This window comes from Chryseobacterium sp. (genome assembly GCF_019236175.1).
Taxonomy (GTDB): domain Bacteria; phylum Bacteroidota; class Bacteroidia; order Flavobacteriales; family Weeksellaceae; genus Chryseobacterium.
The window spans coordinates 57,672-115,342 of the sequence record NZ_JAFAJM010000009.1 but is presented as its reverse complement, the minus strand read 5'-3'; the positions used below and the strand labels follow the sequence as shown (position 1 = coordinate 115,342).

Genomic DNA, 57,671 nt, shown 5'->3' with positions numbered 1-57,671 from the left:
TATCTTGCAAGATTGGCAAAATCAACAGCATTCTGTGCATTTACAAATAGACCTGTAAACAGACTCAGGGTCAGAAAAACGGATAATTTCATAACTGATATTTTAGGGTTATTTTTTATTAAACAAGTCTTAGATCCTGTTTGTCTTTAACAATCCATAGTCCGATAAAAGTAAGCAACCCGTTGAGAACAATTAATTCCACCCCGATTCTGTAATCGGTGTAGGTGGTCACGGAAAAATTAATCAGATAGGTAAGCACAGGAGCCAAAATAGTCACGGCAAGGATTGAATACTTCTTTGATATCTTAAATTTAGTGAAAATACCAAAAGCAAAAAGTCCTAAAAGCGGTCCGTAGGTATAACCTGCTACTTCCATGATAAGATAAACAATCGATTTATCGTTCAAAGCTTTGAAGACCATAATCAGAATGAAGAAAACCACCGTAAATGTTAAGTGGACTTTCATACGAAGACTTTTCTTTTCTTTTTCAGTCTTGGTTTTATCTTCATTAAGATTGAGAAGGTCTACACAGTAGGAACTTGTAACAGCTGTTAAAGCCCCGTCGGCAGAAGGGAATAATGCCGAAATCAACCCAATGATGAAGATAATGGAAATGGTCATCGGGAAATATCCCTGAAGAGATAAAGCCGGGAAAAGATCATCGCCCATTATATTTTTAATATTGCCCGATGCATCTTTAAATCCAAAAATATTGGTCACAGGATCAGTACCTGTAGTGCCGTATTCTGCGCCGTGCTGTAATGCAAAAAGATAGAGCAGGCCTCCCAGGAACAAAAATGCAAGATTGACAATCAGAAGAGTTCCTGCAAAAGTCAGCATGTTTTTCTTTGAGTTTTTAAGATTATCTACAGAGATGTTTTTTTGCATCATTTCCTGATCCAGTCCTGTCATGGCAATGGTGATAAAAATCCCTCCTAAAATTGTTTTAAGGAAAAAAGTTTTTGAATTGGGATCAAAATTGATGAAATGAGTATAATTCTTCTGTTCTAAAATAGTATATGCTTCACCAAAAGATAAGTTAAGGTTGGAAAGAATATAAACGATGCATGCAACCAGACTGATAATCATAAAAGAAGTCTGCAGAGTATCTGTAATAACAATTGTTTTTACTCCGCCTTCAAAGGTGTATAAAAGAACCATAAGTAAGAGTACAAGAGAAGTTACCCAAAACGGAACGCCTAAGCCTTCCAGTAAAAAAATCTGCAAAACATTGACTACCAGATAGAGTCTCGCCGTAGCTCCAATAGCTCTGGAAATGATAAAAAATATAGAGCCGATTTTATGAGCTTCAACATTAAATCTTCTTCCCAGATAGGTGTAAATAGATGTCAGGTTCATCTTGTAATACAACGGAAGAAGGATGGCTGCAACGATGAAATATCCAATGAAGAAACCAATAACCATCATGTAGTACTCAAAACCGCCGTAAATATACTCGGAGCCTGTCATTTTTCCCACCGTTCCCGGAACTGAAATAAATGTGACCCCGCTTAAACTGGTTCCGATCATTCCGAATGCCACAAGCCACCATTTACTTTTTTTATTCCCGATGAAGAATGACTGGTTATCAGAATTTCGGCTGGTGAAATAAGAAATTACTAAAAGACCGATGAAATAGATGAAAACAAATAGCAAAAGGACAGTTCCTGGATTCATGCTTAAATTAAATTTTAGCAAATATATAAAAAAGATCACTCGTGGATAGTGAATTCAGTATATGGTCTGTTTTTATGAATCTGCAGAAATGCTAAATGGTCATCAACAAAATAAAAAACCTTTCAGATCTTATTCTGAAAGGTTGGTATGTTAAGATTGGAAATAGCAGTTAATTCACCAATACATCCTGAAGTTCCGGGCTTTTCTGAAAACTTGCTTTAGCGAAAGGGCATAGCGGAATAATCTTTTTGCCATTCTTTCTGGCAAAATCTATCGCTGCCAAAAGCATTTCTTTACCTACTCCTTTTCCATTGTAAGCTTCTTCCACTTCAGTGTGGTCAATAATAAATCTTTCTTCTCCCGCCCAGGTATAGGTCATCATTCCTGCGCGCCTTCCATCTATGAAAGCTTCAAAACTTCCGTGTTTCTCGTCATTGTTTTGTTTTACTTCGATCATATTATGAGAATTTAGTTAGTATTTCTATGTCGTTAGTTAATATTTTATGAACAGGGCAGGCGTCTGCGATAGTATGTAATCTTTTCATCTGCTCATCATCCAGTACTCCTTCAAAGCGGATATCTCTTTTAAAAACAGCTCTTTTAGTCAATGGGAAATTTTCAAGTTCCACTTCTACAAGGATGTTTTCCACGTCCCATTCCTTTCTTTCAATATACATTCTCAAGGTAGCTGCCGTACAGCTTGCCAGAGAGGTGGCCAGAATTTCCAGGGGATTAAAGCCTTTATTCTGCCCACCTTTATCTACAGGCTCATCAGTAATGATCTGATTTTCACCAGCTGTTACCTGAGTGTAATATTTTGTTTTTCCTAAACTTGCTTGTACAGTTACCGCCATTATTTTTCTGTATTGAATTTATAACTTAATGCTCCTGACGGGCATTGATCTATTTGTTTTCTGAGTTCTTCAGGGGTTGCATTTTCTGCTTTTATCCAGGGTCTGTCTTTGGGATTATAGACTTGGGGAAGCAGTTTTACACATACAGCCGAGTGGATACACTTTTGGGGCTGCCAGATGACCGTAATGTCGCCGTTGGGATATTCATGTGTTTCCATATCAATTTTCTTTTAATGATTTTTCGATTCTTCTGTCCGGAATCAGCCATATAAGAGCTACGATATAATAAAAACCTATGGCAATATAAGGATAAAAAAATGAAGTAGCGATTCCCAGTACATAAAATATAATGGAGATATATTCTTTATATTTTGAATGGATAGCTTCCTTCAGTGTTGAGCTTTCTCCCTCAGACCGGATAATTACATGCTCTAAAATAGTATAGGCAATTGCAGACATAATCAGTCCGATACCATAAGCGGCTACCGGATTTTTGGAAAAACGGGTTGTTCCTATCCATTCTGTTGCAATAGGCATTAATGAGAGCCAGAACAACAAATGCAGATTGGCCCAGAGAATACTTCCGTTTACTTTTCTTACCGTTTGAAACAAATGATGATGATTGTTCCAGTAGATTCCTACATAAATAAAGCTGAAAATATAAGCTAAGAATTTGGGAAGGAGAGGTTTCAGACTTGCCCAGCTATCACCCTCAGGAACTTTCAGTTCAAGTACCATAATGGTGATGATAATAGCCAGAACACCGTCACTGAAGGCTTCTAATCTTCCTTTATTCATTTACCTGATTTTTAAAGTTTTGTATTTTATTTTTCAGATCAGCCAGCATATCAGGGTTAATAACTCCGCTTTCAAGATCAAAATTTTCATAAAATTTAGGTAATGAGAAGGTGTCTTTGATATCAGCAGCAAACTGCGGGAAAAATGTTTTGGCAGTATTCATCACGTTTCCGCCTCCAAATCCTCCCGGAGAAGTACTCATCAGAAGCATGGGCTTATTCTGAAATACTTTTACATTAATTCTTGAAGCCCAGTCAAAAACATTTTTAAAGGCAGCACTGTAGGATCTATTGTGTTCGGCAAGAGAGCAAATGATAACATCGGATTCTTCAATGGCTTTTAAAAACCGGTGGGCCTGGTCAGGAAATCCTTTTTTTTCAAGATCAACAGAAAAAACAGGCATTGTAAAATCATTGAGGTCAATCAGATTAATTTCCTCTTTCTGAAAATCCTTTAGGACAAACTTCACCAGTTCACGGTTAATCGAAGTGGAAGAAGAACTTCCTGCAAATGCTAATATTTTCATGGTTTTTATTGCTTAACCGAATTTATTTTTTGTTTAAAATAGCTTTGGGAAGCGGAACATATTCCTGTTCATCACCCGGAACCAGAGGAAATGCTTCATGGTTCTGATCATTCCAGTTTACTTTGGCCTGATTTATTAATTCTTTATCGGAATTGACAAAATTCCAGAATATAAAGCGTTCATCATCGAAAGGATCACCGCCAAAAAGATAAACCGTACCGTTTTCACTCATATCAAATTCACACAGTTTGGTATCTTTTGCAATCATCAGCTGCTTAGAACCATAAGTATTTCCTTCGGTCGTTACAGTTCCGTCCAGTACATACATGGCAGCTTCTCCGTAAAGATCTTTTCCTATGCTTATTTTCTTAGGCTCTTTTGTTTTGATTTCAAGGAAAAACAATTTGCTGTGTACCGGAACCGGAGACGTTCTTCCGAATGCTTCACCTGCAATTAATTTATACTGAATTCCGTCTTCTTCCCAGACCGGAATGTCATCTGCTTCGATATGATGAAACGTAGGCTCAGATTGCTCAAGATGTTTAGGCAGTCCTACCCAGATCTGAAATCCGTGGAGTCTCTTATCACTGTGTCTTAGGTATTCCGGAGTTCTTTCCGAATGTACCACACCTTTTCCGGCAGTCATCCAGTTGACAGCACCCGGTTTTATTTCGATGGCACTTCCTATACTGTCTCTATGGAAAATAGATCCTTCAAGCAGATACGTTAATGTAGATAATCCTATATGCGGATGCGGAGGCACATCAAGATTCTGATAATCCTTTAATTCAGAAGGTCCCATGTGATCAATGAATACAAAAGGTCCTACGGCTCTTTTTTCACGAAAAGGAAGAAGTCTTCCCACCAGAAAATTTCCTATATCTGCAGCTTTTTCTTCGATGATAAGTCCGATATTTGACATGATAAATAATGTGTTTTTTGAATTGTTTAGATAAGTTGAGAGGTTCCTGTTGTTGATTTAAAGCTGATGATAGCCTTCGAATTTTTCATCAACAATACGCTTCCATTCAGGATGCTTTTTAATAAAAGCAAAAACGTAAGGGCAGAAAGGCAGCAGTTTTTTACCGCTTTCTTCAATATAATTCAGTGTTTTTTCTACCACTGCTGCAGCAGCTCCTGTGCCGGCAAGTTCCGGTTCTGTTTCAGTATGAATCAAAGCAATCTGATGACTGGTTTCACGATAATCAATGAAAGCATAATGTCCGTTGACTTCGATTTCAAATCTTTTGTCAGCTTTTACCAGAGGTATATTTTCGAATTCGGATTTCATAATTGTAGTATTAAGGATAGATTGTATATGATTTGTCTGATGACTCAGCCTTATCGATTTTGAAAACCTATAAGACTTGTCAAGATATCATAAAATATTTATTGTCGTTTATATGTACTCTGCTCCTGTTATGCTTACCGTAACATCATTATATAAAGTTAGTAAAAAAGGAGCAATTAAAGATTAAGTTAAATTTAAATCTGCTAATCTTCCAGATAACCGAATTTTCCGGTATTGAAGTCCTCAAATGCCTGCATAATTTCCTCTCTGGAGTTCATAACGAAAGGTCCGTGAGGATAAATCGGCTCATTAATCGGTTCTCCGCTGATGATTAAAACAACAGCATCTTCTTTTGCCTCAATGGTGAATGTTTCTCCTTCATTTTTAAATAAAGCAAAATGATCCGTTTTTACATGGTCTTGTTCATTAATGATGATATTGCCTTCAATCACCAAAGCAGCGGTATTAAAATGGGCTGGAAAATTAAATGCTGCTTTTCCTCCGGCTTTAAGTTTGGCATTCATCATATGAACAGGGGTAAAAGTTTTGGCTGGCCCAAGATGTCCCTGATATTCTCCTGCTATAATTTCTACAAATCCGTTTTCACCCAGGTCTGCTCTTTCCATTTTAGCGTTTTCAATAGCCTGATATTTTGGATGGCTCATCTTATCTTTTGCAGGAAGATTTACCCAGAGCTGAACCATCTGAAAAATTCCTCCTTTTTTAGACCATTCTGTCTCGTGATATTCCTTATGTAAAACCCCTTTAGCGGCTGTCATCCATTGTACATCACCTTCTCCGATAATACCACCTCCGCCGGCGCTGTCATGATGTTCTACCTTACCGCTGTATGCTATGGTTACCGTTTCAAAACCTCTGTGTGGATGTACTCCTACACCTCTTGGGGTATCTGAACCGTTGAAATGAAATTTCGAATTGTAATCAAGCATAATGAAAGGGTCCATTCTTTTCATATCTAATCCGTGCACACCAGGAATAAAATTGTGCACTCTGAATCCGTCACCTACAAAATGTGCAGGTCTTGGAGATACTACAGTTTCTACTTTTTTAGTTGCCATCATATTGTTGATTTTATATAGACAAAAATACCACAGCTAAGAGAAAAAAACATTGATCTGTGTTAAGATCGTAGGGTAAAACAGGAAGGTAAATAAAACTGGTCAGTAATAGATGATATATACTTTGAGGTGAATGTCCGGAATCTACTCATCTTTCGATTTCATATTTTTTCCGTCCGAAATATGAAGTCTTCTGAAGACTAAACCGGAGAAAATCGTTAGTATGCCTACCGTGATAAAGGTATAGCGGAAAGCGTTATGAATCTCGCCTTTGATGAGGTCTGTATTTTCAAACAGTTTTAATACAATAAGTCCGAATGCAATTCCGAATCCGATCGCGAGTTGCTGGTTAACAGATATCAGTGAATTTCCGCTGCTGGTCTGAAAATTTCGTAAATCCGCAATGGAAATAGTGTTCATGGAAGTAAACTGGATAGAATTGAAGAATCCTAATACTGCAATAATAGGAATAAACCAGTATAAAGAGGTGTGAATATCAGGAATGGCCAATAGACAGATGAGAGTTCCGATGATGAAGGTATTCACCATTAAAGTCTGTCGATATCCATACTTATCTAAAATTTTAATAACAGATGATTTTCCGAATATCGCAGTTATAGCCATAGGAGCAATAATCCAGCCTGAAGTTACGGCAGACTGCTTATAGGCGATCTGAATCATCAGAGGAAGTAACAGCGGAACAGAACTGATTCCTAATCTCGTTGCCAGATTTCCGACAATTCCTACACGGAAAGTCCTTACCTGAAACAAATTTAAAGGGAAAATAGGGTTTCCTCCTCTTCTTGCATGTTTATAGTAATAATAAAGAAACAGAAAGCCCATAATAAATACAAGAAGGACCGGGGTGATATTCTGCATATCTCCGAAAAGTTCAAGCGATACCGAAAGAAGAAGGGAGGCAGCCGCAAAAATTAGGAAACCTTTTACATCAAAATCAACATTGTCAGATTTATAATTGGGCATATATTTCAATCCTAAAATAATCCCCAGCATTCCAATAGGAATATTGATTAGAAAAATCCAGTGCCATGAGAGATAATCTACCATATAACCTCCTACCAACGGACCAAGCACAGGCCCTATAAGCGCCGGAATAATCGCGAAGTTCATCGCTTTCAGCAATTCATTTTTATCAAAAGTCTTAATCAGGGCAAGTTTTCCGACGGGGGTCATCAGACTTCCCCCGACTCCCTGAATAACTCGTGATATGACCAGATGGGTAAGGTTTTGAGATAATGAACAAAAGAGAGACCCCAGGCTAAAGAGGACCAATGAAACGATGAATACTTTCTGGGTTCCGAATCTGTCTGCCAAAAAACCACTTGCAGGCATAAAAACAGCTAAAGTCAGAACATAGCTGATAATAGCGTTCTGCATATTAAGGGGGGACTCATTAAGATCTTTTGCGATGGAAGGTAAAGAAGTATTCAGAATAGTGGAGTCCAGCATCTGCATAAAAATAGCAGTAGCCAGAATCAATGGAAGAATTTTCTTGATGGAGGTCTGTTGTGGGTTTGATGCTTCTGTCATTTTATATAGGCTGAAGTGTCTATAGAGTCTCCAGACTTATTTTATTTGAAGAAAAGTGCTTACTTTAAGCAGTTTGAATCTTTAGATAAAGAAATCTATATAAAATTAAAAAAGTCCTGCGAAATATCACAGGACTTTTTGATTTATTTTCTTGGTTTTTCTACTCCTTTCCATTCATCACCGGCTTTTTTATACTGGCTCAGAATATATGTTTTGAAATCTTTTGTTTTGTATTCGATATTATCGGTATTCTGCTCAAACGGCATGATGTAGTAGTATTCTAAATCGGTTTTGTCTGATTTGTTTCCTTTTTTTACAGAAGGAACATATTTAGAGAACTTATAATTCGGAAGATACTGTCTCAGTCTTGTATAGAAAGCTTTATCCTCTTTTTCGTCCGGAATGATATCTACAATATTGAAATCGTCTTTTTTCTTATCAATCCAAAGATAATAGGTTTTTTCTTCTCCCATATTTCTGTTGAGAGAATTGAATGCAAATAATTCCTTCGGAACAAGCTCCTTGATCTTTTCGGGATCAACTTTTGTGTAGTATTGGCCTTTAGACGGATCAACATAGGTCTCAAGATTGTACATCAAAACAGAATTGTTTTCGAAATTTTTATTTTTAAAATACTGATTTAAAGAAAGTTCTGCTGTTGCTCTCAGTTCTTTACTTCTTGCATCCAGTTTTTTAGTAGGATTCTGAGGGTTTACTTTTTTTACAAATTCATATAATACAACTGGCTTTACATCTTTCAGGTGAGGATACGTCTTAAGCTGCTCAGCCTTTACCAGCCAGTAAAATTGTTGATAATAGTCATCCTTATCAGCATCTTTCACACTTTTGTAAGCTAAAGCAAGCTTTTTTGAATTCAGGTATTTGCCATATTTTCCCTGCCCAAAGGCGAAACTGAAGGATAATAAGACAAACAAAACAGTAAGGTTTCTTCTCATTTTTTTTATAATTGATATTTTCGTTTTCCAAATATAATTATTTATTAGATATTATTTTTGATTGTCAGTTAAATTATGTCGATATTGTTGTCGTTAATTCAAAAGAAAATCCCGTATCGCTACGGGATTGATAAATTTTCTATTTAACAGAGACGGATTCCGAAGCTCTATCTCTAATATGACGTTTCGTGTACTTTTACCGCTCTTCCGCTCGGGTCGTTCATTTTTTTGAAAGCTTCATCCCATTCTAAAGCGACAGGAGTGGAGCAGGCTACGGAAGGAACAGACGGAACAGTTGCCGCAGAAGTTTCACTTGGAAAGTGATCTTCAAAAATAGTTCTGTATCGGTATTCTTCTTTATTTTGAGGCGTGTTTAGCGGAAATCTGAATCTTGCATTAGCCATCATCTCATCGGTAACTTCTTTTTCCGCAACTTCTTTCAGCGTATCAATCCATGAATATCCAACACCATCGGAGAACTGTTCTTTTTGTCTCCAGACGATAGATTCCGGAAGAATATCCTCAAAAGCTTTTCTGAGTACCCACTTTTCGATTTTTCCTTCCGAGGCATTAATCATTTTATCCTTTGGGTTAAGGGTCATAGCGATATCCATAAACTCCTTGTCAAGAAAAGGAACCCTGCCTTCTATTCCCCAGCTCATTAGAGCTTTGTTGGCCCTTAAACAGTCATAAAGATGAAGTTTACTTAGTTTTCTTACCGTTTCATCATGGAATTCCTGTGCATTTGGAGCTTTATGAAAATACAAATATCCCCCGAACAGCTCATCGGAACCTTCTCCTGAAAGAACCATTTTAATTCCCATTGATTTAATGACTCTTGCCAGAAGGTACATCGGTGTAGAAGCTCTGATGGTCGTTACATCATAAGTTTCCAGATGATAGATCACGTCACGTACGGCATCCAGTCCTTCCTGAACTGTAAAATTGACCTCATGGTGAACAGATCCGATATGTTCTGCTGCTTTCTGTGCTGCCACAAGATCCGGTGATCCTACAAGGCCAACGGCAAAACTGTGAAGTCTCGGATACCATGCTTCCTGTGTGTCACCACTTTCAATCCTTTGTCTTGCAAATTTTGCAGTGATAGCAGAAATTACCGAAGAATCCAGACCTCCTGAAAGAAGAACTCCGTAAGGAACATCACTCATCAGTTGTCTGTGAACCGCATCTTCAAGGCCTTTTCTTAATGCTGCAATATCAGTTTCTTTGTCTTTTACGTGATCAAAACTTTCCCAGTCCCTTTTATACCATTGTTGAAGATCACTGCCATCTTTGCTGTATACCAAATGTCCGGGTAAAAATGTTTCAATTGTTTTACATACACCCTCGAGTGCTTTTAATTCAGAAGCAACATAATAGTTTCCGTTCTTGTCCCATCCCTGATAAAGTGGGCAGATCCCCATATGATCACGGGCAATCAGATATACTCCGTTTTCAGTATCATATAAGGCGAATGCAAAAATTCCGTTTAGTTTTTCAACGAAATCTTTTCCGTATTTTCTATAAAGTGCTAAAATTACTTCACAGTCAGACTGGGTCTGAAATTCGTAATCCGCAAATTCTTCTTTTAATTCCCTATGGTTGTAGATTTCACCGTTTACGGCTAGTACTACTTTTCCGTCTTTAGTAAATAGGGGCTGTTTTCCTGAGGTAGGGTCAACAATAGCAAGTCTTTCATGAGAGAAAACTACTTTTTCATCCTGAAATACTCCGCTCCAATCCGGTCCTCTGTGACGGATTTTTTTTGACATTTCCAAAACCTGAGGCCGTAATGTTTCAGTTTCTTGTTTGGCGTCAAATAGACATACAATTCCACACATGTTTTTAATATTTATGGGACAAAAGTAGAAGTGTTGTTTATAAATAACAATTAAAAAAGATAAATAGTTATTTTTTTTAATTAATTAAATGTTTTTAAAGTAAAATATTAACTATAATAGTGGGTTAATAGGTTTTTTGATTGATTTTTTTCACAAGAGCCGATAAAGACTGTACTCTCTATACGAAATAAAAATGACATATTTATTAATATATGGTAATTTATTATATGAATTTTAGGGCTTACTTTGTGGCTCGAAATAATTTTTTTTCATCATTTGTGTTTTTACCTTCTTGCAATTCTCATGCAAGAAGGTTTTGTTTTTATTGTACTCCAAGCAAGACTCCCGAAACATTCCAGGAGCTGAAGCTGGTTCCTTCGGTAGGGCCTTGGGGAATTTGTATCTGTATGGTATGTTTCCCGGCTTTCAGATCTCCGAGAGGAATGAAGTTGGGATTGGTAACTGTTCCCGGGCACCAGTTGGATCTGCTCAGATCCGAGGATGACAGCCCGTCCTGGAAATTTCCGGAAGCAGGGTTGTACAGGCGATAGGAGCCACAATCTGTTCTCCATGGTACAAATGAAAATATGACCTTCCCATCCAGTGAAATGGTATTGGCTTTGGGAATGAATTCGTCGCCGTTTTCCCACCCGCCATGTCCGGTAGTAGTGTATCTTAACTGAGCATTTCTGATATCCTTTTCTACATCGAAATCAACCCATAGCCCTTTAGATTCATTAAACATGGTGGAGTAGTCCTGTCCGGCCATTTCCATGATATTTAAGGAGTTGAATAAAGGGATTGTTATATTGTTTTTATGCACAGCCTGATCGCTTTTATGGATGGTAATTTCAAGGTTCACTTTGTGCCCGCCTTTATCATAGTTTCCGATAAATGCTCCTATCCAAAGTTCTTTTCCTGATAAAGAAGGTCTGAATTCTGTGATATCTTCTCTATAGGGATTAACAGTCTGCCAGGTTTTCCCTTTTAGCTGGATGTGATTGAACTGCTGAATTCCGAAAGGAGTGAAAAATCTCATCATTTCTACAGCGGGAGTATAGCTCTCTGTGGCGGTGATTCCAAAATACTGCTTTCCGTTTCCGTTTTCAAATACAGGAAGCGTTTTTACTCCTTTTTCCAGACCGTCAAAGAAAGAGGTTGTTTTATCCTGGGGAATAAAAAATACCGTTCCTGTTCTGTCATAGGCATCTCCGTTGGATTGTTGCTTCAGTTCTGCAAAGATATTTTCACCTTCTGAAATAACAGGAAATTTAATTTTTTTAAGAATAATAGTGCCGTTTGCGTATCTTTTGATCTGACGGTCAGATTTTGAAGCATCGGAAAAATTAATGATTTCATTCTCGAAAATTTTCAATGTTGTAAATCGGCTTTTCCAAAGCATATCTTTATAACTTAGCTGATCTGTTGGTTGTACAGATGCTGTTATCAATTTCTGAGTATCTGTATTTTTAATTTTTTGGATGGAACCAGCACGGATCACCGAATTTTTATTTCTTTCCACTTCTAAAACCAGTCCCAGATCCTGTCCTAAAACGGAAGGCCCGCCCTTAAGGTTAAGATCATTGGTATACCAGATCTCAATAGTATTGGAATTGACTTTAGTAACTGCTTTTTTACAGGTATAACCTGCTATTTTTTTTGATTCACCGGTAAATTCAAAATTTTGCTTTCCTACAGACTCGGAATCTGAACTTGAAATAATTTCTCCCGGTTTTAAAAAAGCATAGGAAATAACGATATTGGAAGGCTTTTTAACCTTTGTAATTTCAAAAGGATAACCGCTTTTCTGATTCTTAATGTTGTTGTTTAGAATATAGTTTTCTTTTTCATTCACCCATACTATTGTGGCGGGCTGGTCTGTTTGTACTTTTCCGTTATAGGAATTAATATATTGGATTTCATAGGTCTGTGCTGAGACCAGGCAAAACAGAAAAATAGCCAGGAAATTAATACGGATTCTTTTTAGCATAAATAAATGAGTTTACCACAAAGTTATTCCAAGTTTCTGTGGCCGCAAAACGGTGATGATCTACAGAATCAGTAGAAGATATGACCCCGTTGTTACAGAAGAGCTGTTAAGGAGTTTAAGAGATGACTTCTTCCTGAAGTCAGGATGCAGATCATGAATATTCTTCATGGTGATGGCCAGAATAAAAAACGGCTGCTTTACTTTGAAAACAGCCATTGTTATTTTTATGATCTTTCGGTGATTAAGAAACTCTTTCGATCAAAGCCATATAGAATCCGTCATACCCTTCACTAGGCATTACTTTTTCGTCTTTAATCATTTTAAATCCTGGATTGTTTTTTAAGAACTCTTCTACCTGTCCATTGTTTTCAGAAGGAAGAATAGAGCAGGTTGCATAGACCATTTTTCCGCCTTTTTTAAGCATTTTAGAATAGTCCTGAAGGATTTGCTGTTGCTCTTTTTTAATTCTGTCGATAAAATCCTGATCAATCTTCCATTTGCTGTCCGGATTTCTTTTCAGTACACCAAGGCCTGAACACGGAGCATCAATTAAAAGGCGGTCCGCTTTTTCATGAAGACGTTTGATGACTTTGTTATCCGTGATCATACGGGTCTCAATATTATGAGCTCCGGCTCTTTTAGCACGACGCTTCAATTCAGCCAACTTCCATTCGAAGATATCCAATGCCACAATCTGGCCTTTATTGTGCATCAATGCTGCTAGGTGAAGTGTTTTTCCACCTGCACCTGCGCAGGCATCTACTACTCTCTGACCTTCTTTTACGTCAAGGAAATATCCGATTTTTTGGGAAGAAGCATCCTGAACTTCAAATAAGCCTTCTTTAAAAGCCGTGGTAAGGAAAACATTCTTTTTTTCTTCTAATTGCACTGCATCCGGATAATTCTTGATAGGAAAAGAAACAACTCCTTCGTCAGAAAGATCGGAAATAAGTTCTTTTGTACTTGTTTTTAAAGAATTTGTTCTTAGAACAGTAGGAGCCTGCTCATTCAAAGCAATCATTTCTCTTTCCCAGCTGGAACCCAGTTCTTTTTCAAGTGTTTCCGCCAGCCAGTCCGGAATAGAATGTTCTATAGCTTTGGTAGGAACTGTATTTTTTTTAAGCTTGGTAAGAATATCGGCAATTTTAATTCCGTCAAATTCTTCAAATTTTTTATAATTGGTTTTGCTCCAGAGCAGGTAAGCAATAATAAGTTTATAAATATTGTTGGGTTTTACACCTTCTCCCATATAGTACTCAAGGCGTTTTTTCCAACGGATAATATTGTAGAAAATCTCAGAAACAACGGCTCTGTCCTGGCTTCCCCATTTTTTGTTAGCTTTTAAAAGTCTTTCGATTACTTTATCAGCGTATTTATTTTTCTCGAAAAATGTTTCTTGTAAAGCATCGTGAATTCCGATCGCTAAGTTTCTGTGAATAAGTTCCATAAGTTTGCTTCGCTGTTTTGAATCTGCAAAAATACGAATTAAAGTTGAGAGTTGGGAGTTTAAAATATATGGGGCAAGGCTCAAACTTTAAAGTTTAGGTCTGAAATGTAATGCCGGTAATACATCAATAACGATTGGAAGGCCTGATGAATGTTGAATTATCAATTTTTCGAAATCTTATATTTTTATGTATAATCCCAATCCCTTCCTCTTGACTTTAACCTCTAAAAAGCTCTACCTTTGTAAAAAATTAAAATATGAGTGATACAGTACTTTGCCCGAAATGCAGCTCGGAGTTTACCTATCCGAGTGACAATATGATGGTATGTTCCCAGTGTTTCTATGAATGGAACCCTGAAGAAGTAGCTTCTGAATCAGCGAATGAAGGGAAAATATTAGATTCAAACGGAAATGAACTTCAGGACGGAGATTCTGTGGTTGTGGTGAAAGATCTTCCTGTAAAAGGTGCACCAAAACCGGTAAAAGCCGGAACTAAAGTAAAAAATATCCGTTTAAGACCGGGAAGTGATCACAATATTGATTGTAAGATTGATGGATTCGGAGCGATGGCTTTGAAATCAGAATTTGTAAAGAAAGCATAGAGGTAGTCAGCTTTTATTGATGATAAACATAAAAAAAGGAAAAAATTGGACAGTGTAATCTTTCAAAAGACTTAATTGCAAGATTGCTAATGTCCGTCCGGAAGGCAGAAAGAGAATTAACCAAAAATTTCCTTATGCTGTGGAAATACAAATGTAAGAAAAAGTTTAATAACAGGTTCTTATATTTGTATTTTTTTTATCTTTAAATTGATGGTAAGTGTAAGTAAATGTATTAGTTATGTTTTGTGGGAGTTGCGAAAAACCTCTTGGGTAGCCGCTTTCACCTTTATCTTACATAAACGAAACTGAAACCGGTCCTTCTAATTGATCATCAGTGAAAATCACCAGTTCTTTATTTTTTACTTTCACTTTATTCCAGTAGTAATTTCCTGCAAATCGGCTTTCCATGACTTCACCCGGAAATCCGTTTTCGGAAATTTTTATTTCTTTGGGATAGTATGAAAATTTGGATAACTGAAAATCTGTACTTTCTTCTTCACTAAAAATATTAACTTCACCAAACAACTTGGCTACATAAGAATTATAAGGTCTCCGGTAGGTTTCTTCCGGACTGTCATTCTGGATTAATCTTCCTTCCTGAAGAATAACAATCTGATCAAGCCAGGGCATAATGTCCTGAAGTTCATGGGTAGAGATTATTAACGAAATTCCCTGTTGTTTTACATATCTGAAGAGCCTTTCACGAAGTTCAATTTTTCTGGGAAAGTCCAGATTACTGAACGGCTCGTCCAGGATAAGCAATTTAGGTAGTACGGAAAGAGCTCTTGCAATGGCCACTCTCTGTTGCTGGCCGCCACTTAAATATTTAGGAAGTATATGCGCGAATTCCTGAAGTCCTACCACATCCAGAAGCTCCATTACTGTTTCTTTCTTCTGCTTTAGATTGATATTGGATATAAATTTTCCCACATTTTCGGCAACGGTAGCGTAAGGCATCAGATCAAAATTCTGTGCTACAAATTTCATATCGGCTTCTCCGGGAACAAGATTTCCTTTGGGACCTAAAAGCCGTGTTTTATCAAATATAATATCTCCGCTTTCCCAGTCGAGAAGCCCGTAGATCAAACTGAGAAGTGTAGATTTTCCACATCCGCTTTCCCCTGCCAATGCTATAATCCTGTTGGCTTCAAAGCTTAAATTAAGGTTTTGAAACAATGGCTTATCCTTGGTATGAGAGAAAAATAAATTGTTTATTTCTAATAGCATATTACAAATGTAAGGTTTTTATAAAAACACTATTTTTTTTTATTATATTAGCAGGAGTAATAAAAATATATCAAAAATGAGAAAAAAACTGTTTTCGTTAGCTATTCCTGCTTTATTTGCTGCGGCTGTTGTCATTTCTTGTAAAAAAGACAAACCGGTTACCAGCGAAAGTAATGAGGTGACAACTACCAAAGATGGTAGCCAGTATACTCTGGATACGCTAAACAGTAAAGTTGAATGGAAAGGATACAAGGTATTTAAATCTGAAAATACAAGCCATTTCGGAACTATTAAATTTGAAAGTGGTGATGTAACAGTAAAAGAGGGAAAACTGGAAAGCGGTAAATTCGTTGCTGATATGAATTCTTTAACTTCTGTGGACTTAAAAGACAGTCCGGAAGATTTAGGAAAATTAAACGGACATCTTAAAAGTGGTGATTTCTTCGAAGTAGAAAAATTTCCCACTGCTTCTTATGAGATTACAAAAGTGACACCCGCTACAGAAGGTGATTACAATACACTTTTAGATGGTAACCTGACGATTAAAGGGATTACAAAGCCGGTTCAGTTTAAAGCTAATGTTTCTGTGAAAGAAGGAGAGGTGAGTGTAGCGACTGAGCCAAAAGATATCAAGAGAGAAGAGTTTGGTGTGAAATTCCAGGCTCCTGCTGAAAACGGAGTGATTAAAGATGAGGTAACTCTTCAGATCAACGTGAAAGCTTTAGAAAAGAAATAATTTTTTTATTTAAGTGAAATAAGTGATTGAAGTCTGCCTCCCGAAAAAGAGGCAGATTTTTTTATGACTGACTTATTATTCAACTTAAAAGTCGTATTTTTGCAAAACATTTTGAAAGGGTAAAATAATGATAGAAAAGATAGAAGAACTACTGATCGAAGTAAACGGCTTCAATGCTACCTCTAAAGAAGAGATAGAAAACTTCCGTATCAAGTACAACGGTAAAAAAGGAGTTCTGAATGATTTTTACGAAACATTAAAAGAAGTTCCTAACGACCAGAAAAAAGATTTCGGACAAAAGATCAATACTTTGAAACAGGCTGTTGCTGTGAAACTGGAGGACTTGAAAAGTGCTTCTGCATCTTCTGTTGTGGTAGAGAAAGAAGATCTTACAAGACCTGCCTTTCCATTGGATCTGGGGTCAAGACATCCAATCAACCTGGTTAAAAACAGAATTATTGAAATCTTCAAATCTATTGGATTTGCGGTAGCAGATGGTCCAGAAATTGAAGACGACTGGCATAACTTTACAGCGCTTAATCTTCCGGAATACCATCCGGCAAGAGATATGCAGGATACTTTCTTCATTGAACAGAATCCGGATATCCTTTTAAGAACACATACTTCTTCTGTACAAACCCGTTTTATGGAAGAAAACCAGCCGCCAATCAGAATTTTATCTCCGGGTAGAGTATTCAGAAATGAAGCCATCTCTTCGCGATCTCACTGTATTTTCCATCAGATTGAAGGATTATATATTGATGAGAATGTAAGTTTTGCCGATTTGAAGCAAACCATTCAGTTCTTTACGACAGAACTTTTCGGGAAGTCTAAAATCAGAATGAGACCTTCTTATTTCCCTTTTACCGAGCCTAGTGCTGAAATTGATGTATATTGGGGACTAAACTCCGAGACCGATTACAGAATTACAAAAGGTACAGGCTGGCTGGAGATTATGGGATGCGGAATGGTAGATCCTGCTGTTCTTAAAAATGTAAATATTGACGCTGAAAAATATTCGGGATATGCATTTGGAATGGGGATTGAAAGAATTACCATGCTTCTTTATCAAATGAGCGATATCAGAATGTTCTTCGAGAATGATATCAGAACATTAGAACAATTCAAATCTTTATAAAAATCAAACCTCCGGAGCTCCGGAGGTTTTTTGTTTTTAATTACTGACCTAAGAAACAAAACGTAACTAAAAACTGATGGTATTGAAAAACTTACACGTGTCCTGTTTCTTATATATACTTCAATAATTAAAAAATAAAGAAGTATCTTATGTTTAAGCAGCCATATAAGCTGCTTCTATAATAAAGACAATCAGGAATCAGTTTGTATTACATTCATTAAAAATGTCTGTAAAAAACTTTACAGACATTTTTAATTTAAGAAACCAGCAGTTTATAGTTTACTTGCTAAACTTTAATGGGTATTTTACATTTTTAAAGTCATCGATACTGGCTTTCAGTGAACCTACTGCCAGTTCAGCTTTTAATAGCATCGGAAGATGATTGGCATCATTGGAAACCCACATTGTAACCCCTTCTTTTTCTTTAAATACTCTTCCGCTTTTTACTGACGGAATAATTTTTAAACAGTTGATGGTTCCGAATTTCGTTTTAAGATCTTCAGTTCCGGCCACTCTTAACTGGAATGGAAACATTTCATCGTCAATCCATACATTCATATTGATAATGGTTCCTATTTTTAATTCATCTGAAGTTTTGCTTCGTAAGAAATAAAAACATGAAAGCATATCCTGAACGCCTTTTACAGACTTTATCACTTTTGAGCCATTAGCAGGTTCTTTTTTATCTGTTAAGATCAACGTGTTATTATCATGGTTAAAGGCAGTTTCAAAATGCTGACGATAGCTTCCTTCACGTACATTTCTTACATAGAAGCTGGGAAGCCCTGTTTCTGTATTGATAAAGCTTTCATACAAATCTTCTACTTTAAAAAAAGCCTTTACTGCACCGGTAGTTTCTCCTGTACCTTTGGCATAAAGGTGAGGAATGCCCTTATATACTGTTTTTTTTGTAGTAAGGTTTGCGGTACCGGCATTCAGGAACCCATAATGAATTCTGAAAGTGATTGATTCACCATCTGCAATATTGCTGAGCTGTGCTGAGCCTAAAAAGAATATAAATACTGCAAAAAGGTTTAAAATTTTCTTCATATTAAGACATTTACAAAAACATTGCCAAATTTAAAATCCTAAAATAGAGATATTTGACAAATCTCAGGTTTTTATTTAGAATCAATTAAATATGCTTCGCATTAAAATTAGTAAATTTGCAGTTACAAGTATAATTAAATTATCTAAACATTATGATAACCACCGATATATTGATCATAGGCGCGGGACCTACAGGACTTTTTGCAGTTTTTGAAGCTGGTCTATTAAAAATGAAGTGTCATATTATTGATGCACTTCCACAGCCGGGAGGGCAATTAGCTGAACTTTATCCTAAAAAACCTATTTTCGATATTCCTGGATATCCTTCAGTTAATGCTGGAGAATTAGTTGATAATTTGATGGAACAGATCAAACAATTCCAGCCGGGATTCACTTTAGGGGAAACTGCTGTTACTTTAAACAAAGTAGATGAAGAATGGTTTGAAGTGATCACTAATAAAGGAACGGTTCACAGAGCAAAAGCGGTAGCTATTGCCGGTGGGTTAGGTACTTTTGAGCCAAGAAAACCTACCATTGAAAACATCGCTGATTATGAAGAAAAAGGGCTGGAATATTTTATTAAAGAACCTGAACACTTCAGAAACAAAAGAGTAGTAATTGCGGGTGGAGGTGACTCTGCTCTTGACTGGAGTATTTTCCTTGCCAATGTAGCCAGTGAAGTTACTCTGATCCACAGAAGAAATGAGTTCAGAGGAGCACTGGATTCTGTAGAAAAAGTTCAGGATCTGAAGAATCAGGGAAAAATCAAGCTGATTACTCCTGCTGAAGTTACAGCCATCAAAGGAGAAGGAAAAGTAGAAGCTATTACAGTAGAAAAAGACGGCGAAGAAGCGGTTGATATTGAAACAGATTATTTTATTCCTTTATTCGGATTAACTCCAAAACTGGGTGATATCGGAAACTGGGGATTAAATATCGAGAAAAACGCAATCGTTGTTAATAATGCTCTTGATTATCAGACCAATATTGACGGAGTATATGCTATCGGAGATATCAATACTTATCCCGGAAAACTGAAGCTGATTCTGTGTGGTTTCCATGAGGCTACGCTAATGTGTCAAAGTGTTTACAACAGATTAAATCCTGGTAAAAAATTCGTTTTAAAATATACTACTGTAAGTGGAGTAGACGGATTTGACGGTAGCCGTAAAGAAGCGGAGAAAGCTGTTGTGAAAAAAATTGACTAATTTTGCAGAATTATGTCAGATATTAATATTAAAATCACCGACAGAGAGGGGGTAACCCATGATGTCGTAGCTCCTACGGATATGTCCATGAACCTGATGGAGATTATTCGTTCATACGAATTGGCTGAAGAAGGTACTATTGGAGTATGCGGAGGAATGGCAATGTGTGCTTCATGCCAGGTTTATGTAATTAATGATCCGGGGCTGGAGCCTATGGGAGATGAAGAAGATGCTATGCTGGCTGAGGCTTTCCATGTGAAGGATAACAGCCGATTAGGATGTCAGTTGCATATGGCAGATGAAATGGAAGGACTTGAAGTGGAAATTGCTCCCTATCCTTAGACAATATTTTTTAATCTTAATAAAAACCCGTTTGAGTTTTCTCAAACGGGTTTTGTTTTTTATATCTTCTATTTTTTTACAGGCTGAAATTTAGGATGGCCTGTCTGCCATAATGCAAAGGCAAAAAGATCTGAGTATTCATGGAAAACTACATCCTGATCACTTGTAAAATGACCGTTTTGATAATTAACGTATAGTAGAACAGGTTTTCCTGAAGATGTACTGTTTTGTAATGCTGCAGCAAATTTTGCAGGCTCCCATGGCGTAATTCTGGAATCGTTCATTCCTGTACGTACAATAACAGCAGGATATTTTACTCCTTTTTTAACCTTGCTCTGCGCATCCATTTCGATGAGGTGTTTAATATCCCCGGAGTTTTTTAAACTTCCGACTTCCGGAATCTGATTGGCACCATTGGCGGAATTCTGAGAACGGAGAACATTCGTCATTCCTACTTCAGCAATAGCAGCTGCATATAAATCAGGTCTTTCAGTAATGGCTCTTCCGATAAGAACTCCTCCCATACTCATCCCGTTACCAATAAGTTTTGAAGAAGAGGTGTACTTTTGGTGAATAAGATATTCTGAACATGCAATGAAATCTTTCCATGTATTGGGCTTTTTAGCTTTCATCCCGTCTTTGTGCCAGTTTTCACCCTTTTCTCCACCTCCCCGAACATGGGCAATAGCGAGAGTTACACCTTGTTCAAGCAATACGATCAGTCTGTTTGAAAAACGGGGTGTAGAAGATATTCCATAGCCACCGTATCCGGTGATATAAGCCGGTGTATTGCCATTCATTTTAATGTTTTTAGGATAAATAATGGAAAGAGGAACCATTACACCGTCATGGCTCTTTACTTCTATTTCTTTTACTTCATATAATTTATGATAGTCGGGGTAGCTGTTTTCAGCATTAAAATAAGTGCTTTTTACGACTCTACCTGTTTCAGGGCTGTAATCATATATGGTCACAGGATCCAGCCAGTTACTGTTATAGCAATGAAGGTTATCCGTTTCACGGGAATTCAGGGAAGTGGAAGTGTTCACTCCCGGAGGCAGAGGGATTTTTTTTATTTCCAGAGTTTTAATATTCAGCTGATATTGATCCTTAGTAATCCCATTACTTAGTGTGTAAAATAAATAATTTTTGGAGCTGTGAAGAGATTTGATTACAGAATTGCTTTCTGGAACCACCGTTTTGGCATGATCAAAATCCGGGTTAGATAAGCTGGTTAAACCAATTTTGTAATTCGGGGTATTTTTGTGGCTCAAAAAAAATAACTGATCTCCATAGATCATTATTTGTGTAATGTCATCTGAAGGATTTAAGACCTGTTTCCACTTGATTTTTTTATCTTTAATAGCGGATATAGGAGCATAGAATATAGGATTCTCTGATTTTGTGGAACCAATTCTTAAAATTATGGATTTATAATCATTGGTAAAAGAAACATCAGGAAACTGCTCTGTCAATATATTCAGTTCGGGATATTCTTCCCTTGAGCCTAATATGATATCTTTATCCTGGCTGGTGCCAAGCTGGTGTAGCATTGCTTTCATTTCTTTCAAAAGCATATTGCTGGTCGGGTCTCCGGTACTCATTTTAGTATAGGTAATATACTGTCCGTCCGGAGTAAACTCAAAATTAAACTCACTCCAGATAGGAGTTAATATATCGGTGAGCAATTTTTTTGTTTTCAGATCCAGAATTCTGAGTTCACAGATTTCACGACCGGACTTAGAAAATAGTAAGGCAATTTTATCACCTTTGGAATCTATATTAAAATTAGTGATCTGAGCATTTTTTTGATGGGTTTCGGGATCAAAAATCAAAGTTTCTTTGCCCGTAGAGATATCCCGGCTATAAAGTTTTGAGATCTTTTCGTCTTTTTTTGTTTTTAAATAGAAATAGAAATTTCCTCTCAGAATTGCATTGCCATAATCATCTCCAATCATTTCCTGCACCTGTTTCATTCTTTGATAGAGCTCATCCCGATTAGGAATCTGATCAATAATATGGTGGCTAAAATCTGCCTGTGCTTTGAACCATGTCTGTACTTCGGGGCTTTTCAGATTTTCCAGCCATTGATAATTGTCAGTGATTTTAGTTCCAAAATAATCGTCTGTTACCGGTACTTCAGGTGTTTTTGGATAGTTATACTGGGCAAAAGTGACCTGGCTTAAGAATAAACAGCCTGTTAGGAATAAATGTTTCATGATATTATTTCTTGTAATAGTGATAAATGACACTTACAAATGTACTAACTTATGCTGTAGAAATGAAAATAGATTATAAAAAGAGGGAATACTTTTGAAAATATTCCCTCTTTTATCATTAGATTTTTTCCTTAGAAATCCATTTACTCACTGTCGGAGCCTGATAATTTTTCATTTTTTCTAATAAGTCGTTGATATTATCGCTTATCAAAAGCATCTCTTTGTTGACTTGTTTTAAAAATCCTTTGTCAACCATATTGTCAACAAGTTTTACGAGATCATCATAAAACCCGTCAGTATTGAGAACGCCGATTGGCTTTTTATGAAGCCCTAATTGTGACCAGGTGATCATTTCAAAAAACTCTTCCAGTGTTCCATAGCCACCCGGAAGAACAATGACCCCATCACAAAGTTCATTCATTTTGGTTTTTCTTTCATGCATTGTTTCTACCAGAATAAGTTCTGTCAGATTCTTGTGAGCGATCTCCTTGGCTTGTAAAAATTGGGGAAGTACTCCGGTTACCTTTCCGTCTTCGCTTAGAGCTCCGTTGGCAATAGTTCCCATTAAGCCTGTTTCTGAGCCTCCATAAACCAGCTGTATATTTTGTTGAGCTAATGTTTGGCCAAGTAAGAAAGCTTGCTCTTCATAGATTGTGTCCGACCCGAAACTTGAGCCGCAGAATACGGTAATACTTTTCATAATTTAAATGTTTTTACCATTAGGTTTAAGTGATTAAGGAAAGGTAAGGAAATATTGACGATATTTTAAGTGTTATATTTCTCTAGTTTGTTTGCAGATTTAAATAGGGTTTAATGATCTGAATTAAAAATATCCAAAATCAGAAGACTTTGGATATTCAATATTGTTATTTTACTATTTTATTTCTGAGGAATATTTGCTAAAATATCTTTTAGGAAACTCCAGAATTTCTGAGCAGATGGGATATTTGCTTTTTCATCAGGAGAATGGGCTCCTCTGATGGTAGGTCCGAAGCTTACCATTTCCATTTCCGGATAATTAGAGCCGATAATACCACATTCTAATCCTGCATGACAAGCTACTACATGAGGTTTTTCATTGAACTTCTCTGTATATATTTTTTCCATGAGTTGTACAATTTCAGAACCCGGTTTTGGTTTCCATCCCGGATAAGATCCGCTGAATTCTACATTCATTCCGGCTAATTCAGCTACGGATTTCAACTGTTCAGCGGTAGCATATTTTGAAGAATCTACAGATGATCTGGTAAGATTTAAGATTTTAAGCTCACCTCCCTTTAATTCAACTCTGGCTACATTGTTGGAAGCTTCTACAAGATCAGCCACGTCCGGGCTCATTCTGTAAACTCCGTTATGAAGAGCTTTTAAACAAAGAATCACTTTTTTTGAATCTGTCTCAGAAATTGCTTTGTCAGAAGAGGTAGAGTTTTCAATATTAATCTGAAGTCCCGGTTCTACAGATGCAAATTCTTCTAAAATTTCTTTTTTAAGAGCCGTTGTTTCTTCCATAAATTCATGAGCATTTCTCACAGAGATAATAGCTGCGGCTTCTCTTGGAATAGCGTTTCTTAATCCGCCGCCGTCAATTGAGATCAGCTCTGCATTCTGCTTATCCAGACCTTTGTAAAGAAGTCTTCCCAGAATAATGTTTGAATTTCCGAACCCTTTATGAATGTCCATTCCTGAGTGCCCTCCCTGAAGTCCTTTTACCTCAATTCTTACAATCTGGCCTTTTGATGCTTCAGTGGGATAAGTCTGGGTAATCGTAACATCTACACCTCCGGCACAGCCTATGTCAATCTCATCATCTTCTTCCGTATCAAGGTTTAAAAGAATATCTCCCGCCAGTTGTCCTGGTTTTAAACCTAAAGCACCTGTCATTCCGGTTTCTTCGTCAATAGTGAATAACGCTTCAAGAGCGGGGTGTGGAATATCTGAGCTTTCAAGGATAGACATGATCGTTGCAACTCCTAAACCGTTGTCAGCCCCTAAAGTTGTTCCTTTAGCTTTTACCCAGTCCCCATCAACTTCCATTTTGATTCCTTCTGTTTCAAAATCAAAATTCACATCATTGTTTTTCTGGCAAACCATATCCAGGTGAGACTGAAGTACAATAGATTTACGGTTTTCCATCCCTGCAGTTGCAGGTTTTTTGATAATTACATTTCCTACTTCATCTACAGTTGTTTCCAGTCCAAGGTTTTCACCAAATCCTTTGATGAAAGCAATTACTTTTTCTTCTTTTTTTGATGGTCTTGGAACAGCATTTAATTTGGAGAAATTTTTCCAGATAATTTGCGGTTCTATATTAGATAATTCCATTGAAATTTATTTTTCTCAAATTTACAAAATAAAAAATGCTTCTGCAGGATACAGAAGCATTTTTTATGAATAGCTAAGCGGTCACTCTATTAACATCCGCATTCTCCATAGATAGGAGTTGTGTAAACACTTCCATCCGGTTTTTCAATAGTCAGGGTGCCTTCAAATAATAAAGCTTCCTCGCCTTTTATTTTTTTACCCTTTACAGAGATTTTATAATTTTCATTTTCAATTTCTTTGGTCAATACTTCATCTACTTCCATATCACTTGAAGAAATAAGATTCATGGCTACTCTTTTGCCATCCAGTTTCATATAAGCCGTTTTACCGGCATCATCTGCATAGATGTATTTTTCGTTTTCAAAATCAGCTTTGTTTTTGGCAAAATAACAAGAGCATTCCTTGATTTCAGTTGGAAATGCGATGGTTTCCACCTGTATTTTATCTGAAGAACTACCGGTTGCTACAGAATCTTTAATATGATGTAAAGAATCGGCAGAGGCAGAACCAGAAGCATTGGCTTGGTCTTTTTTACAGGCTACCAATAGAAACGCAGAAAAGAAAATGATTATATATCTCATTGTTTGTGATTTTATATTTTATTAGCCCCTTGCTCTTTCCAGTAGGGTCATCATTAATAATGAAAGGATAACTAAACTTTCTTCTTCATCATCAATATCAACTAACCGGTCAAGCTGGAATCTTCTTCCGAAGAATGAAGGCATTTTTTTGAGTTTAAAATAAGCTTTTCCGTCCATACCTACTACAGTATAAGAAGGATTAAGGAAATATCCTGTAAACATTCCGATAATAGGAAGTTCCCCTACAAAGCTATCCCAGAATTTTACCCATCCGTTATCTTCCTGAACTTTAAATTTAGGCTGGTCATTGGCATCAAGGATATCATAAGTTGCTTTCCAGATAGAACGCATTCCTTTTCTTGCCAGTCTTCCGTAGTTCTTATTGTCAATAAGGTCATTCAGAGAATAAGAAGCATTAAAGTCAATCCATTTGTTGGCTCTGATTCTGAAAAGTTCTTTAGATTTACTTTCATCATTGAAAACAATTACATCTTCCTTAAGTTTAAACATTTTCTGACGTACATAAGCTACATAATTTCCGTTTTTGTCAGTAATGTTAAAGTCACTTGCTAATGTAGTGATTTTGAATTTGAAATCCAGTGGATAATTTAGGTTTTTAAGTACCATGTTAGTTTATTTTTTTCATATTTAGGCCGCAAATATAAAGGTTTTTTTAGAGTTATAGAGTATAGGTGGTGAGTTATAGAGAGAAAATAAAAGAAAGCCAGGAGTCAAGAATAAAGAGTCAGGGACATTGAGGACATTGATTTCAATACGGACATTCTGTAAAAAACTAACCGCCCACTGGTTTTATCCAAAACTTATTACTGAATACTGAGCACCTGTACCCATTGACAAACATAGCAAACTGCCTATTTGCCATTGGCCATGATCTCTCAATTTTAAACCTTCAATTCTCAACTTTAATCCTTATTTTTGTCGTTATGGATTACCCAAGTAAAGTTTTGGCAAAGGCAGTTGATGAGATTTCAGGATTGCCCGGAATCGGACGGAAGACTGCTTTGAGACTAGCATTACATTTATTGAAACAACCCAATTCAAGAGCAGTTAGCCTTGGAAATTCACTGATTAATCTTGTCAATGAGATTAAATACTGTAAAGAATGTCATAACTTCTCAGATTTTGACCTTTGCGAGATCTGCAGTAATGAAAAAAGAAATGGTGAATTAATCTGTATCGTTGAAGACGTAAGAGATGTCATTGCTATTGAAAATACAGGGAAATATACAGGGAAATATCTGATTCTGGGGGGTAAAATTTCTCCGATGGAAGGTGTGGGACCCGGTCAGTTAAACATTCCCAGCATTGAGAAGAAGCTGAACGAAGGAAAAGTGAAGGAATTTATTTTTGCTTTAAGTGCTACCATGGAAGGTGATACTACCGCTTATTATATTTATAAGAAATTTAAAAATTTCAATGTGAACTTTTCAAGTATTGCAAGGGGAATTTCAGTAGGAGATGAGCTGGAGTATGCAGATGAGATTTCTTTAGGCAGATCGATTATCAACAGACTGCCGTACAACGAAAAAGATTAATATGAAGCTGTCTGTAATTATTGTTAATTATAATGTTACTCAACTGTTGAGAAACTGTCTTTTATCTATTCAAAAATATGTAAAAGGAATAGAATATGAAGTAATTGTAATTGATAACGCTTCTGTAGATACTTCCTGGAAAGATCTTATCTCTGAATTTCCGGACGTTCATTTTATCCCTTCAACGACCAACGGAGGCTTTTCGAAAGCCAATAATCAGGCAATCAGTACAGCAAAAGGAGAATATCTGCTTCTTTTAAACCCTGATACAGAATTTGAAGATTTCTACATGGCAGATCTTCTTGATTTTGCGGATTCTAAAGCCGATTTCGGATGTCTTGGTGTTCGTATGCATGATGCAAAAGGTAATTTTCTCCCTGAAAGTAAACGTTCAGTACCGGATATGTTTAATTCCTTTGAAAAATTATTTACAAATTTTAAAAAAAATAATTCAAAATCCTATTACAGAAATGATATCAGCGAAGAGGCTATCGCTGAAGTGGAAGTAATTACCGGCGCTTTTCTGCTGATAAAAAAAGAGGTTTACGAAAAATCAGGCGGGCTGGATGAAGCCTATTTTATGTATGGTGAAGATATAGATCTTTGTTATACCCTGCTTATGAAAGGCTATAAAAATTATTATTATGGAAAAGCACCTCTTCTTCACCATAAAGGAGAAAGTACTGTGAAGAACGAGATGTATCTGGAGCGTTTTTATGGAGCAATGCAAATCTTTATAGATAAGTATTATAAAGAAACAAAACCTTTACAGTATTCATTTTTGAAAACAGGATTGAAGCTTCGTTATCAGCTTGAAAAGATTAAATTAAAATAAAAAAGCAACTCAAACTGAGTTGCTTTTGTTGTATATAAAGTAATAACTTGCTTATTTAGCTGGAGCTACCGGTGTCTGAGCCGGAGTAGTTGTTTTGGAAGAAGCCGGAGCAGACTGTTGTTTTGCAGGCGCTTCTTTTTTAGCTGGCTGTTGTTGCGGCGGAGCCACGGACGGTTTACCAGTAAGTACAACACTTAAAAGAATAAGAACAATAATTGTTGCTCCAAGAGTCCATGTTGCTTTTTCCATGAAGTCATTGGTTCTCTGTACTCCAAACTGTGCAGAAGATGCACCTCCGAAAGTACTTGATAAACCTCCTCCTTTAGGGTTTTGAGCCATAACAACAATTACCAATAGTACACTGGCAATCATAATAAGAACCATCAATAGTATAAATATAGTGTCCATTAATTCTGATATCTTTTTGAATGGGCAAATTTAACCTTTTTTTACTGAATGACAAAAAAAGATGTTGGTAAATATGAATCAAATGCAAAAGTTTAGAGATCAGACAACAAAAATAAGCTTAAAACTGAAGATTAAACACGCACATAGGGAATGTCAAAGCGGTGCAATGTTTTTACAATCCGTTATGGGCAGAAATAAAAAATGGCAGCTGAAGCTGCCATTTTACAATATAGAATGAAAGAATGATTTTTATTTAAAATCAGAATCCTTTGCCTGATTAATCTGATAAGACTGTACAGACATATTGATTTCCATTCCGCCCATATTCTGAATGATTGTAAATGGAAATTTTACGCCTGAAACATCTTTGTAATCTGCAAAGCTGGTTGGGATGGAGCCTCCTTCCCCGTTTTTGAGCTCACCGGTTTTCAAACCTGTTTTTACGCTGTAGTAATAAGTTTGTTTAGCTCCTTTCACAACGTAAGAATCTTCGTTGTTATATTTTTCAATTCCGGCTAATTTAAATTCTGATGATTTGGTAAAAGCCAGTTCCGGGAAAAGTTCCGGCTCTGTCATGGAGGCTTTCTGTTTATCATTTAAAGGGATTTTTCTTCCCTGTGCTTCCATATATCCGTCTTTTCCGTCAAAAACAATTTTCTGAACAGAGTTACCCATCATCTTCATATCCATAGCCATTTTTCCACCCTTTGCCTGGATCAGCTTCATACTCATATCCATTCCCTGAACTTTAGTTGTCGCATCTACGGAAACAGACATTACTTTCTGAACCGCAGATAAACCACCGATGGCATTGATGTATTTATCGGCAATAGAAGCAATTGTTACGTTGGCATCTACTTTCTGGACGGCAGGTTTTGAAACAGGGTTAGCCTCTTTATCGAAATATTTTACAGGATATCCAAGCTTTTCCAGTCCTTCAGAAATATCGGAAGCTTTACCGGCTACAAAAATTCTGCTCTGGTTAGGGAAAATAGTCGCTTTTACTGCATTGGTTATATCTGAAGCGTTTACCTTATCAATTGATTTCAGATAATTGGTGTAAAAATCAGATGGAAGGTTCTGGGTTTTTTGATTTAAAGCAAATCTGGCAATTGTCTCAGGTTTTTCAAGAGACATAATGAAAGAACCTTTTAGTTTGGCTTTAGCACTTTCCAATTCTTCAGGCTTTACCGTAGAGATGCCATTAAGCTCACTCATTAATTCCTTAATGGCTTTGTCTGTAACTTCATTTCTTACGCTGGTGTCAGCTGAAAACTGAGGAGAATATTTGCTCGGAGTCATGCTGGAATAAGCACCATAGGTAAAACCGTTTTTCTCTCTTAAGTTCATGAAAAGTCTGGCCTCACCACCACCGCCTAGAATATAGTTGGCAATCGTTGCAGCAAAGTAGTTTGGATCTTTCATTGTCAGTGTATTCAGATTATTGACTGATAATACAGATTGCACTGCCGATGGTACATCTACCACATTAATTTCTGTTTTAGAAACATTGGAAGCAGGTTCCAAAGCTGCAAATTTTGTATTTGATTTTTTCCAGCCTCCGAAAGCCTTTTCAATTAAAGGTTTTATCTGATCCAATTTCACATCACCTACAATAACAAGATAGGCATTATCCGGGGTGTAATATCTGTTATAAACATTTTGTACATCTGATAGTTGGATTTTGTTGATGGATTCAATCGTTTCAAACTCTCCTCTTGAAGTATTTTTACCATACATTAAGGCATTGGAGACTCTTGACGCAATAGATGAAGCATTTTTCTCATCAGCTTTGAGGCCTTCAATCGTTCTTTCTTTTGAGTTTTGAATCTCATCAGCAGAAAATTTAGGATTTACAACAGCATCAGCCATTAATGCCAATACATCAGGAAAATATTTAGAAAGTGAATTCGCTGAGGCTCCGTTAGAAGAAAATCTCAGATTGGCTCCCAGGAAGTCAACCTTTTTATTAAAAACATCCTTGCTCAGAGTCGTAGTTCCGTTATCGAGCTGCTCTGCCATAATTTGGCTTACTCCTGCAACAGTTCCTTCATAATGAGGAGGCTGATCCATCGAAAGTGTAGCGTTTACTCTCGGAAGTTTATTGTTTTCAACAACCATTACGGTAAGCCCGTTATTGAGCTGAAAAGTCTTCGGCTTAGCAATGTTGATTGCAGGAGTTGGCCCTGGTTTTGGCATTGCATTAAGATCTATCTTTTGTGCGGAAAGCATTCCTGAAAATAAAAATGCTGCGGCTATATAGGTAAATTGCTTTTTCATGGGTAAATTATTTTTTCTCAGGAAGGTAGTTGATGATCACTCTTTGGTTAGGATTCAGATATTTTTTTGCTGCATTTTGCAGGTCCTGTCTTGTAATGGATCTGTAAATATCTATTTCTTTATTAATGATATTGGTATTACCCATCAATACATGGTTGGTTGCTAATGAAGCTGCAATCCCCTGAATACTGGAATTTTGATTGACAAACTGGTTTTCAAACTGGTTTTGAAGTTTCTGATAATCTTCTTCAGAAATCAGAGTGGTCTGAAGTTTTTTGATTTCAGCATCAATATCAGTCTGTAAAGTCTGCTTTGTCGTTTGCCCCATTGGGATCGCAAAGAATGCAAAAATACTGTAATCTTCAAGGCCCTGATTGAATGCTGCTACCTGAAGTGCTTTTTTCTCCTGGTCTACCAGTTTTTTATACAAAACAGAAGACTTACCATTGCTGAGATAAGAAGAAAGCATATCTAAAACGTAGGCATCTTTTTCCTTATTCGCCGGTGTTCTGTAAGCAAAGACATAGGCAGGAAGCTGAATATTAGGATCTGTAGCGGTAACCTCTTTTTCCTGAGTAATCGGTGTATCTTTTGGATAATCTTTCGGATATAAAGTTCCTTTTGGAATCCCTCCGTAATATTCCTCAATCCATTTTTTGGTCTGTTCAGGTTTGATGTCTCCGGCTACAACCAGAGTAGCATTATTCGGAACATAGAATTTTTTATAAAATGCCTGGAATTCTTCAAGCTTTGCTGCATTAAGATCTTCCATAGAACCTATCGTAGGCCAGTTGTATGGATGATTGGTAAAAAGATTTTTCTGAATAGTCGGAAATAGATTACCATAAGGCTGGTTATCCATTCTCAGCCTTTTTTCTTCTTTTACCACTTCTCTCTGAGTATCTACTCCTACCTGGTTGATTACGGCATGACGCATTCTTTCAGCCTCCATCCACAGACCGAGCTGCTCATTATTAGATGGGAATGTCTCATAGTAATACGTTCTGTCGTTTGTTGTATTGGCATTATTTTGTCCTCCGTTGGAAGAAACTATTTTAAACCAATCTCCTCTTTTGATGTTAGGCGTGCCTTCAAACAAAAGATGTTCAAAAAAATGGGCAAATCCGGTTCTTCCTTTTACCTCATCTTTTGCACCTACGTGATACATTACTCCTGTAGTAACTACCGGAGCGGAATTGTCCTGGTGGAGAATTACATGAAGACCATTGGGCAGGTCATATTCTTCGAATTTGATTTGCTGTGCGTTGAGTACCATTCCGAAGAACGCTACTGCGGCAACAGAAAGAAGTCGCTTTTTCATAAAGTTAGAAATTGTTTACTCAATAAGTAGGAAAAGTGAATTAAATGTTACAGGTCTGCATGTAGAAGTTAAACTACAAGTTTGTACGTGGAAGTTCGATGGAATGCTGACCAGAATAGCTGTCGAAATACAGCTTCTGTATTTTAACTTCTCATATAAAATTTGAATTCTCCTTTGAATACATTAATTTTGTGATCCCAAAATTTTTTTGCAGTATGGATTATCTGAAAGGACTCAATGAATCACAATATGAAGCGGTTACCTCTTTACAGGGGCCTTTAATGGTACTTGCAGGAGCCGGTTCCGGAAAAACGCGTGTACTCACCATGCGTATAGCACACCTTATCCATAATGGAATAGATCCTTTCAATATTCTGGCACTTACCTTTACCAATAAAGCGGCCCGTGAGATGAAAGACCGTATCGCAAAGGTCGTGGGAGAGAGTAATGCAAGAAGCCTGTGGATGGGAACTTTCCACTCTGTATTTGCGAGAATTTTAAGAATCGAAGCGCATTATCTGGGATATCCGTCTAATTTTACCATTTATGATCAGCAGGATGCCCTGAATGTCATCAAAAAAGTGTTGAAAGACATGAATATTGATGCGGATCTTTATAAACCTAAAAAAGTTCAGGCAAGAATTTCAACATATAAAAACAATCTGATTACGGTAAAAGCCTATTTCAATAATCCTGAATTAATGGAAGCTGATGAAAAAGCAAATATGAAATTCATCGGTCAGATTTATCAGAGATATGTGGATGCATGCTTCAGAAACGGATCTATGGATTTTGATGATCTGCTTTTAAAGACCAATGAATTACTAACGCGCTTTCCGGAAATACTGGCTAAGTATCAGGACAGGTTCAGGTATATCATGGTAGATGAGTATCAGGATACGAATCATTCTCAGTATCTTATTGTAAAGGCGCTGGCTTCAAAATTTGAAAATATTTGTGTGGTAGGAGATGATGCGCAGTCTATTTATTCTTTCCGTGGTGCCAATATTTACAACATCTTAAACTTTAAGAAAGATTATCAGGATGCGAAAACCGTTTCGTTAGAACAGAATTACCGTTCTACCCAGAACATTGTAAATGCTGCTAATGTGGTTATAGCAAAGAACCTGCAGCAGTTTAAGAAAAATGTTTTCAGTGATAATGAGGAAGGCGATAAAATTAAAATATACCGTTCATTGTCTGATGCGGATGAAGCCAATTTTGTGGCCGGAAATATCTGGGAACTTCGTAATCGTGATCAGAGAAAATACAGTGATTTTGCCATTTTATACAGAACAAATTCTCAGACCAGAGCATTTGAAGATGCCTTGAGACGTAAAAATATTCCGTACAAAGTATACGGTGGACTTTCTTTCTATCAGAGAAAAGAAGTGAAAGATCTTATCGGGTACCTTCGTCTGCTGATCAACGAAAATGATTCGGAAGCTTTGATGAGAATTATCAATTATCCGGCAAGAGGAATTGGAGAAACAACTCAGAATAAACTGATTGTTTTTGCCGACGCGCATAATCTTGCTGTTTCAAAAGTATTGGATAATCTTCCGATGTATGCTCCTCAACTAGGATTAAATAACGGAGTTTTAAATAAACTGAATGACTTCTGGTCGATGATCAAGGCATTCCAGGTATTGCTTAAAACCGAGACGGCTTACAGCGTGGCTATGGAAGTGGCCAAACGAAGCGGATTAATCAAATTTCTGAAAGATGATCAGACTCCTGAAGGTATTTCAAGAGTAGAAAACGTTCAGGAACTGATGAATTCTATGCAGGGATTCATTGAAGAACAGATGCAGTTGGAGGATGGTGATCCGAGCCTTTCTAATTTCCTTGAAAATATTGCGCTTTCTGCAGATACACAGGATAAAACTCTTGAAGATGATATGGTATCTTTAATGACAATCCACCTTTCAAAAGGGCTTGAGTTTCCGGTAGTACACCTGGTGGGGCTCGAAGAAAACCTTTTCCCTAGCTTTATGAGTTCTGCTACAAGAGAAGATCTGGAAGAAGAGAGAAGACTGTTTTATGTTGCGTTAACAAGAGCTGAGAAACAGGCGTTTTTCTCCTATGCCATTTCCCGTTTTCAATGGGGGAAAATTACAGATGCAGAACCTTCAAGATTCTTAAGTGAGATTGATGATGAATATATTGAATTCATCAATCCGGCTATGGAAAAAAGGTTTATCAATAATTCAGGCGTTAAATCCAATATTTTTGATGAGCATCCTTCAGAGCAAAGATCATACAAGAAGGTGGAAAAAAAATCTATAGACAGGGGAGATGCTTCAAAACCCGCACCCGAAGCAAGAAAACTAAAACCTGTAAGTACAGCCAAAATTATTAACCCAAGCGGAGCTTCTTCTCAGGATATCGAGGTGGGAGATAAAGTAAGGCATGATCGTTTTGGAATCGGAGAGGTTACTTTTCTTGATGGAACTGATCCTCAGAATATCAAAGCAAAAGTGGTTTTCATGCATGAAGGTGAAAAAAATCTTATCCTGAAATATGCTAAACTGACCAAGATTTAAAATATTAAAATACACTATTTACAGAAAACGGATTCAATTTTTTGGATCCGTTTTTTTATTTGAATCTCTGTAACGGATATTCAATACAGCGTTTTCTGATTGTATAGAAAAAAACAATCAAAACTTTTTATAAAATTAAAGTCTATTATTTTTGTAGACTATTAAATAAATTATACATTTGCCCCTTCAAAAACATAAATGTTTTACTAACTTCAAATAAAAACATGATAAATAAAAAAACTATTTTTTCGGCTTCAGTATTATTTTTTCTGGGAGCCTATGCCTATGGCCAGGAAAAAGGCAACACAAAGATAAAAGACAGTATAAAAACCAATGATGTAGAAGAAGTTGTAATACTGGGATCAAGAGCCGGTGCAAGATCAAAGACAGACAGCCCCGTTCCCGTAGATGTATTCAATATCAAAGAAGCCTCTGTAGTGCTTCCACAGTCCGGAATAGGACAGATTCTAAATGCTATAGCCCCTTCTTTTACTTCTACCGTTCAAACCAATGCTGACGGAACAGATCATCTGGATCCGGCCCAGTTAAGAGGTTTGGGCCCGGATCAGGTATTGGTTTTAGTGAATGGAAAAAGGAGACACACTTCAGCATTGGTTAATGTAAACGGAACCCCGGGTAGAGGAACTGTAGGGACAGATTTAAATGCTATTCCTGCTTTTGCCCTTAACAGAATTGAAGTTTTAAGAGATGGTGCTGCCGCTCAATATGGATCAGACGCTATTGCAGGTGTCATGAATCTGGAGCTTAAAAGAGATACGGGAAAACTGACTGGTCAGGTAAGTTATGGAGGAAATCTGACTCCTGCAGCTAACGACCATACCGGAAATTTTGATGGTCAGAATGTTCAGGTGGATTTGAATTATGGAAATAAAATAGGAACTAAAGGCGGTTTTTTCAATATTACCTGGTCTTCCCAGTTCAGAGATCCTACTTCCAGAGCTGGTGCTGAAAGCGGAAATATTTATAATGCCTACAACGCCATCGAACAGCGTGCTCTGAATAACGGAGTCAACCTTTCTTCACTCTTCAGCAATATCGGTAGTACACCGAATTCACAGCAGATTATCAATTATGTTCATCAATATGCGCAGGGCGTTAATTATTTCAGCCCTGATTTTCAGAATCAAATACAGGGAGCGAATACCATCACTGCCTTGCAGGGACTTTTAAGCAAAGATTTTACAGATCAGGAACTTGCTTACAGAGGACAAACCCGAAAAGACTTCAATATGCAGGTTGGGCAGTCTAAACTGAACAATCACCAGCTTTTTGTCAATATGGAAGTTCCTATCAGTGATACCTGGAAAGTATATTCTTTCGGTGGTTATAGTTTAAGACACGGTACTTCTGGAGGGTTTTACAGAAAACCTAATCAGAGCAGAACTTTTACAGGATTATATCCTGACGGCTATCTGCCTCAGATCGGGACTGATATTCAGGATATATCATTAGCAGCCGGGATCAAAGGAAAGTGGGATGGCTGGAATATTGATTTCAGTAATACCTTTGGCCAAAACTCGTTTACCTATAATATTCAGAATACGGGAAATACATCCTTACGATTTGCTTCACCTAATGAATTTAATGCGGGAGGATTAAGATTTTCACAAAATACCATCAATTTAGATTTCTCTAAAAAATATGATGTTTGGGAGGGCATCAATGTAGCGTTTGGAGCTGAACACCGTTTTGAAAATTTTAAAATAACAGCCGGAGAGCCCGCTTCGTATGAAGCTTATGATGTAAACGGAAATATCTGGACCGGAAATACTCAAAGACCAACCGATTTTTTTGGAGCTGCACTTCCCGGAGGATCACAGGTATTCGGAGGATTTAAACCTGAAAATGCAGTTAATAAAAACAGGCAATCTGTGGCCGCTTATGCAGATGTAGAGTTTAATTTTACGAAGTGGCTATTGGTAGATGCGGCTGCGAGATATGAGAATTATTCGGACTTCGGTTCTACTTTCAATTATAAACTGGCGTCAAGAATTAAAGTTGCTCCTAATTTTAACGTGAGACTGGCAGGGTCTACAGGATTCAGAGCACCTTCTATTCATCAGATTTATTATAATGTGACTTCTACTTTATTTACCAACGGGCAGCTTTTGGAGGTAGGAACATTCAGTAATGACTCACAGGTGGCAGCAGCATTGCAGATGCCTAAACTGAAACAGGAAACGTCTAAATCTGCAAGTGTTGGGTTTACCTATAAAATTCCATCCGTAGGCCTTACTTTCACTGCAGACGGATATTTCACGAAAATAAACAACCGAATCATCCTTACAGACCAGTTCCTGAGAAAAGATGTTCCGATGGAGGCACAGATACAGTATGATCAACTGGGAATCAATGCCGCACAGTTCTTTACCAATGCCATTGATACAGAGACAAAAGGAGTGGATGTAGTGATTTCACATAATGCAAGGTTTTCAGGCTTCAAACTCGATAATAATTTTGCGATTAACCTAAGTAAAACTAAACAGGTAGGAGCTATCCACTCATCAGGACTTTTACAGTCTCCGGCACTAGAATCCATTTACTTCTCTGAAAAATCAAGAGTATATCTGGAAGAGGCTGTACCCAGAGTAAAAGCGAGTCTGTCTCACAGTCTTTCATGGAAGAATGCTAGTTTCTATCTTAGAAATACCTACTTCGGAAAAGTAACCGGTGCTGATATTATTGACGGTGTAAACGGACATCAGATTATCGGTGACAAGATCATTACAGATCTTTCGGTAGCGTATCAGTTTACTAAAAATATCGGGTTGACATTAGGCGTAAATAATTTATTTGATATTTATCCTACAAAGAACCTGCCGATTTCTTCCAACAATGATCAGTTTGTATACTCACGATCAACTTCACAGTTCGGACAAAACGGGCGATATGTCTTTTCACGACTCAATTTCAATTTTTAATCCTTCATATTTCAAAAGAAAAACGGATCCTGACAAAAGATCCGTTTTTTTATTTTTAAAATAATCAGAAAACTTATTTCCATGTTTTTAATTCATAGGCTGCCTCCCAGAAATGATATTCCAGCCTGGTAGACATGATAAAAGCTTCTGTCATTTTCTGTCTGATTTCTTCTGTAGTATTTTCCGCCATTTTATCACAAATAGCAATAGCATGATCTACAGCGGCGGAAAATTCCTCTCCTGCGTAAGTGGCAATCCATTTTTCATAAGGATTGTTGTTGGTATTTTGATTTTGATAAATATAATTTCCAACCTCTCTGTAAATCCAGAAGCAAGGTAAAACAGCTGCTGTGGCAATTTCTACCGATTCTAAGGCAGCGGTACTTCTCAGGAAATGGATATAATGATGACAAGCCGGCTCTAATACTCCTTTATCAGTCACTCCGAAATCTTTAAAATAAGATTCATGCAGTGCGTTCTCCACCACAATAGTACTTTCAGCAAACCGCATATACGCAAGAACATCCGTCAGGTCCGGGATTTTTGCGGCAATCAGTGATAATGTTCTTCCAAAGTGCTCAAGATATAAAGAATCCTGTGCCATATAAAAACGGAATTTCTCCTGAGGAAGAGCTCCTTCTGATAATTCTTTGATAAATGGCATATTCAGGATAGACTGATAATGAGGGGTTATCCTCTGCCATATGTGTTCAGACCATTTCATTTTTTATTAATTTTTGAGGATTAAAAAAGTGATTAAGCGGACCATTTCCAAGTCCCGTTTGTACATCCTGACCCTGTTCTATGGCCTGGTAAATATATTGCTGACCTAAAGCGACAGCATCATATAAAGTTTTTCCCTGAGCCAGATAAGAAGCAATGGCAGAAGAGAGTGTACAACCGGATCCGTGGGTATTATTCGTATTAAGTTTCGATGTTTCGAAGGAGTGAAAATTTTCATGCTCATCATAAAATAATGAAGTAATCATAGAAGTTTCCTGATGGCCGCCTTTAAGAAGAATGGCTCTGCAGCCCGATTTTTTTATTTTTTTTCCGGCAGTATATAGATCTTCCAGCGTTTCCACTTTCATATCAGCTAAAATTGCGGCTTCATCCATATTAGGCGTAATGATATCCGCTATGGGAAAAAGCTTTTCGGTAATCGCTGTGATAGTTTCGTTTTCAATAAGCCGGTGTCCGCTTGTAGCCACCATCACCGGGTCAAATACAACAGGTATTTTTTTATATTCGGCTAATGTGGATACAATGGTATCAACGAGTTGCGGAGTATGCACCATCCCGATCTTAACAGCATCAGGGAAAATGTCGTCAAGAATAGCTCTGATCTGATCTGCAACAGCTTCTACAGGGATAGGATATATTTTTCTTACACCCTGAGTATTCTGAACAGGCAGAGCCGTTAATACCGAGGTGGAAAAACAACCAAGAGCAGAGGCAGTTTTAATGTCTGCCTGAATACCTGCACCGCCGCTTCCGTCGAAACCTGCAATAGTTAATACAGATGGATATTTATATTTTTTCATTTTAAAATTTCATTTTTTAATTCATAAGCTGCTTTTCGGGGATCTGCAGCACTGCATATGGCAGAAACAACTGCAAGGCAGTCGGCTCCAGCATTCATAACTTCTCTTGCATTTTCCAGATGAATATTGCCAATGGCTACCAAAGGTTTTTCAGTGAGATTTCTGATGGTAGCAATTCCCTCAAGCCCCCATTCGGTGACAGTATCCGTTTTGGTGTCGGTTCTGAATACAGGGCTTATACCGAGATAATCTGATGTTAACGTTTCTTTATTGTCAAGCTGAGCAAGATATTCCACAGAATAGCCAATCATTTTGTTCTTAAAAAAAGATTGTGATCTGAGAAAAGTGGGGGCTGCATCTGTATTACCTACATGGATTCCTGCCGCATTTATTTGTTCGGCTACCTCTGTATGATCATTAATGATGAGAGGAATATTATACCTATCTGTGACTTCGATAAGCTGTCTTGCTTTTTGAAGAAAATGTTCCGTACTGCTGTTTTTTTCTCTTAACTGAATGATATCCACACCACCCAGAATGGCTTCCTCAGCTACTGTTAGTAAGCTTTTTCCTTTACAGTCTGCTTCAGAAATTACCAGATACAGTTGATAGGGAAAAGAATTCAATTTCATTTTTGTTTTATTTTTAAATGACTGACAAATTCTTCTTCTGTCATATTATACAGTTTATCGATGAGGTTAACCTGCAGGCTTCCGGGGCCTTTACTTTCGCGGACAGCCAGTTCTCCTGCGATGCCCAGTAGCGCCATTGCTGCAGCTGTAGCGGTGAACTGATCTTCTGTAATTCCTATGAAAGCACCTGCTAGTGCTGAAGCAGAACATCCCAGTCCGGTTACTTTGGTCATGAGCGGATGCCCGTTTTTAATGCAAATACTTTGTCCGGAATTTAAAATAATATCGGTTTCTCCGGAAATACAAACCGTGGCATTGTATTGATGAGCCAATGTCCGGGCAGCATCAACAGCCTCACTGCTTGATGCGGTGCTGTCTACTCCTTTTGTTACTGTCTGATTGGCTTTCGCCAGAGCAATAATCTCTGAAGCATTGCCTCTGATTACATGAGGATGGAATTGTAAAAGCTGCTGCAGGGTCTTATCCCGAAAAGAGGTTGCTCCTGCTCCTACAGGGTCCAGAATCCAGGGCTTATTCATCGAGTTTGCCGTTTCAGCTGCAAGAAGCATAGATTCCGACCAATATTCATCAAGAGTCCCAATATTGATCACTACGGAATGAGCAATGCCAATCATTTCTCTGATTTCAGATTGAGCATGTGACATAATCGGGGAGGCGCCCACAGCTAAAAGAGCATTAGCTGTATTGTTCATCACTACATAATTGGTAATATTATGAACAAGGGGAGACTTTTGTTTTACAAGCTGAACTTGTTGCCAAAGAATTTTTTCCATTGTTATACTAAAATAAAAACAGCTTCAGGAAAAAATCCAAAACAAAAGACACATCAGTGTATGATGTAGTTTTGCTTTTCCCTACGTCGGTGTAAGCCGTATCAGGTTCAAAGGGACTTTCTCAATTCTTTTTACAGAATACCCCTAAAGCATAAACAAATGTATAAAAATTATAAGAGCAGGCCAAGAAATCATCTTAATGATTCTCTTTAATGTTGCCTATCTTTCTACCAGTTCTTTCACCTGTTCTCCATAAAAATCAGTCTCCATTGTATTGATTTTTAAAAGCTCATACCATTTTCTGAAAGCACCTATAAAGACAATAAGCATTAGTACCATTGCAGTGACAGCTAAAGCAGCCAGCAGATACTGCTCTTTTGGGATATAGATCGATACAACCTGAATGTAGCCTGCCCAAAAGGTAATGATAGCCATGAAAACTCCGGGAATGGCAGAGCATAAAGCATATTTTCCTCTGTTCATTCTGATAAGCATTGTTGTACAGACGATCAGTCCGCATGCAGCTAACAGTTGATTACTGATTCCAAATAACGGCCAGATACTGCTTACATTTCCGGTAAAGACCAGATATCCCCATGCAAAGGTGAAAAGAAGACTGCTGATGATAATTCCGGGAATCCAGTTTTTATCATTAAATTTCGGAACAACGGATCCCAGCATTTCCTGTAAAAAGAAACGTCCTACTCTTGTACCGGCATCAATAGCTGTCAGAATAAAGACTGCTTCAAACATAATGGCAAAGTTGTACCAATACGCGGTCAGCTGATCCATATAAGGAATTTTGTTGAAAATATGAGCCATGCCCACTGCCAGTGAAACGGCGCCACCGGTTCTTCCGTGAAGATCTATTCCTATTTTCTGAGAGTAATAATCGATATCTACTCCGTGTAAAGCCGGATGAGCAGCCAGAAAAGCATCGTAAGATTCTTTAGGGGTATTAATGGCAAAATAATCTCCGGGCATTAAGGTACAGGCAGCAATCAATGCCATCAGAGCGACAAACCCCTCCACCAGCATAGCGCCATATCCTACAAAAAGAATTTCTCTTTCTTTATTAAGCATTTTAGGTGTGGTTCCGGTAGCAATGACTGCATGAAAACCCGAAATTGCACCACAGGCAATCACAATAAAAATAAAAGGAAGAACAGGACCTCCGATAACAGGACCACCACCGTTAACAAATGCTGTAAGAGCGGGCATCTGTATCGTAGGATGAATAACAATTACTCCTACTGCCAGCATAATGATTGTACCGATTTTTAAATAGGTAGACAGATAATCTCTAGGAACCAAAAGCAGCCATACCGGTAGTACCGAAGCGAGAAATCCATATAACGGTATGGCAATGGATATGGTTTTAATATCCCACGAAAATAAATTATTCATGGTGGGATTTTGCATAAGTCCATGCCCGCCAATAATTCCTGCAATTAATAGAATTCCGCCAAGGATACTGGCAAAAAGAACAGAATTCTTTTTATAACGCATAATCAACCCCATGATGATGGCAATAGGCATTGTGATAATTACCGTAAATAGGGACCATGAGGCTTCGTGCATTGCATTAATGCAGGCAAGTGACAGCCCCGCCAATGTAAGAATTAATATAAATAAGATGGCAAAACCAGCCACTGTTCCGGTAGTTTTACCAATTTCTTTGGAAGCAATTGTAGCTAAACTTTGTCCTTTATGTCTAACGGAAGCAAATAAAACTACCATATCATGCACTCCGCCGCCCAAGACACAGCCAATCAGGATCCATAATGCTCCGGGGAGATAACCAAACTGTGCGGCCAGGACAGGGCCTACTAGAGGTCCTGCTGCAGCTATTGCAGCAAAATGATGTCCGAAGAGTACATTTTTGTTCGTCGCCACATAGTCTTTACCATCTGCAAATTCCACTGCGGGAGTTGTATTTTGATTATTCAGCCGAAGTACTTTATCAGCCATGAAAATACCATAAATTCGGTAAGCGATCGCAAAAATAAGTACTGAAACAAATATCAGGGTAAGGGCGTTGAGGTTGTTCATGAAATCCATAGATCTTGCTTTTTTTTAATCGAATAATTAAACTTTAAGCTTTTTTTGTGCGATAAATTTAATTAAAAGCCAAGTTAGATATTTTGTTATTAAAAAGCATTGATATGTATATCAATCTAGCAAATTTGATATTTTTTGTATTTTAATATATTGTAATATAGGGTATTATTTTTTATAAGGTATAGTTTTCTATTTTTTCTGGGAGATGATAAAATCCACCATCTGATCAGTCATTTTATCAAGCCTGTCTTTATCTGTTGTTCCGAAGCCATGGACTCCGTCTTCGATAATAATCAGTGAATTCTGAACTTTTGCTCTGTTCAGTTTTCTGCGAAGCTTTTTAGATTGGTTCAGCGGAACGATTTTATCTTTATCACCCTGTACAATTAAAGTAGGAACAGCAGTGGAAGTATAGCTTACAGGAGATATGGTTTTTAAATACTCTATAGCGTATTCCTGATTCTTTTTGAGGTCAAATCCGGAAAGTCCCCTGACGAGATTCTGTTGTAAACTGACGATTTTTTTTGAAATCATTCTTACCATGGCAACAGGGATGGTTCCCAGTCTGGTATGGAAAAGCTGGTTCAGGTCAGCAGGTCCATAATGGTCTATGACATAATTTACTTTAGCCGAATAGGCGGAAAGTTCAGGGCTGCCCTTAAAACTGTCATCCGGAGTGTAGGCTGCCAATAAAGAAAGATGTGCTCCCGCAGAGGCTCCGAATAACCCGATGTTACTGGTATCAAAATGATACTGATCGGCATTTTTTCTCACCCACCTTACCACATCCTTGGTGTCTTCCAAAGGCAGAGGAAAATGAGTACTGTCGTTGAGGAGTGTATAATTGATACTGATGACGGCATATTGTTTTGCTGTCAGTTTTTTTATAGTATTTTCAACATAATCGTCGGCAAAAATGGTTTTACTGCCTTCAATCCACCCGCCTCCGTGAACGTAGATTAAAACCGGGAATTTTTCAGCAGTTGTGCTTTTAGGGGTATAAAGATCCAGCATCAGAGGTTTACCTTTTTTATCGGTTTTATACACCAGATTTTCAGAAACCGCGGTTATTTCAGGAAGTAGCGTGCTTTTTACGCGTGGGGCAGGATTAGGAACCTGTGAAAAGTTTTGTGAAAAAACTAAGTTGGAAGCACTTAAAAATAAAACAAAAAACAGGCTTGTGAAAAACCTGTTAATGGATATGTGTAGCAATGATTTCATATTATTTTTTTTGAGGGAATCTTACTTTACTAACTCCTCAAAAAGTTTACCAAAAGTGGTATTTAGATCCTTAGATTTTCCAGGATGAGGTCTGGAGGTCTGTACAACAGCGCTTCTTACAGCAGTAAGCCAGCGGAAACGCTCAGGAATTTCAAGCAGCGCAATAGGACCGCCATCTTTATCTCCATTGGCTATTTTTTGGAAGCTTTCCAGATTTTGAATGACATCATCATAATCTAGTTTGCTGTGCATCAGTTTGAATTTATCGGGACACAAATAGAATTCTATCTTAATGAATTTTTCCTTTTTAGAAAACATAACCAATCCCACATTGAAAAATTCCTCTCTCTCAACCTTTGGTACCAAGCGTATTACCGCGTATTCATATATTTTATCCTCTTGCATTTTTAGCTTCGTTTAAAAAGATTTGAGAATTTTGGAATCGGGTCTTCATGAACTGAAAGTAAATTTCACGGATCTCCTCAGGTGTTTCATCCGCATCATTCCAATGTAACCAGTCTTCAGGAATAGCATTGACGATATCTCTGAAAAGACTTTCATTCAGTATTTCATGGGCAAATTTATCTGCTTCATCCAGCTTATGGGCTTTAGGAAGCAGCACATGATCTTTCACATATTTGAACGGTGTTTTTGCTGCCGCATCAAAATTTTGCCAGGAGTGATGAAAATAGAATGAAGCACCATTATCAATGATCCAAAGCTCTTTATGCCACATCAGCATATTTGTATTCTTAAACGTACGGTCAATGTTGGTGATAAAAGCATCCAGCCATACTATCTTTGATGCTAGAAGCGGGTCAACTTTTACACTTGGATCATAAGTGATAGAACCGGACAAATAATGTAATCCTAAATTTAATCCCTCAGAAGATTTTAATAAATCCTGAATCTCTTCATCAGCTTCTGTTCTGCCAAAATCTGCATCAAGATTAATGAATACAAGTTCAGGAATCTTTAATCCTAAAGCTTCTGTAATCTTTCCACCAATAAATTCCGAGATTAGCATCTTCACTCCATGACCTGCACCACGGAATTTTAAGACATATTTAAAATCATCATCAGCTTCTGCCAGAGCAGGAAGAGAACCTCCCTCTCTCAATGGCAGAATGTAACGCATTACCGTTACGGTTCTTAAATTCTGCATGAAGCAAAAATAAGGTTATTTTTTCATAGTTTTTTTCATAAATTTCGATTTCAATTCAATGCATTTGTTTTATGGAACTGATTATTAAAAAGAATAGACGTCTGAATAACCCCGAAACGAGAAGTTTTCTGGCGGATGCTTACTATGAAGAATCCGGACAAAAGCTGCCGTTGGTGATCTTTGTTCATGGATATAAAGGTTATAAAGACTGGGGAGCGTGGGAACTCATGGCTGAAAAGTTTGCGAAAGCCGGATTTTTCTTTGTGAAATTTAATTTCTCCCATAACGGAACAACCATAGAAGATCCTGAACATTTTACCGATCTGGAAGCTTTTGGCCATAATAATTATTCTAAAGAATTATCAGATCTTGGAGTAGTGATTGACCATTTTACAAATGATCCTCATGCAGATGATCAGAAAATTGTTTTAATAGGACACAGCAGGGGAGGAGGAATTTCTATTGTCAAAACCTCTGAAGATGAAAGGATCAACGGGCTGATTACTCTGGCAAGTGTAGATTCGCTAGATCGTTTTCCCAAAGGTGAAGCTTTTGAAAAATGGCAGAAAGAAGGCGTTTATTATGCTCTGAACGGACGGACGAAACAGGAAATGCCTCATTATTATCAGTTTTATGAAGACTATGAAAAAGATATCCACCGTTTTGATGTAGAGCGGGCAACAGAAATGGCAAAAGCCCATATGCTGATTATTCATGGAACAGAAGATGAAGCGGTAGAAGCAAAACAGGCGGAACATCTTCATATTTTACATCCCAATTCGCAATTATTACTTATCGAAAATGCCGGCCATACTTTTGGTGCAAAAGAACCATGGACAGAAAATAAACTGCCCGAGGATCTGAATACCGTGACTGAAAAATGCATTGAATTCATCCGTGAAAAAATATAAGCAGAACACTTCGGAAATAATTTTTCAAAAATGACGTTATAAAATATTTAACCACCATATAAAATTAATTATGAAAAAACTTATTGCAGGCGCATTTGCGCTATCATTGCTGGCCACTGCCGTTTCTTGTAAAAAGGAAGCCAAAACTGAAATACCTTCTACCGGTACGGATTCTCTGGCTGCTACGGTTCCTGTGGATTCAGTGGCTGGACCTAAGAAAGATTCGGTGTCAGCTGCTGCCTCTACAACGTCTGCCGGAATTGATCTTATTACAAAAAGCACCGGTAAATATCCACACGATATCAAATTATTTGAAGATAAAAATCTAACAGACAGGCTAAAAAAACTAACAGGCACCCAATATGACGAAATGATAAAAAGTTTCAATGTGGAAAGCCCGATTGTATCGGAAAACGGTATCTATAAACTGAACGGGTGCAAGCAGCACGATTGTCCGGGATATTCCACTACGATGTATTATGATGCTAAAAATGATAATCTGAATGTGGCTATTGATAAAAACGGGAAGGTGGCTGATTTTGCTGAAAAAGGAAAAATTACAGTGCCTGATCATTTAAAATCTAAGTAAAAGATAAGCAGTATTAGTACAGATAAATAAAAACAGCCTGAAATTTTCAGGCTGTTTTTGTTATTGTATGCTGAGTAATGTCCAGGCTTCTTCAATTCTGTTTTCCAGCAGTAATTTCTGAACGTCCAGATGAATATGCTCATCGGAGTAAAAATCTCCGGCAGGCAATACTTCTATATTGGCAAGCATTCCCAGGTCATTTCCTGTAAAGATCTTACTGTATTTTACGGAATCAGGTAATAAGTCAAACCCGATTCCTTTGGTTACTAATGGTTTTGGAACTTCAAAAAGGCTGTTTTCATTGCTTCTGGAATACCAGTTGCTGCCTAGACGGGCTACCATATCCAGTTTTTTCTGATCAAGATTTCCTGCTTCATTCAGGTATTCTTCTCTGATATGAATTTTCTGAACTTCACAGATTACCAGATTACCGGCTCCTCCCTGATCTCCTAAAGATTTTACTTCTAAAACCCTGCATTCAAAGTTGACAGGGCATTCTTCAATCAGCTTAGGTTTTACCAGATCAGCCTCTTTCATGGTAAGTCCGGACTTGATAAACTCATTCACTCCGTTTTCATATTCTGTAGAAGCCAGAGAAATTTGCTGTACAATAGGGAAATTTACTGTTCCTATAACTACTTCCGGTACTTCCAGTACATTTTCTAATGTATGCTTGGTTGTGTTGTCACGTACCCTTCTTGATGGTGAAAAAATCAAAATCGGAGGAACAGTGCTGAACATATTAAAAAAACTGAATGGAGATAAATTATTATTACCGTCTTTGTCTACCGTAGAAGCCAATGCAATAGGACGCGGTGAAACGGCTGTCTGCATAATGGTCTGAAGCTGTACGGAGGTTAATTCAGAGGGGATTACTGCTTTCATATTTTAGTTAACTATAAAAATGATAAAACCACAAAAGTCACAAAATTTTTTAAGTGAATAGCTTTTATCTTTAAAGATCAAAAAAGCATGTCGTACTATTTATTGACACAAGTTTCCTGTTTATCATCATAATAAAGATTTTTTACATTAAAATTGACTAAGATGCCTTTCTATTATGATATACGCTTTCCAATAAACCGGCGCCTAGAATCTTGTGAACTTCTATGCAGGCGCCGTTTATTAGGGTAGATCAGTTAAATAGGACTGTGTAACTATAAATCCGGTTGTGACTTTTGCGGTTAAATGAATTAAAGGGTTGGGATAATTTTACCTGAAACTTCACCGAAACCTACTCTCACGCCTTTTTTTTCAGCCCAAGCTTTCATGGTAACCGTATCATGATCTTCAATGAATTTTCTTTCTTCTCCGTTGCTTAAAGATAAAGGATTTTGTCCTCTCCAGGTCAGTTCAAGCATAGAACCGAAAGACTTCGGATCACTTCCTGAAATGGTACCGCTGGCGTAGATATCGCCTACCTCAACATTACATCCGTTTACGGTATGATGAGCCAGCTGCTGGGTCATATTCCAGTACATGTGTTTGTAATTGCTTTCGCAGATAAGGTTTTGGTCACCGTTTTCAGGCTGGATATAGACTTCCAGATTGATATCATAATTTTTATCTCCTTCAAATTTCAGGTAATCTAAAACCTCAGGATCCTGTACAGGAGAAGCTGTTCTGAATGGTTCCAGTGCTTCAAGGGTAACAACCCATGGAGAAATGGATGAACCGAAATTTTTAGCAAGGAAAGGTCCCAGTGGAACATATTCCCAGGACTGAATATCTCTTGCAGACCAGTCGTTGAAAACTACCATTCCGAAAATAGCGTCTTCCGCTTCTTTTGTAGAAATGCTTTCGCCCATCTCAGTATTTTTGTTGATGATGAAAGCCATTTCCAGTTCAAAATCCAGTTGTTTACAAGGACCGAAAACAGGCTTGTCTGCATCCGCAGGTTTCATCTGGCCTTTCGGACGATTGATTTCTGTTCCTGAAACTACAATAGACGAAGCTCTTCCGTGATACCCTACCGGTAAATGTTTCCAGTTGGGTAATAATGCATTTGCAGGGTCACGGAACATTTTACCTACATTGGTAGCATGTTCAATACTGCTGTAAAAATCCGTATAATTGGGAATATGTACAGGCATCATCATTTTAACCTTATCCAGATCATAGAATGCTTCTTCAATGGTTTTCTGATCCTTTGAAAGCGCAGATCCTTCCTGTAATAAAGTCTGGATCTTTGTACGAACAGCATTGGTTACCGGTTTACCCAGTTCAATAAATTCATTGATGGTATAAGCTTCAAAAACATTATCGTCCAGTCCCTGAATATCATCGAAATAACCAAGATCGTACAAAGTTGCCAGATCAATTATCTGATCTCCGATCCTGGTACAGCACCCGATGTATTCTTTATTAAAAACTGCGACTCCAAAAGGGATATTGTGTATAGAAAAATCCGAGTTTGAGGAATAGTCTACAAATGATTTCATAAGTTTAAATTTAAGTTAGATTAAAATATCACCCTGAGAAACTTTCCTCCGGGATATTTATTTTTTTGCCTTTTTCGAATAAGATTCTTCATCAATCCATCTGTCTTTGGTATTGACATCGATGAGATACAGAATATTATCCTGTCTGGTTAATAGGAGAGTTTTGGTGACCGGAAGCGGAACTTTTTTATTTTCAAGCATATCTGCTCTTAAAGAAATAATGTTTTTCTTTCTGATAATATCTCCGGTAAAAACATTGGAACTGCTTTCTCCGGTAGCTTTATCATCAAAAATTTCTACATAGGTAGCATTATTTCCTTTGAGAATAATAAAATCTCTTTCGGTGTGATCTGCTTCATCTTTGATAAAAACGAACTTCTTATTGTCGATGTTGACGTTTTCAAGATACTGGTTGATCCCCTGTCTTTCTTCAAGTTTTTTAAGAATTGCATCCAGGCTTCCATATTGTGCCTTTACACCTAATGTTCCGAAGAATAAAACTCCAATTAAAAATTTTCTCATATGCTGTGTTTTATAAAAAAGTTTTGTCAAGACTTTTCATCTTGACAAAACTTAATAGGTATTGTAAATTTAAAGATTTCCTCTTCTCTCCTGTTCTCTTTCCAATGCCTCGAATAAAGCTTTGAAATTTCCGGCTCCGAAACTCTGGGCTCCGTGTCTTTCAATGATTTCGAAGAACAGGGTAGGGCGGTCTTCTACAGGTTTGGTAAAGATCTGCAACAGATAGCCTTCTTCATCATGATCAATAAGGATGCCTAAGTCCTGAAGTTTCTTAAGATCTTCATCAATATGTCCTACTCTTTCAGGAACCATGTCATAATATGCTTCCGGCGGAGCAGAAAGGAATTCTACACCACGTTTTTTTAATTCGCTCACAGTGTGGATGATATCTTTTGTAGCTACCGCAATATGCTGTACTCCTTCACCTTCATAGAAATCAAGATATTCTTCCACCTGAGATTTCTTTTTACCTTCTGCAGGCTCGTTGATCGGGAATTTTGCATATCCGTTTCCGTTTGACATTACTTTGGACATCAACGCGGAATATTCTGTATTGATCTGTTTATCATCAAAAGAAAGGATGTTCACAAATCCCATTACTTTTTCATACCATTCTACAGTAGGAATCATTCTGTTCCAGTCTACGTTTCCTACACAATGGTCTACATACAGTAAACCTGCATCTTCAGGGTTGTAGTTACTTTCCCATTTTTCATATCCGGGCATGAAAGCTCCGTTATAATTTTTTCTTTCTATAAACATGTGAACCGTTTCTCCGTAGGTATAAATTCCGGACATTCTTACTTCACCATGCTCATCAGTCAGGGTAACCGGCTCTAAATAAGGTTTTCCTCCTCTTTTGGTCGTTTCCTCGAAAGCAGCATAAGCATCATCTACCCAAAGTGCCAAAATTTTTACTCCGTCACCGTGTTTCTTTACATGTTCACTGATCGGAGATTCAGATGTAAGACCTGTTGTAAGTACCAGTCTGATTTTTCCCTGTTGAAGTACATAAGATGCACGGTCTCTCACTCCCGTTTCAGGACCGGCATAAGCTACAGACTGAAAACCAAAAGCGGTTTTGTAATAATGGGCAGCCTGTTTTGCATTTCCTACATAAAACTCAATATAATCTGTACCGTTGATCGGTAAAAAATTCTCTGCTTGAGCAATTTTTTCGGCAAATGTAAGTGTTGACATATTTTCTCTTTTACTTTTATTTTATTGGTATGCAAATTACAAAAATCTTGGATATAGCGAAAATATTCAAAGGAAATCATGAAGTTTATTTAACATAAAGTTAAAGAAGTGTTCACTTAAGTATATTTAAGTTTCTTAAGTTTAAAAATGACCTCCTACATTTGTACTACAAAAGACAAGTGAAAAAAAATATTTCGAACATGAAAGCCGCAGAGAATCTCTGCGGCTTTCTTATTTCAGATTGTTTCTATCTTTCTGTTTAAGCTTCCGGCATCAGGATTATAGTTGTCCCATATTTTCCAGACATTATCAATCTTCCGGATGAAATAAATCTGGGTGCTGAGCTGATTAACAAAATGTTCCTCCCCAGTTTCTCCTACTTTGAAAAGAAGATTCCAGAATTCCTGAGATTCCAGGATCTTTTTCTCCGGCTCATCTGTGACAATACGCAGGTCAAAAACTTCGTAGTTGGACCGGTTATTTTTAGTGACAAGATGAAAATCTTTGTCACAAAGCTCTTTACTGAACTGCGAAACTCTTTCTAAAAACGGAGAATCCTCAAACACCAGATCTTTAAAAAGCCCGGTATTATGTTCCGGAAACTGTTTGCAGAATTCAAAGGCAGTCGCACAGTACTCGTATACCATCTGAGTCAGAAATGAGTGGGCGTCCGCTTCGTGATCATCTTCTTTTTTAAGCCTTACAGTAAGGATGTAATCATTAAGATCTTTATATCCCAGAAAAATACAGATTTTATCAAGAGTCTTTAAGAATCTCAGATCGCTGTGGGTTTTATCCTGATAATCATTTTCAAAAAAACGTTGTAGGGTAACATGTGAAATAGTATTTCCTATCTCAAATTTTTTTCCTCCCTTAAGTTCTTCTGCTTCTGATAATTCTTCTTTAATAATTTCGGAAAGAATAATATAATGGCTTCTCTTCCATTCATTCACATTCCCCAAAACAGAATTCCTTACCTTCGAATGCTTTGCAACTTCTTCTCGTATCGAATTATATATAGTCTTCAATTTCCATGTTTTTGAAAGAGTTTGATCAAAAATACTGCCAAAATGTTAAAGGGTTTTTATGAATTATTTATAAGAATTAAAAATATGCTTTTAGATTCTAAATAAAAATTAATACCGGAGAAGCTTATTTTTTTGATTATTAGTGTTTAAATCTTTCAAAAGCAGCTCTTTCCAGCATTTCTCTGTCATCGGGATGGGCAATACTGATGAGCTCCTGTGCCCTCTGGCGGAGGTTTTTACCATACAGATAGGCGGTTCCGTATTCTGTAACTACATAGTGGATATGTCCTCTTGTTGTAACGACTCCGGCTCCCTGTTTAAGATAAGGAACGATCCTTGAGATTCCTTTTTTAGTTCTTGAAGTAATAGCAATGATCGGTTTACCGTCTTCTCCTAAGGCAGCTCCTCTCATAAAGTCCATTTGCCCTCCGATACCACTGTATTGAAGGGTTCCGATAGAATCTGCACAGACCTGCCCCGTAAGGTCAATTTCAATGGCTGAATTAATGGCAACCATCTTTTTGTTTTTCATGATATTGATCGGGAAATTGACGTCACTTACATCTCTGAAAGCAAAAACCGTATTGTCATCCACATAATCATAGAGTTTTCTGGTTCCGAAGCAGAAGCTGGTAATAGTTTTATTATCGTTGTAACCTTTGTATTTGTTATTGATGACATCATTCCGGATAAGATCTATAACGCCATCACTCAGCATTTCAGTATGGATACCAAGATCTTTATGATTATGCAGACATTGTAAAACAGCATCAGGAATCGTTCCGATACCCATTTGCAGGGTAGAACGGTCTTCAATAAGTTCTGCTACATTTTTTCCTACTTCCATTTCAACAGGACCTACTTTTGAACTGTAATCCACAGTATGAAGTTCTTCTTCATGCCAAACCAGCTTATGGATTCTGCTGATGTGAATCATTCCGTCTCCGTGCGTTCTTGGCATTCTTGGATTAACGACTGCAACGATGATTTTTGCCGTATCTACGGCTGCTCTTGCAATATCAACGGAAGTTCCCAGTGTACAAAAGCCATGCCTGTCTGGTGGAGAAACGGTAACCAAAGCTACATCTAGCGGAAGGATATTCTTTCTGAATAAAATAGGAATTTCACTTAAAAAGACAGGGACAAAGTCGCCTCTGTCTGAATTTACAGCATCACGTACCGGTGTAGATACAAATAATGAATTGATAAAGAATTTGTCTTTGTACTCCGGTTTGGCGATTTCTATATTTCCCTGTTGGGTAATAGAAACCATTTCTACATTATCCAGTCTGTGAGCCTGTCTTGCCAGTTCATCGATCAGGTAATTGGGAGTACAGGCACTGCCGTGGAAAAATACACGGTTACCACTTTTTACTGTATATATCGCTTCTTCTGCGCTGATGTAATTATTCATATTTTATCTTTTTATTATAAAATTCCTGACTAATTTGCCTAACCTCTTTCAAAGATAACCTTTATATCTTTATTTATTTCAGACATTTTAAAGGTTCTTAAAGGATATTTATCATATGAATTATATAAATTTAGTAAAAAATAAAGGATCAAATGTTATGCATTTGATCCTTTTATATGGCTGAATTGAGCTGTAAGTGTTTAATTTGAAACTTCGGAAGCTACTTTCTGTTTCATACTTCCCGTTTCAGAAAAACGTAAATGCCAGCTGAAAGCTTCTTCCAACAGGTGAGGAGTATGCCCACCACGTTCACAGGCTCTGTCGAAATAAGACTGAAGTTCTGCTCTATAGTCCGGATGTACACAATTATCAATGATTTTCTGGGCTCTTTCTCTAGGAGCTAATCCTCTTAAATCCGCTAATCCGACATCCGTCACCAAAATGTCTACATCATGCTCTGTATGGTCTGTATGAGAAACCATTGGAAGAACATGGGAGATTTTATTTTCTTTGGAAGCCGCCTGAGTTACAAAAATACTTAGGTAAGCATTTCTGGCAAAGTCTCCGGAACCTCCGATTCCGTTCATGATTTTTGTTCCGCCGATGTGGGTAGAGTTTACATTCCCATAGATGTCGAACTCAATAGCTGTATTGATGGCTATAACTCCTAATCTTCTGATCAGTCCCGGTGTATTGGAAATATTCTGAGGTCTTAGAACAAACTTGTCTTTATATTTTGAAAGATTTCCTAATACTCTCTCATAGCATTCTTTGGAAACAGTAATGGAAGAGGCAGAGGCAAAACTTAGCTTGCCGGAATCTATCAGATCAAACGTACTATCCTGAAGAACTTCAGAAAACATGGTTAAGTCATAGAAATTACTATCCTTAAACCCTGTAAGTACGGCATTGGCTACTTTTCCGATTCCTGCCTGAAGCGGAAGTAATCGGTCTGTAAGTCGGCCTAAGTGTACTTCGTTTTCAAAGAATCCAAGGAGATGTTTTGCGATGGCCGTTGTTTTTTCATCCGGTTCTGCAATATCCGCAGGGCTGTCTTTAAGATTGGTGAAAACAATCGCTTCAATTTTATTAGGATCAACAGGAATGCTTTTTCTTCCGATTTTATTCCACGGAGCTACAATGGGAATAACATTTCTGTAAGGATAATCTTCTGCCTGATAAATATCGTGAATACCATAGACTTCTTCCGGAACTTCGGTATTGATTTCAATAATCACTTTTTTGGCCAAAGCGGCAAAGGTCACTGAATTTCCTACAGAAGTAGTAGGTACAATACTTCCGTCTCTTTCAATGTAAGCCGCTTCAATAATAGCTACGTCAATGCCTTGAAGATTTTTGGTATGAAGAAGTTCTGCACTTTCACTTAAATGCTGATCGATGAATAGAATTTCACCTTTATTGATTTTGTTCCTTAAAATAGGATCTACCTGAAACGGCATTCTTTTCTTTAAAACATTAGCTTCTGCCAGTTTCCCGTCGGTACCATGGCCCAATGAAGCACCGGTCATTAAAGTAACTTTAAGATCTTCTGTTTTTCCTCTTTCTGCCAATGCAGGTAAAATAGCTTTGCTGTCACCCGCTTTTGTAAAGCCGCTAGACCCGATGGTCATGCCGTCTTTAATGATTTTCACAGCATTTTCTGCTGTAGTTACCTTTTCGTGTAGATTTTCTAATCTGATTCTTTCTAACATGTAATATTGATTTTTATTAAACCACCATTACTTAGGATGCGTTATGAAAAATAATGATGGTCATATGTGAACCATACCTTACAAATTTACGAAAAAAGACGCTTCAAATAAAGGATTTGAGGCGTCTTTTGTATGTAATCAGTAATAGTTTTTCTCTATGATGAGAAAGGTCTTCTGCTGTTTTATTCTAACCATGAAGTTTTGTAAGACGGATCTTCCACTTTTAAAGCTTCTTCCGTAATTTTTAACGGTCGGAACGGATCTACCATTACCGCATATTCTTCAGTGAATTTTTTTCCGATACTTCTTTCCATTGCACCTGGATGGGGTCCGTGAACAATTCCTCCCGGATGAAGAGTGAAATCCATTAAATCGATATGATTACGACTCATGAAGTCACCTTCTGTGTAGAATAATACCTCATCAGAGTCAATATTAGAGTGATTGTAAGGTGCAGGAATTGCCTGTGGATGATAGTCATACATTCTTGCACAGAATGAACATACTACAAAGTTATGCGCTTCAAAATTCTGGTGGACCGGTGGTGGTTGATGAATTCTTCCGGTAATCGGTTCAAAGTTTTTAATATTAAATTTATAAGGATAAAAATATCCGTCCCAGCCTACCACATCAAATGGGTGTGTCGCATAGATGAAGTCTGTAATCTGGTTTTCTTTTTTTACTTTAATCAGGAATTCTCCTTTTTCATCCTTAGGTTCTTTGAAGACAGGCGCAATAATATCTCTTTCGCAGAATGGAGAATGCTCCAGTAATTGCCCGAATTCATTTCTGTACCGTTTCGGAGTATAAATAGGAGAGTGACTTTCCAATACGAAGAATACTGTATTTTCAGATTGTAATTCTACCTGATAAATCGTTCCTCTTGGAATAATAAGATAATCACCGACACCAAATTCAAGATCGCCCACAAATGTTTTTAAAATCCCGGTTCCTTCATGCACGAATAAGAGTTCGTCGCATTCTGCATTTTTGTAGAAATAATCCATCGATTTTCTTGGTTTGGCCAATCCCATTTTCAGATCATTGTTCATCAAAAGAATCTTACGGCTATCCATAAAATCGTCCTCAGGAGTTACATTCATTCCTTTGAACATTCTTGGGGTAATATTTTTATCCACAGCGATTTTCGGAGTCACGTCTTTCGGCTCTCCGATTGATTTGATCTGCGTAGGACGGTGAATATGGTATAACAGAGAAGAGATACCGTGAAAGCCTTCGGTTCCGAAAAGCTGTTCATAGTAAAATTTATCTTCCGGAGATTTAAAGACTGTATGTCTTTTTTGTGGGATGTTTCCCGATAGATGATATCTCATTTTACTTTCATATGTAGTTTCTCAAATTTAATCATTTTTCATGAATTGATTGAATCAAATATTTTTGATGATATCTGTCATTAAGTTTTATGTTTGAAAAATAATTGTTAGTTTTGTCTAACAATTTTAATTTCATGAAGCGAATATTATTTTCTATTACTTTTTTATCTTCGTATTGTTTTGCCCAAGAGATAGACAGTTTAAGTACCAATCAACTTAAAAATACTGATTCTGTAAAGGTTTCTAAAAAAGAATTCAGGACAAGTAATATTGATGATGTAGTGGTTACCGGAACCATAAAACCGATGAGCAGGTCAAAAAGCCCTGTGGCTGTTGAGATCTACAGTCAGAAATTTTTTCAAAAAAATCCCACTCCAAGTATTTTTGAAGCCATCAGTATGGTGAATGGAGTAAAACCTCAGCTAAACTGTTCTGTGTGCAACACGGGAGATATTCATATCAATGGTTTAGAAGGACCTTATACGATGATTCTTATAGACGGAATGCCCATTGTAAGTTCTCTTTCCACCGTGTACGGATTAAGTGGAATTCCTAACAGTTTAGTGGATAGAATAGAGGTGGTGAAAGGTCCGGCTTCTTCTATTTATGGTTCTGAAGCGATGGGAGGAGTTATTAATATCATCACCAAAAATGCGTTGACGGCTCCTAAACTCAGCGTCGATATGATGACGAGTTCTTGGGCTGAGAATAATCTTGATCTTTCCACAAAGTTTAATATAGGGAAGAAGGCCGCTTCATTATTAAGTTTAAATTATTTTAGTTTTCAGGAAAGAATAGATCAAAACAAAGATAATTTCACAGATACTACTTTGCAAAGCAGAATTTCAGTTTTTAATAAATGGAATTTTAAAAGAAAAGAAAACAGACAGGCCAGTTTTGCGCTGAGATATTTATATGAGGATCGCTTTGGAGGCGAAATGCAGTGGAATAAATCTTTCCGCGGAAGTGATGAGGTATATGGTGAAAGTATTTATACGAACAGAGCCGAAGTTTTTGGATTGTATGAATGGCCGATGAAGGAACATATTGTGACCCAGTTTTCTTATAATTATCATGACCAGAATTCATTTTACGGAGCCAATCCGTTTAATGCCCTTCAAAAGGTTGCTTTTGTGCAGACCTATTGGGACAGAAGCTTCGGAAAACATGATATTACTGCCGGACTTACTTTCAAAAGAACTTTTTACGATGATAATACCCCGGGAACTCTGGCATCAGACGGAATAACCAATGCGCCGATGAAGTCTCCGATCTGGGGGGCATTTATCCAGGATCAATGGGAGATTAATGATAAGAATACCATCTTATTAGGCTATCGTTATGACTATGATAAAGTACATCATTCTGTACATTCTCCAAGATTTGCATGGAAATTCTCACCGAATCCATACCATACTTTAAGATTTAATTTTGGGACAGGATTCAGAGTGGTCAACCTGTTTACAGAGGATCATGCGGCATTAACTGGTTCCAGAGAAGTAGTGGTAAAATCAGATCTTCAGCCGGAGAGATCCGTAAACGGGAACCTGAATTATATCTGGAAAATTCCTGTGGGAACACGGATGATAAACCTTGATGCCTCTGCATTTTATACTTATTTCAGTAATAAAATCGTGGGTGATTTTGATTCTGATCCGAATAAAATCATCTATGATAATCTGCACGGATATGGAGTTTCCCGAGGAGCGTCATTAAATGTGGATTTCAGTTTTGCATTCCCGTTAAGCGTTAATTTAGGAGTAACTTATCTTGACGTTT

The 57,671-nt window shown here is 37.4% G+C and carries 55 protein-coding genes and 1 riboswitch (2 of these 56 cut by a window edge); of the genes, 12 read left to right on the top strand and 43 right to left on the bottom strand.

The window, feature by feature from the left end:
- From JO178_RS08010 to JO178_RS07935, 16 genes are all read right to left on the bottom strand, one after another.
- On the bottom strand, window positions 1-92 hold the beginning of the coding sequence (locus JO178_RS08010) for an SGNH/GDSL hydrolase family protein (RefSeq protein ID WP_291934009.1). 598 nt of this gene lie to the left of the window's left edge; only the first 92 of its 690 coding nucleotides appear in the window; the start codon lies at window positions 90-92; its stop codon lies beyond the left edge, outside the window.
- A 26-nt stretch (window positions 93-118) separates the two neighbouring features.
- Entirely contained in the window at window positions 119-1,678 is a 1,560-nt protein-coding gene (locus JO178_RS08005; RefSeq protein WP_291934007.1) for a sodium:solute symporter, read from the bottom strand.
- 169 nt (window positions 1,679-1,847) lie between these two features.
- Complete coding sequence (locus JO178_RS08000; RefSeq protein WP_291934003.1) at window positions 1,848-2,135, bottom strand: GNAT family N-acetyltransferase; 288 nt, start codon at window positions 2,133-2,135, stop codon at window positions 1,848-1,850.
- Window position 2,136: 1 nt separating this feature from the next.
- Window positions 2,137-2,532 (bottom strand): OsmC family protein, encoded by a 396-nt coding sequence (locus tag JO178_RS07995; protein WP_291934000.1) that lies wholly within the window; start codon window positions 2,530-2,532, stop codon window positions 2,137-2,139.
- Complete coding sequence (locus JO178_RS07990; protein WP_291933998.1) at window positions 2,532-2,750, bottom strand: (4Fe-4S)-binding protein; 219 nt, start codon at window positions 2,748-2,750, stop codon at window positions 2,532-2,534. The genes JO178_RS07995 and JO178_RS07990 overlap by 1 nt, the downstream gene beginning before the upstream one ends.
- Window position 2,751: 1 nt before the next feature.
- Complete coding sequence (locus JO178_RS07985; protein WP_291933995.1) at window positions 2,752-3,330, bottom strand: TMEM175 family protein; 579 nt, start codon at window positions 3,328-3,330, stop codon at window positions 2,752-2,754.
- The gene (locus JO178_RS07980; protein WP_291933992.1) at window positions 3,323-3,856 is read right to left on the bottom strand and encodes an NADPH-dependent FMN reductase; all 534 of its coding nucleotides are present in this window, start codon (window positions 3,854-3,856) and stop codon (window positions 3,323-3,325) included. Before JO178_RS07980 ends, JO178_RS07985 begins: the two co-directional genes overlap by 8 nt.
- Window positions 3,857-3,878: 22 nt before the next feature.
- Entirely contained in the window at window positions 3,879-4,778 is a 900-nt protein-coding gene (locus JO178_RS07975) for a pirin family protein (protein WP_291933989.1), read from the bottom strand.
- Window positions 4,779-4,835: 57 nt separating this feature from the next.
- Window positions 4,836-5,147: a GNAT family N-acetyltransferase gene (locus tag JO178_RS07970; RefSeq protein WP_291933985.1), complete on the bottom strand. Its 312-nt coding sequence runs from the start codon at window positions 5,145-5,147 to the stop codon at window positions 4,836-4,838.
- A 203-nt stretch (window positions 5,148-5,350) separates the two neighbouring features.
- Window positions 5,351-6,226, bottom strand: a complete 876-nt coding sequence (locus JO178_RS07965) for a pirin family protein (protein ID WP_291934605.1) — start codon at window positions 6,224-6,226, stop codon at window positions 5,351-5,353.
- A 144-nt stretch (window positions 6,227-6,370) separates the two neighbouring features.
- Window positions 6,371-7,777 (bottom strand): MFS transporter, encoded by a 1,407-nt coding sequence (locus JO178_RS07960; protein ID WP_291933982.1) that lies wholly within the window; start codon window positions 7,775-7,777, stop codon window positions 6,371-6,373.
- A gap of 143 nt (window positions 7,778-7,920) precedes the next feature.
- Window positions 7,921-8,733 (bottom strand): hypothetical protein, encoded by an 813-nt coding sequence (locus JO178_RS07955; protein WP_291933980.1) that lies wholly within the window; start codon window positions 8,731-8,733, stop codon window positions 7,921-7,923.
- Window positions 8,734-8,906: 173 nt separating this feature from the next.
- A complete protein-coding gene (gene asnB / locus JO178_RS07950; RefSeq protein WP_291933977.1) occupies window positions 8,907-10,574 on the bottom strand; it encodes an asparagine synthase B in 1,668 nt (555 codons plus the stop codon).
- Window positions 10,575-10,896: 322 nt separating this feature from the next.
- A complete protein-coding gene (locus tag JO178_RS07945) occupies window positions 10,897-12,564 on the bottom strand; it encodes a GLPGLI family protein (RefSeq protein WP_291933975.1) in 1,668 nt (555 codons plus the stop codon).
- A 60-nt stretch (window positions 12,565-12,624) separates the two neighbouring features.
- Window positions 12,625-12,780: a hypothetical protein gene (locus JO178_RS07940; protein ID WP_291933972.1), complete on the bottom strand. Its 156-nt coding sequence runs from the start codon at window positions 12,778-12,780 to the stop codon at window positions 12,625-12,627.
- Between the two features lie 25 nt (window positions 12,781-12,805).
- Window positions 12,806-14,011, bottom strand: coding sequence for an RsmB/NOP family class I SAM-dependent RNA methyltransferase (locus tag JO178_RS07935; protein WP_291933969.1), 1,206 nt, complete (start codon window positions 14,009-14,011; stop codon window positions 12,806-12,808).
- 257 nt (window positions 14,012-14,268) lie between these two features.
- Here JO178_RS07935 and JO178_RS07930 point away from each other — a divergent pair, with 257 nt between their 5' ends.
- Window positions 14,269-14,613, top strand: coding sequence for a zinc ribbon domain-containing protein YjdM (locus JO178_RS07930; RefSeq protein ID WP_291933965.1), 345 nt, complete (start codon window positions 14,269-14,271; stop codon window positions 14,611-14,613).
- A gap of 291 nt (window positions 14,614-14,904) precedes the next feature.
- Here the strand turns inward: JO178_RS07930 and JO178_RS07925 are convergent, their stop codons facing one another.
- A complete protein-coding gene (locus JO178_RS07925) occupies window positions 14,905-15,840 on the bottom strand; it encodes an ABC transporter ATP-binding protein (RefSeq protein ID WP_291933962.1) in 936 nt (311 codons plus the stop codon).
- A gap of 76 nt (window positions 15,841-15,916) precedes the next feature.
- Between JO178_RS07925 and JO178_RS07920 the strand changes: the two genes are divergently transcribed.
- A complete protein-coding gene (locus tag JO178_RS07920) occupies window positions 15,917-16,576 on the top strand; it encodes a YceI family protein (RefSeq protein WP_291933959.1) in 660 nt (219 codons plus the stop codon).
- 127 nt (window positions 16,577-16,703) lie between these two features.
- Window positions 16,704-17,714, top strand: coding sequence for a phenylalanine--tRNA ligase subunit alpha (gene pheS / locus JO178_RS07915; protein ID WP_291933956.1), 1,011 nt, complete (start codon window positions 16,704-16,706; stop codon window positions 17,712-17,714).
- Window positions 17,715-17,993: 279 nt separating this feature from the next.
- Here the strand turns inward: pheS and JO178_RS07910 are convergent, their stop codons facing one another.
- Window positions 17,994-18,764, bottom strand: a complete 771-nt coding sequence (locus tag JO178_RS07910; RefSeq protein WP_291933953.1) for a DUF3108 domain-containing protein — start codon at window positions 18,762-18,764, stop codon at window positions 17,994-17,996.
- Between the two features lie 152 nt (window positions 18,765-18,916).
- Here JO178_RS07910 and JO178_RS07905 point away from each other — a divergent pair, with 152 nt between their 5' ends.
- Window positions 18,917-19,972 carry an NAD(P)/FAD-dependent oxidoreductase gene (locus JO178_RS07905; protein ID WP_291933951.1) on the top strand — a complete coding sequence of 352 codons (1,056 nt, stop codon included), beginning with the start codon at window positions 18,917-18,919 and terminating at the stop codon, window positions 19,970-19,972.
- 12 nt (window positions 19,973-19,984) lie between these two features.
- Complete coding sequence (locus tag JO178_RS07900) at window positions 19,985-20,314, top strand: 2Fe-2S iron-sulfur cluster-binding protein (RefSeq protein WP_291933949.1); 330 nt, start codon at window positions 19,985-19,987, stop codon at window positions 20,312-20,314.
- 68 nt (window positions 20,315-20,382) lie between these two features.
- Here JO178_RS07900 and JO178_RS07895 read toward each other — a convergent pair whose 3' ends face one another.
- The 5 genes from JO178_RS07895 to JO178_RS07875 form a co-directional block, all read right to left on the bottom strand.
- Window positions 20,383-22,533 (bottom strand): prolyl oligopeptidase family serine peptidase, encoded by a 2,151-nt coding sequence (locus JO178_RS07895; protein WP_291933947.1) that lies wholly within the window; start codon window positions 22,531-22,533, stop codon window positions 20,383-20,385.
- 118 nt (window positions 22,534-22,651) lie between these two features.
- Window positions 22,652-23,233, bottom strand: coding sequence for a TIGR00730 family Rossman fold protein (locus JO178_RS07890; protein ID WP_291933945.1), 582 nt, complete (start codon window positions 23,231-23,233; stop codon window positions 22,652-22,654).
- Window positions 23,234-23,412: 179 nt separating this feature from the next.
- Complete coding sequence (locus JO178_RS07885) at window positions 23,413-24,855, bottom strand: aminoacyl-histidine dipeptidase (RefSeq protein WP_291933941.1); 1,443 nt, start codon at window positions 24,853-24,855, stop codon at window positions 23,413-23,415.
- Between the two features lie 89 nt (window positions 24,856-24,944).
- On the bottom strand, window positions 24,945-25,436 hold the full coding sequence (locus JO178_RS07880) for a hypothetical protein (RefSeq protein ID WP_291933939.1): 492 nt from the start codon (window positions 25,434-25,436) through the stop codon (window positions 24,945-24,947).
- Window positions 25,437-25,457: 21 nt separating this feature from the next.
- Window positions 25,458-26,063, bottom strand: coding sequence for a hypothetical protein (locus JO178_RS07875; protein ID WP_291933936.1), 606 nt, complete (start codon window positions 26,061-26,063; stop codon window positions 25,458-25,460).
- A 317-nt stretch (window positions 26,064-26,380) separates the two neighbouring features.
- Between JO178_RS07875 and recR the strand changes: the two genes are divergently transcribed.
- The gene (gene recR, locus JO178_RS07870) at window positions 26,381-26,992 is read left to right on the top strand and encodes a recombination mediator RecR (RefSeq protein WP_291933933.1); all 612 of its coding nucleotides are present in this window, start codon (window positions 26,381-26,383) and stop codon (window positions 26,990-26,992) included.
- Window positions 26,988-27,827, top strand: coding sequence for a glycosyltransferase family 2 protein (locus JO178_RS07865; RefSeq protein ID WP_291934603.1), 840 nt, complete (start codon window positions 26,988-26,990; stop codon window positions 27,825-27,827). The genes recR and JO178_RS07865 overlap by 5 nt, the downstream gene beginning before the upstream one ends.
- Window positions 27,828-27,878: 51 nt before the next feature.
- Here JO178_RS07865 and secG read toward each other — a convergent pair whose 3' ends face one another.
- The 3 genes from secG to JO178_RS07850 all read right to left on the bottom strand — a co-directional run bounded on the left by secG (window position 27,879) and on the right by JO178_RS07850 (window position 31,836).
- Window positions 27,879-28,235: a preprotein translocase subunit SecG gene (gene secG, locus JO178_RS07860; RefSeq protein ID WP_291933930.1), complete on the bottom strand. Its 357-nt coding sequence runs from the start codon at window positions 28,233-28,235 to the stop codon at window positions 27,879-27,881.
- A gap of 249 nt (window positions 28,236-28,484) precedes the next feature.
- Complete coding sequence (locus JO178_RS07855) at window positions 28,485-30,515, bottom strand: pitrilysin family protein (protein WP_291933926.1); 2,031 nt, start codon at window positions 30,513-30,515, stop codon at window positions 28,485-28,487.
- A gap of 7 nt (window positions 30,516-30,522) precedes the next feature.
- Window positions 30,523-31,836, bottom strand: a complete 1,314-nt coding sequence (locus JO178_RS07850; protein ID WP_291933923.1) for a pitrilysin family protein — start codon at window positions 31,834-31,836, stop codon at window positions 30,523-30,525.
- Window positions 31,837-32,051: 215 nt separating this feature from the next.
- Here JO178_RS07850 and JO178_RS07845 point away from each other — a divergent pair, with 215 nt between their 5' ends.
- On the top strand, window positions 32,052-34,382 hold the full coding sequence (locus JO178_RS07845; protein WP_291933921.1) for a UvrD-helicase domain-containing protein: 2,331 nt from the start codon (window positions 32,052-32,054) through the stop codon (window positions 34,380-34,382).
- A 224-nt stretch (window positions 34,383-34,606) separates the two neighbouring features.
- Window positions 34,607-37,324, top strand: a complete 2,718-nt coding sequence (locus JO178_RS07840; protein WP_291933918.1) for a TonB-dependent receptor — start codon at window positions 34,607-34,609, stop codon at window positions 37,322-37,324.
- 73 nt (window positions 37,325-37,397) lie between these two features.
- Here the strand turns inward: JO178_RS07840 and tenA are convergent, their stop codons facing one another.
- From tenA to JO178_RS07800, 8 genes are all read right to left on the bottom strand, one after another.
- Window positions 37,398-38,048 carry a thiaminase II gene (gene tenA / locus JO178_RS07835; RefSeq protein WP_291933916.1) on the bottom strand — a complete coding sequence of 217 codons (651 nt, stop codon included), beginning with the start codon at window positions 38,046-38,048 and terminating at the stop codon, window positions 37,398-37,400.
- Window positions 38,035-38,868 (bottom strand): bifunctional hydroxymethylpyrimidine kinase/phosphomethylpyrimidine kinase, encoded by an 834-nt coding sequence (thiD, locus tag JO178_RS07830; protein ID WP_291933914.1) that lies wholly within the window; start codon window positions 38,866-38,868, stop codon window positions 38,035-38,037. Before thiD ends, tenA begins: the two co-directional genes overlap by 14 nt.
- Window positions 38,865-39,500 (bottom strand): thiamine phosphate synthase, encoded by a 636-nt coding sequence (thiE, locus tag JO178_RS07825; protein WP_291933910.1) that lies wholly within the window; start codon window positions 39,498-39,500, stop codon window positions 38,865-38,867. The genes thiD and thiE overlap by 4 nt, the downstream gene beginning before the upstream one ends.
- Entirely contained in the window at window positions 39,497-40,294 is a 798-nt protein-coding gene (gene thiM, locus JO178_RS07820) for a hydroxyethylthiazole kinase (protein ID WP_291933908.1), read from the bottom strand. Before thiM ends, thiE begins: the two co-directional genes overlap by 4 nt.
- A 61-nt stretch (window positions 40,295-40,355) precedes the next feature.
- Window positions 40,356-40,450, bottom strand: a riboswitch (TPP riboswitch).
- Window positions 40,451-40,513: 63 nt separating this feature from the next.
- Window positions 40,514-42,355, bottom strand: coding sequence for a carbon starvation protein A (locus JO178_RS07815; protein ID WP_291933904.1), 1,842 nt, complete (start codon window positions 42,353-42,355; stop codon window positions 40,514-40,516).
- A 189-nt stretch (window positions 42,356-42,544) separates the two neighbouring features.
- Window positions 42,545-43,576 (bottom strand): alpha/beta hydrolase, encoded by a 1,032-nt coding sequence (locus JO178_RS07810; RefSeq protein WP_291933901.1) that lies wholly within the window; start codon window positions 43,574-43,576, stop codon window positions 42,545-42,547.
- A 21-nt stretch (window positions 43,577-43,597) separates the two neighbouring features.
- Window positions 43,598-43,981: a DUF3037 domain-containing protein gene (locus JO178_RS07805; protein WP_291933898.1), complete on the bottom strand. Its 384-nt coding sequence runs from the start codon at window positions 43,979-43,981 to the stop codon at window positions 43,598-43,600.
- The gene (locus JO178_RS07800; RefSeq protein WP_291933896.1) at window positions 43,968-44,741 is read right to left on the bottom strand and encodes a HipA family kinase; all 774 of its coding nucleotides are present in this window, start codon (window positions 44,739-44,741) and stop codon (window positions 43,968-43,970) included. The genes JO178_RS07805 and JO178_RS07800 overlap by 14 nt, the downstream gene beginning before the upstream one ends.
- A 71-nt stretch (window positions 44,742-44,812) precedes the next feature.
- On the opposite strand from JO178_RS07800, the gene JO178_RS07795 reads away from it, so the two are divergent.
- Window positions 44,813-45,652: an alpha/beta hydrolase gene (locus tag JO178_RS07795; protein ID WP_291933894.1), complete on the top strand. Its 840-nt coding sequence runs from the start codon at window positions 44,813-44,815 to the stop codon at window positions 45,650-45,652.
- Between the two features lie 70 nt (window positions 45,653-45,722).
- Window positions 45,723-46,241: a hypothetical protein gene (locus tag JO178_RS07790; RefSeq protein WP_291933892.1), complete on the top strand. Its 519-nt coding sequence runs from the start codon at window positions 45,723-45,725 to the stop codon at window positions 46,239-46,241.
- A gap of 60 nt (window positions 46,242-46,301) precedes the next feature.
- Here JO178_RS07790 and JO178_RS07785 read toward each other — a convergent pair whose 3' ends face one another.
- The 9 genes from JO178_RS07785 to JO178_RS07745 form a co-directional block, all read right to left on the bottom strand.
- Window positions 46,302-47,126, bottom strand: coding sequence for a flavin reductase family protein (locus tag JO178_RS07785; RefSeq protein WP_291933889.1), 825 nt, complete (start codon window positions 47,124-47,126; stop codon window positions 46,302-46,304).
- Window positions 47,127-47,283: 157 nt separating this feature from the next.
- On the bottom strand, window positions 47,284-47,337 hold the full coding sequence (locus JO178_RS07780; protein ID WP_291934600.1) for a hypothetical protein: 54 nt from the start codon (window positions 47,335-47,337) through the stop codon (window positions 47,284-47,286).
- Between the two features lie 97 nt (window positions 47,338-47,434).
- Window positions 47,435-48,682, bottom strand: a complete 1,248-nt coding sequence (fahA, locus tag JO178_RS07775) for a fumarylacetoacetase (RefSeq protein ID WP_291933887.1) — start codon at window positions 48,680-48,682, stop codon at window positions 47,435-47,437.
- Between the two features lie 57 nt (window positions 48,683-48,739).
- Window positions 48,740-49,204 (bottom strand): hypothetical protein, encoded by a 465-nt coding sequence (locus JO178_RS07770; protein WP_291933884.1) that lies wholly within the window; start codon window positions 49,202-49,204, stop codon window positions 48,740-48,742.
- Between the two features lie 69 nt (window positions 49,205-49,273).
- Entirely contained in the window at window positions 49,274-50,404 is a 1,131-nt protein-coding gene (gene hppD / locus JO178_RS07765) for a 4-hydroxyphenylpyruvate dioxygenase (protein ID WP_291933881.1), read from the bottom strand.
- Between the two features lie 236 nt (window positions 50,405-50,640).
- Window positions 50,641-51,432 carry a hypothetical protein gene (locus tag JO178_RS07760; RefSeq protein WP_291933878.1) on the bottom strand — a complete coding sequence of 264 codons (792 nt, stop codon included), beginning with the start codon at window positions 51,430-51,432 and terminating at the stop codon, window positions 50,641-50,643.
- Between the two features lie 139 nt (window positions 51,433-51,571).
- Window positions 51,572-52,846: an acetyl-CoA hydrolase/transferase C-terminal domain-containing protein gene (locus JO178_RS07755; RefSeq protein ID WP_291933875.1), complete on the bottom strand. Its 1,275-nt coding sequence runs from the start codon at window positions 52,844-52,846 to the stop codon at window positions 51,572-51,574.
- Window positions 52,847-53,046: 200 nt separating this feature from the next.
- The gene (locus tag JO178_RS07750) at window positions 53,047-54,558 is read right to left on the bottom strand and encodes a succinate CoA transferase (RefSeq protein WP_291933872.1); all 1,512 of its coding nucleotides are present in this window, start codon (window positions 54,556-54,558) and stop codon (window positions 53,047-53,049) included.
- A 182-nt stretch (window positions 54,559-54,740) separates the two neighbouring features.
- Window positions 54,741-55,892 (bottom strand): homogentisate 1,2-dioxygenase, encoded by a 1,152-nt coding sequence (locus JO178_RS07745; protein ID WP_291933870.1) that lies wholly within the window; start codon window positions 55,890-55,892, stop codon window positions 54,741-54,743.
- Window positions 55,893-56,026: 134 nt separating this feature from the next.
- On the opposite strand from JO178_RS07745, the gene JO178_RS07740 reads away from it, so the two are divergent.
- Window positions 56,027-57,671: the 5' portion of a TonB-dependent receptor gene (locus JO178_RS07740; RefSeq protein ID WP_291933867.1), read on the top strand. It continues 425 nt past the right edge of the window; 1,645 of the gene's 2,070 nt are visible here — the first part of the coding sequence; the start codon lies at window positions 56,027-56,029; its stop codon lies beyond the right edge, outside the window.

Excerpts from the sequence above, each read along its gene's own strand:
- JO178_RS08005 (WP_291934007.1), bottom strand. The coding sequence starts at position 1,678 with ATGAATCCAGGAACTGTCCTTTTGCTATTTGTTTTCATCTATTTCATC.
- JO178_RS08000 (WP_291934003.1), bottom strand. The coding sequence starts at position 2,135 with ATGATCGAAGTAAAACAAAACAATGACGAGAAACACGGAAGTTTTGAA.
- JO178_RS07995 (WP_291934000.1), bottom strand. The coding sequence starts at position 2,532 with ATGGCGGTAACTGTACAAGCAAGTTTAGGAAAAACAAAATATTACACT.
- JO178_RS07990 (WP_291933998.1), bottom strand. The coding sequence starts at position 2,750 with ATGGAAACACATGAATATCCCAACGGCGACATTACGGTCATCTGGCAG.
- JO178_RS07985 (WP_291933995.1), bottom strand. The coding sequence starts at position 3,330 with ATGAATAAAGGAAGATTAGAAGCCTTCAGTGACGGTGTTCTGGCTATT.
- JO178_RS07980 (WP_291933992.1), bottom strand. The coding sequence starts at position 3,856 with ATGAAAATATTAGCATTTGCAGGAAGTTCTTCTTCCACTTCGATTAAC.
- JO178_RS07975 (WP_291933989.1), bottom strand. The coding sequence starts at position 4,778 with ATGTCAAATATCGGACTTATCATCGAAGAAAAAGCTGCAGATATAGGA.
- JO178_RS07970 (WP_291933985.1), bottom strand. The coding sequence starts at position 5,147 with ATGAAATCCGAATTCGAAAATATACCTCTGGTAAAAGCTGACAAAAGA.
- JO178_RS07965 (WP_291934605.1), bottom strand. The coding sequence starts at position 6,226 with ATGGCAACTAAAAAAGTAGAAACTGTAGTATCTCCAAGACCTGCACAT.
- JO178_RS07960 (WP_291933982.1), bottom strand. The coding sequence starts at position 7,777 with ATGACAGAAGCATCAAACCCACAACAGACCTCCATCAAGAAAATTCTT.
- JO178_RS07955 (WP_291933980.1), bottom strand. The coding sequence starts at position 8,733 with ATGAGAAGAAACCTTACTGTTTTGTTTGTCTTATTATCCTTCAGTTTC.
- asnB (WP_291933977.1), bottom strand. The coding sequence starts at position 10,574 with ATGTGTGGAATTGTATGTCTATTTGACGCCAAACAAGAAACTGAAACA.
- JO178_RS07945 (WP_291933975.1), bottom strand. The coding sequence starts at position 12,564 with ATGCTAAAAAGAATCCGTATTAATTTCCTGGCTATTTTTCTGTTTTGC.
- JO178_RS07940 (WP_291933972.1), bottom strand. The coding sequence starts at position 12,780 with ATGGCTGTTTTCAAAGTAAAGCAGCCGTTTTTTATTCTGGCCATCACC.
- JO178_RS07935 (WP_291933969.1), bottom strand. The coding sequence starts at position 14,011 with ATGGAACTTATTCACAGAAACTTAGCGATCGGAATTCACGATGCTTTA.
- JO178_RS07930 (WP_291933965.1), top strand. The coding sequence starts at position 14,269 with ATGAGTGATACAGTACTTTGCCCGAAATGCAGCTCGGAGTTTACCTAT.
- JO178_RS07925 (WP_291933962.1), bottom strand. The coding sequence starts at position 15,840 with ATGCTATTAGAAATAAACAATTTATTTTTCTCTCATACCAAGGATAAG.
- JO178_RS07920 (WP_291933959.1), top strand. The coding sequence starts at position 15,917 with ATGAGAAAAAAACTGTTTTCGTTAGCTATTCCTGCTTTATTTGCTGCG.
- pheS (WP_291933956.1), top strand. The coding sequence starts at position 16,704 with ATGATAGAAAAGATAGAAGAACTACTGATCGAAGTAAACGGCTTCAAT.
- JO178_RS07910 (WP_291933953.1), bottom strand. The coding sequence starts at position 18,764 with ATGAAGAAAATTTTAAACCTTTTTGCAGTATTTATATTCTTTTTAGGC.
- JO178_RS07905 (WP_291933951.1), top strand. The coding sequence starts at position 18,917 with ATGATAACCACCGATATATTGATCATAGGCGCGGGACCTACAGGACTT.
- JO178_RS07900 (WP_291933949.1), top strand. The coding sequence starts at position 19,985 with ATGTCAGATATTAATATTAAAATCACCGACAGAGAGGGGGTAACCCAT.
- JO178_RS07895 (WP_291933947.1), bottom strand. The coding sequence starts at position 22,533 with ATGAAACATTTATTCCTAACAGGCTGTTTATTCTTAAGCCAGGTCACT.
- JO178_RS07890 (WP_291933945.1), bottom strand. The coding sequence starts at position 23,233 with ATGAAAAGTATTACCGTATTCTGCGGCTCAAGTTTCGGGTCGGACACA.
- JO178_RS07885 (WP_291933941.1), bottom strand. The coding sequence starts at position 24,855 with ATGGAATTATCTAATATAGAACCGCAAATTATCTGGAAAAATTTCTCC.
- JO178_RS07880 (WP_291933939.1), bottom strand. The coding sequence starts at position 25,436 with ATGAGATATATAATCATTTTCTTTTCTGCGTTTCTATTGGTAGCCTGT.
- JO178_RS07875 (WP_291933936.1), bottom strand. The coding sequence starts at position 26,063 with ATGGTACTTAAAAACCTAAATTATCCACTGGATTTCAAATTCAAAATC.
- recR (WP_291933933.1), top strand. The coding sequence starts at position 26,381 with ATGGATTACCCAAGTAAAGTTTTGGCAAAGGCAGTTGATGAGATTTCA.
- secG (WP_291933930.1), bottom strand. The coding sequence starts at position 28,235 with ATGGACACTATATTTATACTATTGATGGTTCTTATTATGATTGCCAGT.
- JO178_RS07855 (WP_291933926.1), bottom strand. The coding sequence starts at position 30,515 with ATGAAAAAGCAATTTACCTATATAGCCGCAGCATTTTTATTTTCAGGA.
- JO178_RS07850 (WP_291933923.1), bottom strand. The coding sequence starts at position 31,836 with ATGAAAAAGCGACTTCTTTCTGTTGCCGCAGTAGCGTTCTTCGGAATG.
- JO178_RS07845 (WP_291933921.1), top strand. The coding sequence starts at position 32,052 with ATGGATTATCTGAAAGGACTCAATGAATCACAATATGAAGCGGTTACC.
- JO178_RS07840 (WP_291933918.1), top strand. The coding sequence starts at position 34,607 with ATGATAAATAAAAAAACTATTTTTTCGGCTTCAGTATTATTTTTTCTG.
- tenA (WP_291933916.1), bottom strand. The coding sequence starts at position 38,048 with ATGAAATGGTCTGAACACATATGGCAGAGGATAACCCCTCATTATCAG.
- thiD (WP_291933914.1), bottom strand. The coding sequence starts at position 38,868 with ATGAAAAAATATAAATATCCATCTGTATTAACTATTGCAGGTTTCGAC.
- thiE (WP_291933910.1), bottom strand. The coding sequence starts at position 39,500 with ATGAAATTGAATTCTTTTCCCTATCAACTGTATCTGGTAATTTCTGAA.
- thiM (WP_291933908.1), bottom strand. The coding sequence starts at position 40,294 with ATGGAAAAAATTCTTTGGCAACAAGTTCAGCTTGTAAAACAAAAGTCT.
- JO178_RS07815 (WP_291933904.1), bottom strand. The coding sequence starts at position 42,355 with ATGGATTTCATGAACAACCTCAACGCCCTTACCCTGATATTTGTTTCA.
- JO178_RS07810 (WP_291933901.1), bottom strand. The coding sequence starts at position 43,576 with ATGAAATCATTGCTACACATATCCATTAACAGGTTTTTCACAAGCCTG.
- JO178_RS07805 (WP_291933898.1), bottom strand. The coding sequence starts at position 43,981 with ATGCAAGAGGATAAAATATATGAATACGCGGTAATACGCTTGGTACCA.
- JO178_RS07800 (WP_291933896.1), bottom strand. The coding sequence starts at position 44,741 with ATGCAGAATTTAAGAACCGTAACGGTAATGCGTTACATTCTGCCATTG.
- JO178_RS07795 (WP_291933894.1), top strand. The coding sequence starts at position 44,813 with ATGGAACTGATTATTAAAAAGAATAGACGTCTGAATAACCCCGAAACG.
- JO178_RS07790 (WP_291933892.1), top strand. The coding sequence starts at position 45,723 with ATGAAAAAACTTATTGCAGGCGCATTTGCGCTATCATTGCTGGCCACT.
- JO178_RS07785 (WP_291933889.1), bottom strand. The coding sequence starts at position 47,126 with ATGAAAGCAGTAATCCCCTCTGAATTAACCTCCGTACAGCTTCAGACC.
- fahA (WP_291933887.1), bottom strand. The coding sequence starts at position 48,682 with ATGAAATCATTTGTAGACTATTCCTCAAACTCGGATTTTTCTATACAC.
- JO178_RS07770 (WP_291933884.1), bottom strand. The coding sequence starts at position 49,204 with ATGAGAAAATTTTTAATTGGAGTTTTATTCTTCGGAACATTAGGTGTA.
- hppD (WP_291933881.1), bottom strand. The coding sequence starts at position 50,404 with ATGTCAACACTTACATTTGCCGAAAAAATTGCTCAAGCAGAGAATTTT.
- JO178_RS07755 (WP_291933875.1), bottom strand. The coding sequence starts at position 52,846 with ATGAATAATTACATCAGCGCAGAAGAAGCGATATATACAGTAAAAAGT.
- JO178_RS07750 (WP_291933872.1), bottom strand. The coding sequence starts at position 54,558 with ATGTTAGAAAGAATCAGATTAGAAAATCTACACGAAAAGGTAACTACA.
- JO178_RS07745 (WP_291933870.1), bottom strand. The coding sequence starts at position 55,892 with ATGAGATATCATCTATCGGGAAACATCCCACAAAAAAGACATACAGTC.